Origin of the sequence: Thiohalocapsa marina (genome assembly GCF_008632335.1) — a bacterium.
Taxonomy (GTDB): Bacteria; Pseudomonadota; Gammaproteobacteria; order Chromatiales; family Chromatiaceae; genus Thiohalocapsa; species Thiohalocapsa marina.
Genome location: NZ_VWXX01000037.1, coordinates 1 through 41,391 on the forward strand (window position 1 = coordinate 1; position 41,391 = coordinate 41,391).

General features: G+C 66.7%; 38 protein-coding genes and 1 tRNA gene. 24 read left to right on the plus strand and 15 right to left on the minus strand.

The features are described 5' to 3' along the window. Window positions 1–118: 118 nt before the first annotated feature. The 12 genes from ubiG to dcd all read left to right on the plus strand — a co-directional run bounded on the left by ubiG (window position 119) and on the right by dcd (window position 8,492). On the plus strand, window positions 119–874 hold the full coding sequence (gene ubiG, locus F2Q65_RS16520) for a bifunctional 2-polyprenyl-6-hydroxyphenol methylase/3-demethylubiquinol 3-O-methyltransferase UbiG (RefSeq protein ID WP_150094515.1): 756 nt from the start codon (window positions 119–121) through the stop codon (window positions 872–874). Continuing rightward, window positions 871–1,857 carry a prolyl aminopeptidase gene (pip, locus tag F2Q65_RS16525; protein ID WP_150094516.1) on the plus strand — a complete coding sequence of 329 codons (987 nt, stop codon included), beginning with the start codon at window positions 871–873 and terminating at the stop codon, window positions 1,855–1,857. Before ubiG ends, pip begins: the two co-directional genes overlap by 4 nt. Continuing rightward, window positions 1,854–2,291, plus strand: a complete 438-nt coding sequence (gene dtd / locus F2Q65_RS16530) for a D-aminoacyl-tRNA deacylase (protein ID WP_150094517.1) — start codon at window positions 1,854–1,856, stop codon at window positions 2,289–2,291. Before pip ends, dtd begins: the two co-directional genes overlap by 4 nt. A 291-nt stretch (window positions 2,292–2,582) precedes the next feature. Then, on the plus strand, window positions 2,583–3,188 hold the full coding sequence (gene hisB, locus F2Q65_RS16535; RefSeq protein ID WP_150094518.1) for an imidazoleglycerol-phosphate dehydratase HisB: 606 nt from the start codon (window positions 2,583–2,585) through the stop codon (window positions 3,186–3,188). 67 nt (window positions 3,189–3,255) lie between these two features. Continuing rightward, window positions 3,256–4,002, plus strand: a complete 747-nt coding sequence (hisA, locus tag F2Q65_RS16540) for a 1-(5-phosphoribosyl)-5-[(5-phosphoribosylamino)methylideneamino]imidazole-4-carboxamide isomerase (protein WP_150094519.1) — start codon at window positions 3,256–3,258, stop codon at window positions 4,000–4,002. 10 nt (window positions 4,003–4,012) lie between these two features. Next, entirely contained in the window at window positions 4,013–4,333 is a 321-nt protein-coding gene (locus F2Q65_RS16545; RefSeq protein WP_150094520.1) for a phosphoribosyl-ATP diphosphatase, read from the plus strand. A gap of 156 nt (window positions 4,334–4,489) precedes the next feature. After that, on the plus strand, window positions 4,490–4,762 hold the full coding sequence (gene tatA / locus F2Q65_RS16550; protein ID WP_150094521.1) for a Sec-independent protein translocase subunit TatA: 273 nt from the start codon (window positions 4,490–4,492) through the stop codon (window positions 4,760–4,762). Between the two features lie 71 nt (window positions 4,763–4,833). After that, window positions 4,834–5,268: a Sec-independent protein translocase protein TatB gene (gene tatB / locus F2Q65_RS16555; protein WP_150094522.1), complete on the plus strand. Its 435-nt coding sequence runs from the start codon at window positions 4,834–4,836 to the stop codon at window positions 5,266–5,268. Continuing rightward, a complete protein-coding gene (gene tatC / locus F2Q65_RS16560) occupies window positions 5,265–6,473 on the plus strand; it encodes a twin-arginine translocase subunit TatC (protein ID WP_246156294.1) in 1,209 nt (402 codons plus the stop codon). The genes tatB and tatC overlap by 4 nt, the downstream gene beginning before the upstream one ends. A gap of 42 nt (window positions 6,474–6,515) precedes the next feature. Then, on the plus strand, window positions 6,516–7,496 hold the full coding sequence (locus F2Q65_RS16565; protein ID WP_150094523.1) for a LysR family transcriptional regulator: 981 nt from the start codon (window positions 6,516–6,518) through the stop codon (window positions 7,494–7,496). Between the two features lie 66 nt (window positions 7,497–7,562). Beyond that, entirely contained in the window at window positions 7,563–7,913 is a 351-nt protein-coding gene (locus tag F2Q65_RS16570; RefSeq protein ID WP_150094524.1) for a helix-turn-helix domain-containing protein, read from the plus strand. Window positions 7,914–7,922: 9 nt separating this feature from the next. Beyond that, a complete protein-coding gene (gene dcd / locus F2Q65_RS16575; protein ID WP_150094525.1) occupies window positions 7,923–8,492 on the plus strand; it encodes a dCTP deaminase in 570 nt (189 codons plus the stop codon). A 51-nt stretch (window positions 8,493–8,543) separates the two neighbouring features. Here the strand turns inward: dcd and F2Q65_RS16580 are convergent, their stop codons facing one another. Both F2Q65_RS16580 and F2Q65_RS16585 read right to left on the minus strand, forming a co-directional pair. Beyond that, on the minus strand, window positions 8,544–8,966 hold the full coding sequence (locus F2Q65_RS16580) for an SseB family protein (protein WP_150094526.1): 423 nt from the start codon (window positions 8,964–8,966) through the stop codon (window positions 8,544–8,546). Next, window positions 8,963–10,189, minus strand: a complete 1,227-nt coding sequence (locus F2Q65_RS16585; protein WP_150094527.1) for an alkaline phosphatase family protein — start codon at window positions 10,187–10,189, stop codon at window positions 8,963–8,965. Before F2Q65_RS16585 ends, F2Q65_RS16580 begins: the two co-directional genes overlap by 4 nt. A 167-nt stretch (window positions 10,190–10,356) precedes the next feature. On the opposite strand from F2Q65_RS16585, the gene F2Q65_RS16590 reads away from it, so the two are divergent. The 4 genes from F2Q65_RS16590 (at window position 10,357) to F2Q65_RS16605 (ending at window position 13,696) form a co-directional block, all read left to right on the plus strand. After that, window positions 10,357–11,043, plus strand: coding sequence for a uracil-DNA glycosylase (locus F2Q65_RS16590; protein WP_150094528.1), 687 nt, complete (start codon window positions 10,357–10,359; stop codon window positions 11,041–11,043). Beyond that, window positions 11,040–12,872 (plus strand): excinuclease ABC subunit UvrC, encoded by a 1,833-nt coding sequence (uvrC, locus tag F2Q65_RS16595; protein ID WP_150094529.1) that lies wholly within the window; start codon window positions 11,040–11,042, stop codon window positions 12,870–12,872. The genes F2Q65_RS16590 and uvrC overlap by 4 nt, the downstream gene beginning before the upstream one ends. A 91-nt stretch (window positions 12,873–12,963) precedes the next feature. Continuing rightward, window positions 12,964–13,524: a CDP-diacylglycerol--glycerol-3-phosphate 3-phosphatidyltransferase gene (pgsA, locus tag F2Q65_RS16600; RefSeq protein ID WP_150094549.1), complete on the plus strand. Its 561-nt coding sequence runs from the start codon at window positions 12,964–12,966 to the stop codon at window positions 13,522–13,524. Between the two features lie 96 nt (window positions 13,525–13,620). After that, window positions 13,621–13,696: transfer RNA gene (locus F2Q65_RS16605), tRNA-Gly, on the plus strand. A gap of 102 nt (window positions 13,697–13,798) precedes the next feature. Here F2Q65_RS16605 and F2Q65_RS16610 read toward each other — a convergent pair. Both F2Q65_RS16610 and F2Q65_RS16615 read right to left on the minus strand, forming a co-directional pair. Next, entirely contained in the window at window positions 13,799–14,692 is an 894-nt protein-coding gene (locus tag F2Q65_RS16610) for a polysaccharide deacetylase family protein (protein WP_150094530.1), read from the minus strand. Then, window positions 14,692–15,564: a GNAT family N-acetyltransferase gene (locus F2Q65_RS16615; RefSeq protein ID WP_150094531.1), complete on the minus strand. Its 873-nt coding sequence runs from the start codon at window positions 15,562–15,564 to the stop codon at window positions 14,692–14,694. Before F2Q65_RS16615 ends, F2Q65_RS16610 begins: the two co-directional genes overlap by 1 nt. A gap of 193 nt (window positions 15,565–15,757) precedes the next feature. Here F2Q65_RS16615 and F2Q65_RS16620 point away from each other — a divergent pair, with 193 nt between their 5' ends. Together F2Q65_RS16620 and F2Q65_RS16625 are read left to right on the plus strand one after the other, a co-directional pair. Further along, window positions 15,758–16,792, plus strand: coding sequence for a thioredoxin fold domain-containing protein (locus tag F2Q65_RS16620; RefSeq protein WP_170265788.1), 1,035 nt, complete (start codon window positions 15,758–15,760; stop codon window positions 16,790–16,792). Window positions 16,793–16,965: 173 nt separating this feature from the next. Then, a complete protein-coding gene (locus tag F2Q65_RS16625; RefSeq protein ID WP_150094533.1) occupies window positions 16,966–17,352 on the plus strand; it encodes an H-NS histone family protein in 387 nt (128 codons plus the stop codon). A gap of 68 nt (window positions 17,353–17,420) precedes the next feature. Here F2Q65_RS16625 and F2Q65_RS16630 read toward each other — a convergent pair whose 3' ends face one another. From F2Q65_RS16630 to F2Q65_RS16650, 5 genes are all read right to left on the minus strand, one after another. Further along, window positions 17,421–20,282, minus strand: coding sequence for a peptidase associated/transthyretin-like domain-containing protein (locus F2Q65_RS16630; protein WP_150094534.1), 2,862 nt, complete (start codon window positions 20,280–20,282; stop codon window positions 17,421–17,423). A 99-nt stretch (window positions 20,283–20,381) separates the two neighbouring features. Beyond that, the gene (locus F2Q65_RS16635; protein WP_211354071.1) at window positions 20,382–21,209 is read right to left on the minus strand and encodes a hypothetical protein; all 828 of its coding nucleotides are present in this window, start codon (window positions 21,207–21,209) and stop codon (window positions 20,382–20,384) included. A gap of 14 nt (window positions 21,210–21,223) precedes the next feature. After that, window positions 21,224–21,715 (minus strand): hypothetical protein, encoded by a 492-nt coding sequence (locus F2Q65_RS16640; protein ID WP_246156296.1) that lies wholly within the window; start codon window positions 21,713–21,715, stop codon window positions 21,224–21,226. A gap of 74 nt (window positions 21,716–21,789) precedes the next feature. Continuing rightward, window positions 21,790–22,299: a hypothetical protein gene (locus F2Q65_RS16645; protein ID WP_150094535.1), complete on the minus strand. Its 510-nt coding sequence runs from the start codon at window positions 22,297–22,299 to the stop codon at window positions 21,790–21,792. A gap of 462 nt (window positions 22,300–22,761) precedes the next feature. Continuing rightward, complete coding sequence (locus F2Q65_RS16650) at window positions 22,762–23,265, minus strand: hypothetical protein (RefSeq protein ID WP_150094536.1); 504 nt, start codon at window positions 23,263–23,265, stop codon at window positions 22,762–22,764. A gap of 146 nt (window positions 23,266–23,411) precedes the next feature. Here F2Q65_RS16650 and F2Q65_RS16655 point away from each other — a divergent pair, with 146 nt between their 5' ends. Continuing rightward, the gene (locus F2Q65_RS16655; RefSeq protein ID WP_150094537.1) at window positions 23,412–24,383 is read left to right on the plus strand and encodes a LysR substrate-binding domain-containing protein; all 972 of its coding nucleotides are present in this window, start codon (window positions 23,412–23,414) and stop codon (window positions 24,381–24,383) included. Between the two features lie 9 nt (window positions 24,384–24,392). On the opposite strand, the gene F2Q65_RS16660 is transcribed toward F2Q65_RS16655, so the two are convergent. From F2Q65_RS16660 to modA, 6 genes are all read right to left on the minus strand, one after another. Next, on the minus strand, window positions 24,393–28,178 hold the full coding sequence (locus tag F2Q65_RS16660; RefSeq protein WP_170265789.1) for a PAS domain S-box protein: 3,786 nt from the start codon (window positions 28,176–28,178) through the stop codon (window positions 24,393–24,395). Window positions 28,179–28,252: 74 nt separating this feature from the next. Next, complete coding sequence (locus F2Q65_RS16665) at window positions 28,253–29,266, minus strand: response regulator (protein ID WP_150094539.1); 1,014 nt, start codon at window positions 29,264–29,266, stop codon at window positions 28,253–28,255. A 515-nt stretch (window positions 29,267–29,781) separates the two neighbouring features. Beyond that, on the minus strand, window positions 29,782–35,460 hold the full coding sequence (uvrA, locus tag F2Q65_RS16670; protein WP_150094540.1) for an excinuclease ABC subunit UvrA: 5,679 nt from the start codon (window positions 35,458–35,460) through the stop codon (window positions 29,782–29,784). Window positions 35,461–35,494: 34 nt separating this feature from the next. Beyond that, window positions 35,495–36,574, minus strand: coding sequence for a molybdenum ABC transporter ATP-binding protein (gene modC / locus F2Q65_RS16675; RefSeq protein ID WP_150094541.1), 1,080 nt, complete (start codon window positions 36,572–36,574; stop codon window positions 35,495–35,497). A gap of 4 nt (window positions 36,575–36,578) precedes the next feature. After that, complete coding sequence (gene modB, locus F2Q65_RS16680; RefSeq protein ID WP_150094542.1) at window positions 36,579–37,256, minus strand: molybdate ABC transporter permease subunit; 678 nt, start codon at window positions 37,254–37,256, stop codon at window positions 36,579–36,581. A 105-nt stretch (window positions 37,257–37,361) separates the two neighbouring features. Continuing rightward, window positions 37,362–38,141, minus strand: a complete 780-nt coding sequence (modA, locus tag F2Q65_RS16685; protein WP_150094543.1) for a molybdate ABC transporter substrate-binding protein — start codon at window positions 38,139–38,141, stop codon at window positions 37,362–37,364. A gap of 429 nt (window positions 38,142–38,570) precedes the next feature. Here modA and F2Q65_RS20060 point away from each other — a divergent pair, with 429 nt between their 5' ends. The 5 genes from F2Q65_RS20060 to F2Q65_RS16715 all read left to right on the plus strand — a co-directional run bounded on the left by F2Q65_RS20060 (window position 38,571) and on the right by F2Q65_RS16715 (window position 41,292). Next, window positions 38,571–38,963, plus strand: a complete 393-nt coding sequence (locus F2Q65_RS20060) for a type I restriction-modification system subunit M N-terminal domain-containing protein (protein WP_246156297.1) — start codon at window positions 38,571–38,573, stop codon at window positions 38,961–38,963. A gap of 899 nt (window positions 38,964–39,862) precedes the next feature. Beyond that, window positions 39,863–40,000 carry a hypothetical protein gene (locus tag F2Q65_RS20330; protein ID WP_342782255.1) on the plus strand — a complete coding sequence of 46 codons (138 nt, stop codon included), beginning with the start codon at window positions 39,863–39,865 and terminating at the stop codon, window positions 39,998–40,000. Continuing rightward, the gene (locus F2Q65_RS16705; RefSeq protein ID WP_150094545.1) at window positions 39,997–40,389 is read left to right on the plus strand and encodes a type II toxin-antitoxin system VapC family toxin; all 393 of its coding nucleotides are present in this window, start codon (window positions 39,997–39,999) and stop codon (window positions 40,387–40,389) included. Before F2Q65_RS20330 ends, F2Q65_RS16705 begins: the two co-directional genes overlap by 4 nt. Next, window positions 40,389–41,012 carry a restriction endonuclease subunit S gene (locus F2Q65_RS16710; protein ID WP_150094546.1) on the plus strand — a complete coding sequence of 208 codons (624 nt, stop codon included), beginning with the start codon at window positions 40,389–40,391 and terminating at the stop codon, window positions 41,010–41,012. The genes F2Q65_RS16705 and F2Q65_RS16710 overlap by 1 nt, the downstream gene beginning before the upstream one ends. After that, window positions 41,002–41,292: a nucleotidyltransferase family protein gene (locus tag F2Q65_RS16715; protein WP_150094547.1), complete on the plus strand. Its 291-nt coding sequence runs from the start codon at window positions 41,002–41,004 to the stop codon at window positions 41,290–41,292. The genes F2Q65_RS16710 and F2Q65_RS16715 overlap by 11 nt, the downstream gene beginning before the upstream one ends. Window positions 41,293–41,391: the final 99 nt, after the last annotated feature.

A 41,391-nucleotide genomic window follows, 5' to 3' on the forward strand; every position in this document is an offset into this window, starting at 1 on the left:
TTCCGAATCGCTGCATTTTCAGCGGCTTGCGCCGCTAAAAATGGCGGGGCCTCCTGCCCCGCACGGAAAATGCTGAATAAATCAGCGTTTTCCTAAACCCGACGCAGGAAACAGTATCTTGACGACCCCGCATCTGAACGCCCCGGACATCGACCCCGACGAGGTCGCCTACTTCGAGAACCTGGCGCATCGCTGGTGGGACGAGCAGGGGCCGTTCTGGCCGCTGCATCGGCTCAACGACTTTCGCGCGGACTACATCCGCACGCAACTCTGTGCCGCCTTAGGCCGCGATGCGGCCGCCCAGCACCCGCTGCAGGGCCTGTCGATACTGGATATCGGCTGCGGCGGCGGCATCCTCAGCGAGTCCATGGCCCGGCTTGGCGCCCGCGTCACCGGCGCCGAGATCACGCCCAAGAACGTCCGCGTGGCGCAGATCCATGCCCAGTGGAGCGGCCTCGACATCGACTACCGTCTGACCACCGCCGATGCCCTGGCCGAGGCCGGGGAGACCTTCGATGCAGTGCTGAACATGGAGGTGGTGGAGCATGTGGAGAACCTGTCCGGCTTCCTGTCCAGTTGCGGCCGGCTGGTGCGTCCCGGCGGCGTGATGATCCTGGCCACCATCAACCGCACGCCGCTGGCCTGGCTGATGGCCATCGTCGGCGCCGAGCGGGTGCTGCGCTGGCTGCCCAAGGGTACCCACCAGTACCGCAAGCTGGTGCGGCCGGCCGAGGTGACGGCGGCGCTGGGTCCGGCGTTCACCGAGCGCCACCGCACGGGGGTGCGGGTGAATCCGTTCAATCGCGCCTTCTCCTACAGCCGCTCCATGGCAGTCAACTACATGCTGGTGCTGCAGCGAGAGGCAGGCGCATGAGCGAAGCGACAGCGGGCAATGCGCCGACATGGGCCGAGACCCTGTATCCGGCCCTGGAGCCCTATGCCGTCCACCGGCTGCCGGTGGGTGGCGGGCATGAGCTGTATGTGGAGGAGAGCGGCAATCCGCAGGGTATTCCGGCCCTGTTCCTGCACGGGGGTCCAGGTGCGGGCTGCAGTGCGGCGCATCGGCGGTTCTTCGACCCGTCCCGCTACCGCATCGTGCTGTTCGATCAGCGTGGCAGCGGCCGGTCCGTGCCCCATGCGTCGCTGCAGCAGAACACCACCTGGGATCTGGTGGCGGATATCGAGCGGCTGCGGGAGTCGCTGGGGGTCAGCCGCTGGCTGGTGTTCGGCGGCTCCTGGGGCTCGACCCTGGGGCTGGCCTATGCACAGGCGCATCCGCAGCGGGTGGCGGCGTTGGTGTTGCGCGGCATCTTCCTGTGCCGGCCGGAGGAGATCCGCTGGTTCTATCAGTCCGGTGCGCACTGGGTCTTTCCGGACCACTGGCGGGCCTTCCTGGCGCCGATTCCGCAGGCGGAGCGGGGCGATCTGCTGCATGCCTATCACCGACGGCTGACGGGGGATGATGCCGCCCTGCGTCAGGCGGCGGCGGAGGCCTGGTCGATCTGGGAGGGGCGATGCTCGACGTTGTTGCCGAGCGCTGAGGTCCGTGAGGCCTTTGGCGATGCGCATACGGCCCTGAGTCTGGCGCGGATCGAGGCGCATTTTTTCGTCCATGATGCCTTCCTGGAGCCGGAGCAGTTGCTGCGCGATGCGGGGCGGCTGCGGGATATTCCGGGTGTCATCGTACATGGGCGGTACGATCTGATCTGTCCGCTGCGCTCGGCGTGGGAGCTGCATCAGGCCTGGCCGCAGGCGGACCTGCAGGTGATCCCGGATGCGGGTCATTCGGCCTTCGAGCCGGGCATCGCCCGGGCGCTGCGGGCGGCCACGGATCGCTTTGCCCGGGAACTGGCGTGATCGGGTTGTTGCAGCGGGTGACCCAGGCCCGGGTGGATGTGGACGGCTGCAGCGTGGGGGCCATCGGTCGCGGTCTGCTGGTGCTGGTGGGTGTTCAGCGCGGTGACGATGAGGCCCGTGCGCGGCGCTTGCTGGAGCGGTTGCTGGGGTATCGGGTGTTTCCTGATGCGGCGGGCCGGATGAATCTGAGTGTGCGCGATGTGGGTGGCGGCTTGTTGCTGGTGCCGCAATTTACCCTGGCGGCGGATACCCGCAAGGGGATGCGTGCGAGTTTCACGTCGGCGGCGGCGCCGGAGGAGGGGGCGCGGTTGTTCGCGTTGTTGCTGGAATGGGCCCGCGAGGTGCATGCGCCGGTGGCCAGTGGTCGCTTCGGCGCGGACATGCAGGTGTCGCTGGTGAACGATGGTCCGGTGACCTTCTGGCTCGAGACCTGAATTTCGCTGAGGCGTCGGCGCTCGCGGACTGGTGACGGCGTTCGGGTACGCCGTGAACCAAGGGCGATCGAGACCTCCGACCGCTGTCTGAGGAGTCGACGCTGTTTTGGGGGTTGGGGTCTTCGACCGTGGGGTAGTGACGGACCGCCCATCCTCGTTTCTTCCCGTGTTTGCTCTGCGTCCTCCGCGTCTCTGCGGTTTGAATGCATTAGGCGTGCAAGGAAACAAGGGCGGTGCGAAACCGGGGGAGGCTGGTACAATCGTTGGATCAAGGTTCAGGATGAGGCAGCCGTGACCGAGCAGCAAGCACATCGCACTGCGCAGATCGAGCGCAATACGCTGGAGACGCAGATCCGTGTGGGGGTCGATCTGGACGGCAGCGGCCGTTCCAGTTTCGACACCGGCGTCCCTTTTCTGGAGCACATGCTGGATCAGGTGGCGCGGCACGGGCTGATCGATCTGGACATCGTCGCGGAGGGTGATCTGCACATCGACGCCCACCACACGGTAGAAGACATCGGCATCACCCTTGGACAGGCGCTGGCGGCGGCGCTGGGGGGCAAGAAGGGCATTCGCCGCTACGGGCATGCCTATGTGCCGCTGGACGAGGCGCTGTCGCGGGTGGTCATCGATCTGTCCGGCCGGCCGGGTCTGACGTTCAATGTGGATTTCCGCCGTGCGATGATCGGTGGCTTCGACGTGGATCTGTTTCAGGAATTCTTTCAGGGGTTGGTCAACCATGCGGCGATGACGCTGCATGTGGACAATCTGCGCGGCGGGAATGCCCACCATCAGGCGGAGACGGTGTTCAAGGCCTTCGGGCGTGCCTTGCGCATGGCCGTGGAGCCGGATCCGCGCATGGACGGCATCATGCCATCCACCAAGGGCTCGCTGTGACGGCAACCGACGGCGGCGGCGCCAACCCAACCCAAGGCTCAACCCCAGTCATGTTTGGATACCGGCCATGCTATTGATTCCTGCCATCGATCTGAAGGACGGCAACTGTGTCCGTCTGCGCCAGGGGCGGATGGATGACGAGACCGTCTTTGCGGATGATCCGGTGCAGGTGGCCCGACGCTGGGCCGATGCCGGCGCGCGCCGGCTGCATCTGGTGGACCTGAACGGTGCCTTCGCCGGCGAGCCGGTGAACGGCGACGCGATCCGCGCCATCGTAGCGGCCTGTCCGGACCTGCCGATCCAGGTGGGCGGGGGCATCCGCGACGAGCGCACCATTGCCGCCTATCTGGATGCCGGCGTGACCTGGTGCATCATCGGCACGCAGGCGGTCAGGGAGCCGGAGTTCGTGGCCCGGGCCTGCGCCGCCTTTCCCGGGCATGTGATCGTGGGCCTGGACGCCCAGGACGGTCAGGTGGCCATCAGTGGCTGGGCCGAGGTCACGGAACACCGGGTGGAGGATCTGGCCCGGCGTTTCGAGCACGACGGCGTCGATGCCATCGTCTACACCGACATCGGTCGCGACGGCATGCTGAGCGGGCCCAACATCGAGGCCACGGTGCGGCTGGCGGAGGCGGTGGCGACGCCCGTCATTGCCTCTGGCGGCATCACGCGGCTGGACGACGTACGGGCGCTGGCAGCGGTGGCGGATGCGGGCATCGTCGGTGCCATTACCGGGCGCGCCATCTACGAGGGCACGCTGGACTTTGCCGAAGGCCAGCGCGAGGCCGACGCCCTGTCTGCTGTGACCGCCTGAGGGCTGAACCATGTCCGATGTCCTGAACCGGCTGGCCGATGTGCTGGAGCAGCGCAAGCAGGCAGAGCCCGATTCGTCCTATGTTGCCCGGCTGTACGCCAAGGGCCTGGACGCCATCCTGAAGAAGATCGGCGAAGAGGCCACAGAGACCGTCATGGCGGCCAAGGACGGGCAGCCGGACAAACTGGTCTACGAGGTCGCCGACCTCTGGTTCCATTCGCTGGTGCTGCTGGCGCAGCAGGATCTGCATCCGGACGCGGTGCTGGCGGAACTGGACCGCCGCTTCGGCCTGTCCGGCCTGGAGGAGAAGGCCGCCCGCGGTCGCCAATGAGACTGCGCCGGCCCCGCAGCGGATCCTGCAGGCGGGCGAAGGATTGCGGTATGATGCAGCCCGCATTCGGGGGCGCGGGACGGCGGTTCGCGGGCGAATCCCGACCGGTTTCAAGCGATAATCGACTGCCCCAGACGGGGAGTCACGGAGGTCATGATGGGCGTGGGCGGTATCAGTATCTGGCAGTTGTTGATCATCCTTGTGATCGTGCTGTTGCTGTTTGGCACCAAGAAGCTGAAGAACATTGGCTCGGATCTGGGTGGCGCGGTGAAGGGCTTTCGCTCGGCCATGACCGATGCCGACAAGGACAAGGACAAGGACGAGGCCGATGCAGTCAAGCAGATCGACGAGCCGGCGGAGACGCTGAAGGCGGAGCGCAGCAGCGAGACCGCCTCGACCACGCGTGCTTCGGAAAAGGATAAGGCCTGATCCGGGCAGCCGCCACCCAGTAGGTGGATGGCGTGCGCTGACAATGGCATACGGCTGAGGTCCAGGCAGACATGTTCGATATCGGTGCCCTCGAACTGGTCATGATCGGCGTCATTGCGCTGCTCGTGATCGGCCCTGAGCGGTTGCCCAAGGTCGCCCGCACCGCTGGCCTGTGGCTGGGCCGCGGGCGCCGGGCGTTCATGTCGGTGAAGGCCGAGATCGACCGCGAGATCAAGGCGGAAGAACTGAAAGAGATCCTGCGCAAGCAGGCCGAGGACAATCCGCTGGAGACCATCATCGAAGAGACAGGCCAACTGGCCGACCAGCTGAACAGCCCGTTGACCGGCGAAACGGTCCGCAAGGCCGGCGAGACCTCCGGCAACAAGGCGGGCGACAGCGCAGGCACGCGTTCCGGTAATCCGGCGGGCGCTGCATCGTCCGCTGACGGCTTCGGCGACGACCAGGTCGGTCGGGCCCGGCCCGACCAGCGCGGGACTGTGGCTTGATCGGGTCCGCGTCCAACGGGCAGTCCGACGACGGCCTCGGCGAAGAGCAGCCGTTCCTGTCCCACCTGGTGGAACTGCGCGATCGGCTGCTGCGCATGGTCGTGGCGGTCCTGGTCGTCTTCGTCGTGCTGTTCCCGTTCGGCAACGACATCTACACCATGATCGCCGAGCCGATCCGGGCGCAGTTGCCGGAAGGCTCCCAGATGATCGCCACCCAGGTGGCGTCGCCGTTCCTGACGCCGTTCAAGCTGGCGCTGGTGGCGGCGGTGTTCCTGGCCATGCCGTATCTGCTCTACCAGCTCTGGGCATTCGTTGCCCCGGGACTCTATACCCACGAGAAGCGCCTGGCCGTTCCGTTGCTGACGTCCAGCATCGTGCTGTTCTACCTTGGCATGGCGTTTGCGTACTTCGTGGTGTTTCCGCTGGTGTTCCGCTTCTTCACCTCGGTCACCCCCGAGGGTGTGGCGCAGATGCCGGACATCGCCTTCTATCTGGAATTCGTGCTGAAGCTGTTCTTCGCCTTCGGCATCGCCTTCGAGATCCCCATCGCCACCATCCTGCTGGTCGCCATCGGTGCCACCACGCCCGAGGCCCTGGGTCGCAAGCGTCCGTACGTGATCGTCGGGGTGTTCATCGCCGGCATGCTGCTGACGCCGCCGGACGTCATCAGTCAGACGCTGCTGGCGATACCGATGTGGCTGCTGTACGAGGCGGGCATCTTCTTCTCCCGCTTCTTCCAGCGGCGGGCCGAAGCCGGCGCAGCGGGCGGCGCACCGGCACCGGACCCCGGCCAGGGCGGAGGCGGCGGTTTACCCGTGACCGGTTCCGGCGGTGGTGCCGGTTCCAGCGCCGGCTTTCGTTCCACGTCGGATCCGGAGCCGGAAGTGGGGCGCGACATCGATGGCGGCGACATGTACGAACCCGGCCGCTACCGCCCGATGACGGCGGCGGAGATGGAGGCGGAGCTCGACGCCATCGAGGCGGAAGAGGCCGCCGCCGACGCACGCGACGAACATGACGCCCCGTACGTGCCCGGCCCGGCCTCCGCCGATGCCCTGGAGGCACTCATCCGCCAGGCCAACGCCCTGCGGCTGGACGGACAGGTCGCGCCCGCGCGGGCCCTGCTCTATCGCGTGCTCGAAGACGGCGACGACGACCAGCGCCGGGTTGCGCGCAACATCCTGGCCGATCTCGACCAGCTATGACCGGGCCCGTGTCGGCCAGACCCCGATGAGAGGCAATTGCCCATGGCCGCCAGCCAGCAGATCCATTACAAGCAGAACCGGCTGAAGCAGCTGCGGGCCTTCTGCCATGCCGCCCGCACCGGCAGCGTCAGCGCGGCAGCGGAAAAGATCTTTCTCAGCCAGCCCACGGTGTCGTTGCAGATCCAGGCGCTGGAGCGCGAACTGGACACCGTGCTGTTCGAGCGACGCGGACCCAAGATCCGCCTGACGCCTGAGGGTGAGCTGCTGTACGAACTGGCGCAGCCGCTGGTGGAAGGCATGGACAAGCTGCACGAGACCTTTTCCGTGCAGTGCGGCCGCATCGACCAGGGCACCCTGGATATCGCTGCCGGTGAGTCCACCATCCTGTACATCCTGCCGGAGCCTGTGCGGCGGTTCGTCGACCAGTATCCCGGCATCGAACTGCGCCTGCACAACGTCACCGGCCGCGACGGTCTGGCCATGCTGCGGGCCGACGAGGTGGACCTGGCCGTAGGCTCCTTGATGGAGGTGCCCGACGACGTCACCTACCGGCCGGTGGTCACCTACGGCCCGGTGCTGATCACGCCCCAGGACCACCCGCTGGCCAACAAGCGCGACGTGACCCTGGCGGAGATCGCCGAATACGGGCTGATCCTGCCGCCGCGGCATCTTAGCACCTGGCGCATGGTGGACCTGGTGTTCAGGCAGCATAACCTGAGCTACAAGGTGACCCTCGAGGCCGGCGGCTGGGAGGTGATCAAGAAATACGTCGAGCTCGGCCTGGGCATCTCCATCGTCACCGACGTCTGCCTCACCGGCAAGGAAGCCCTCGGACGGGTGCCGCTGGAACAGTATTTCCCGCGTCGCAGTTACGGTATCGTATTGCGCCGTGGCAAGTTCCTCTCGGCCCAGACGAAGAAATTCCAGGAAATACTCGATCAGGTCTATCCTGAAGCAGCGGCCCATGTGGCGCGGCAGCAGCGCAGCGGCGATGTCGACTGGGAAGACGGCCTGCTGGGCTGAACGCTCGGCACATCGCCCCGAGGACCCTCTCGTTCCATCATTTACCGTGTATTCGCAGGCACTACAATGAACACGCTCAACAAACAGATCGGCCAGCGCCTGAAGCAGGCCCGGCAAGCCCAGAAACTCAGCCTGTCGGAACTGGCGGGGCGCACCCGCACCCTGTCGAAGTCTCGCATCAGCAACTACGAGCAGGGTATCCGGCGCATGGGCGTCGAAGAGGCGCAGGAGATCGCCGAGGCCCTGGGCGACGTGACCGCCAGCCACCTGCTGTGCCTGGACGAGAACTCCCCCGTGACCGACGAGGAACTGGCCCTGGTCGATCGCTACCGGGGCGGCGATCTGCGTGGCCGCAAGACCGTGCTGAAGGTCGCCGAGACGCAGGCGCGCTTCGCCGCCCGCAGCGGGAGCCGTTAGTCCCAGTCCATGTCTATCAAGTCCGACCACTGGATCCGTCGCATGGCGACGGAGCAGGGGATGATCGAACCCTTCGTCTCGGGCCAGGTGCGTGAGTCCGAGACCGGCGAGCGGCTCATCTCCTATGGCACCTCCAGCTATGGCTACGACATCCGCTGCGCCGACGAATTCAAGATCTTCACCAACATCAACTCCGCGGTGGTGGACCCGAAGAACTTCGACTCGTCGAGCTTCGTCAACCTGCAGTCGGATGTCTGCATCATCCCGCCCAATTCCTTTGCGCTGGCCCGGACGGTGGAATACTTCCGCATCCCCCGCAATGTGCTGACCATCTGCCTGGGAAAATCCACCTACGCGCGCTGCGGCATCATCGTCAACGTGACACCGCTGGAGCCGGAGTGGGAGGGCCACGTGACCCTGGAGTTCTCCAACACCACCCCGCTGCCGGCAAAGATCTACGCCAACGAAGGCGTCGCCCAGATCCTGTTCCTGGAGTCAGACGAGGTATGCGGCATGTCCTACCGCGACCGCGGCGGCAAGTACCAGGGCCAGACCGGCGTCACCCTGCCGCGTCCGTAGCGCAGGTGACGACTGGGCGGGAAGCGGCGCATCGCCCACGCATCGCCCAGCCTAGGCCTGTCCATGGGCGCCAGATGACCCGGCAAGCTGCGCCACATCCCGGGCCTCGAAGTCCATGCCGTATGTCTGGTCCGGATTCAGCGAAATCCCGAAGCCGATGCCCAGCTTCTCGAAGATCCAGGTCAGCTCTGTCACCAGACCCCCGCCGTAGCCGGGAAAATCCCGTACAAAGGCCTTCGCCCGCTCCGGACTGGTGAACAGCACCAGCACTTCGCCGCCGTCATCGCTCACCAGCTTCAGCGGCTGCGCCCGCTGATCCGACTGCAGCCCGCCGATGGCATGCCGCTCATAGATCGGCATGAACACCTCCGAGCCCAGCAGCGTCTCGATGAACTGCTCCGGCGGGATCTCCCCGTTCTGAGCGGCGACCAACTGGCGCTCAAGGGCGTTTTGTGGCACAAAATCGGCCGTCATGTCTGGCTCCTCCGCGTGAAAAAGGCGGCTTGATGCGCAGGCCCGGCATCCAGGACGCAGAGCGGCACCATCAGCTCCGCCGGACTCAGGCCACCATGCACGCCAATGTGCCGAAAAGGTTTCTCGAACGGTAGATAATCGCGAATCACAGCATGACCGCGCCCAAGCAGGGTATAGTCGCCCACCCGCTGCTCCAGTTGTGGATGCGGCCGACCAGGACCGAACAGGCCACCGTCCACCAGCTCGCGGCTTCGATACAGCGCAAAGCGGTCCCCCAGCACATCCCGGCAATAGTCCTCGAACACCGCGACCCGGTGCGGGCGCACATAGCAGAAAGCCGCCCGAGGCTCGCCGCACAGGGGCAGCGTCAGGCAGTCGGCCAGCTGCGGATGATCCGACAGCCGCGTCTGATCCGCCTCGCTGGTGTCGATCTGGCCGTGGTCGGCGCAGACCAGTATCCGTGTATCCGTGCCGGCGGCCAGGCGCAGAAAGTCCTCCAGCCCCTGTTCCAGCTGACGCAGATGCTGCACGGCCGCCTCGCTCTCCATGCCGCGCTCATGGCCGATGCTGTCCAGCCCGGGCCAGTACAGATAACTGTAGCTGTGCGAGCGGCACTTGCGCAGGATCCGGGCGGTCTCCTTGAACATCTGCCGCAGGTTCTCGAAGGTGCGCAGCTGGGCCGCACCCAGGTGCGCCCGGTTGTAGTCGGAATGGGCGATGTGCGCCGGCGAGACGACGAACGTCTGCGCCTGCATCCGGTCGAATACGGAGCGATGGCCGAACAGCGCCGCAGCGTCGATATGCGCCTGGTGGTAGCCGACGCCGCCGTAGCGCGGGCGTCCGGGCAGTACCGCCATGACACAGCCGAGTTCGCGCATCCAGGTGTGCCAGCCGGTCAGGGCATGCTGCTGCGGGGCGTCGCCGGTGAGGTAACTGGTGATGGCTGTCGCCGTCGTGGGCGGAAACACCGACGTGATGGCGCCGCGGACATGACTGCCGAAGATGCCGCCTTGGCCGTGGCGCTTTAACCAGTCGGCCCCCAGGCCGTCGATCACCAGCAGCACGATGTGCTGCACATCCGCCAGTTCCGCCGCCGGCAGCAGGTCCAGGTCGGCATGGTCCGCAGCGCCGCCGCGGGCGCGGATCAGCGACGCCATCAGGTTGATGATGCCGCCGCCGTGGTAGCAGGGCGCTTGCAGATCGTCCTGGAGAGGGATGCTCATGCCCGGAGCATAGCGGAAGGCGGCAGCGGGTGACAGTGCGCAGGCGCCGCTGCCTGAGCATTGCGTCGATTGGCGTTACAATCCGGAGCGCAAGGCAGATTCCCTGCATCTCCGACTGCCGATACCCAGCCGCTCGAAACGTGTTTGAACATAGCAGGAAGGCGTTGATGCCGAGACCAGACAACGGACCATCCGCAGGGGAGGTCACCCATGCCACACTGTTCGATGCCGACTGCACACGCTGCCCGCGGCTGGTGGCATTTCTCCGTCAGGTGCGGGCGCGCCATCCGAGCTACCACGCGCGTCCGGTGCCATCCTTCGGCGACCTCGGCGCCCGGCTGCTGATTGTTGGGCTGGCGCCCGGCATGCACGGGGCCAATCGCACCGGTCGGCCCTTCACCGGGGACTTTGCCGGCATCCTGCTGTACCGCATGCTGCATGCCCACGGCTTCGGCGCGTTGCCCGAGTCGGTGTCCGCGGACGACGCGCTGGTGCTGACCGACTGCCGCATCACCAATGCGGTGAAATGCCTGCCGCCGGAGAACAAGCCGACCACCGCCGAGGTGCGCAACTGCAACCCCTTTCTGGCGGCGGAACTGGCGGCGGTGCCCGCCGGCGGGGTGGTTCTTGCCCTGGGGCGCCTGGCGCACAATGCCGTGCTGCGCGCACTGGGTCTGCGGCAGTCCGCGTACCCCTTTGCCCATGCCGCCGAGCATCTGCTGCCCGACGGCCTGCGGCTGCTGGACTCCTATCATTGCAGCCGCTACAACACCCAGACCCGGCGCCTGACCGAGGCCATGTTCGACGCCGTGGTGGCCCGCTGTCGCGCCCTGCTGGAGACGTCCGCCGCATGAGTGCGCCCGGCAGCAGCGGTTTCGACCACCGCGCGGCGCTGCGGCAGATCCCGGCCGAGCCCGGTGTCTATCGCATGCTGGATGCCGAGGGCACGGTGCTGTACGTCGGCAAGGCCAAGGTGTTGAACCGCCGCGTCGGCAGCTATTTCGGGCGCGCGCTGAACCGGCGGCTGCAGCTGATGGTGTCGCTGATCGCCGACATCCAGGTGACGGTCACCCGCACCGAGGGCGAAGCCCTGCTGCTCGAGAACAACCTGATCAAGGAGCACCGGCCGCGCTTCAACGTGCTGCTGCGCGACGACAAGAGCTATCCCTACATCTACCTGAGCAGCCAGGACCGCTATCCGCGGCTGGCCTTCTACCGCGGGCCGCGCAAGGGCAACGGGCGCTATTTCGGCCCCTATCCCAGCGCCTGGGCCGTGCGCGAGACCCTGCAGTTGCTGCAGAAGCTGTTTCCGGTGCGGCAGTGCGAAGACAGCTTTTACGCCACCCGGTCGCGGCCCTGTCTGCAATACCAGATCAAGCGCTGCTCCGCCCCCTGCGTGGGCTTGATCACGCCGGAAGACTATGCCGTGGATGTGCGCCACAGCATCCAGTTTCTGGACGGGCGGGCGGACGAGGTGATCGCCGATCTGGTGTGCCGCATGGAGGATGCGGCGGAGGCCTTGGCCTTCGAGCGCGCCGCGGCGTTGCGCGATCAGATCGCCACCCTGCGGCGGATTCAGCAACGCCAGTACATCACCGCCGATGGCGGCGACCTGGACATCGTCGCCGCCGTGGAGGAGGCGGGCACTGTCTGCGTGCAGGTGTTCTTCATCCGCGCCGGGCGCAACCTGGGCAACAAGGCGTTCTTTCCCCAGGCGCCGGATGCCGCCGGGCGCGACACGGTGCTGGCGGCCTTTCTGACGCAGTTCTACGCCGACAAGGAGCTCCCGCCGGAGATCCTGGTCAATGCCGAGCCGGAGGAGCGTGCCTTCCTCGAGACCGCCTTCAGCCAGCAGGCTGGACGGCGTGTCAGCATCCGCCATCGGCTGCGCGGCGACCGCGCCCGCTGGCTGGAGATGGCCGAGCGCAACGCCGATCTGGCGCTGAAGTCGCGTCTCGGCAGTCGTGCCGGCTACGGCCGTCGACTGGAGGCCCTGCGCGATGCGCTGGATCTGGACGAGGTACCCGCACGCATGGAGTGCTTCGATATCAGCCACACCCGCGGTGAGCTCACCGTGGCCTCCTGCGTGGTGTTCGACGCCGACGGACCGCGCAAGGCGGACTATCGCCGCTTCAACATCGACGGCATCACCCCCGGGGACGACTACGCCGCCATGGAGCAGGCCCTGACCCGTCGCTACCGGCGTGTGCAGCAGGGCGAGGTACCCCTGCCGGACGTGCTCTTCATCGACGGCGGCAAGGGCCAGCTGAGCGCCGTGCAGGGCGCGTTGCAGGAGCTCGGCATTACCGGCGTGCAGCTGGTGGGTGTGGCCAAGGGCCCCGACCGCAAGGCCGGGGCGGAGCAGCTCTGGCTGCCCGGCGGCACGACGCCGATCCTGCCCGGCGCCACCTCTCCGGCGATGCACCTGGTGCAGCAGATCCGCGACGAGGCGCACCGCTTTGCCATCACCGGCCATCGCCAGCGCCGCGACAAGGCCCGGCGCACGTCGGCACTGGAAGAGATCCCGGGGGTGGGACCGAAGCGGCGGCAGAACCTGTTGCGCGCCTTCGGCGGCATGCGCGGATTGAAACGGGCCGCCGCCGACGACATCGCGGCGGTGGACGGCATCGGCCGGGAGCTGGCACAACAGATCCATGAGGCCCTGAACGGGCAGAACCTGTAAATGCGCATTGACCGCGATGGCGCTCCGGCGTCAGGCTATGACGAGCCCCGCCTGCCGGCCTCCATGGCCGATGAACGAAGGACGTGAAGTGATGTGGAACCTGCCGAACATCCTGACCATGCTGCGCATCGGGCTGATCCCGGTGTTCGTGGTCATCTTCTATCTGCCGGTGCCCTGGGCGCGGCTGGTCTGCGCCATCGTGTTCACCGCCGCAGCGCTGACCGACTGGCTGGACGGCTGGCTGGCCCGACGCCTGAACCAGACCTCTGCCCTGGGCGCCTTTCTGGATCCGGTGGCGGACAAGCTGATGGTGGCCGTGGCGCTGGTGCTGCTGGTGCAGGCCGATCCCACGGTGGTGATGGTGTTGCCGGCGGCCGTGATCATCGGTCGCGAGATCACCGTGTCGGCCTTGCGCGAATGGATGGCAGAGATCGGTGCCCGGGCCAAGGTGGCGGTGTCCATGGCGGGCAAGCTGAAGACTGCGGCGCAGATGGTGGCCATCGTGCTGCTGCTGCTGGGCGATGCCCTGTTCGGCCTGCAGCTGCGCCCCTTGGGGCTGGGGCTGCTCTATGTCGCCGCGCTGCTGACGCTATGGTCCATGTACCTTTATCTGCGCGCCGCCTGGCCCAGCCTGAGCGCACGCCCCGACTGATCGCCATGCGACCCAGGCGCGCATCCGATCGAAGGCTGAAATCAAAAAAGGGGGTTGACGGAATCTGACGTTCGACTATAATGGCCAACTTCTGACGCGGGAATAGCTCAGTTGGTAGAGCACAACCTTGCCAAGGTTGGGGTCGCGAGTTCGAGTCTCGTTTCCCGCTCCAAATCGAAAGAAAAGGTCGCTTCCAGCGGCCTTTTTTTTCGCCTGCGATTCACCCGTTCCGCCGCCGCCCCCGCACTGTCCTTGATGGCGGATTCGGCTTCGATCATGCGGGATGGGTGGCCATCCAGTGCCGTGCAATGTCCTCGCGCCGGCAGATCCAGACCGCGTCGCGCTCCAGCACATGGTCCAGGAAGCGTGCCAGCCCCGCGGCGCGGGCCGGATGGCCGCTGATGCGTCCGTGCAGGCCGATGCTCATCAGCTTGGGGCTGTGTGCCCCCTCCAGCCAGAGCTGCTCGAAGGCGTCTCTGAGCAGGCGAAAAAAGTCCTCGCCGGTGGCCAGGCCGTTGGGCAGCAGGTAGCGGGCGTCGTTGTTGACCAGGGTGTAGGGAATGATCAGGTGTGGCGGCGCGTCCGGCAGCCAGTAGGGCAGGTCGTCGTTGTAGGCGTCGGAGTCGTACAGCAGCCCACCCACTTCGCGCAGCAGTCGGCGAGTGTTCTGGCTGACGCGGCCGGTGTACCAGCCTACCGGTGGCCGGCCGCAGACGGACGCGATGATGTCGCGGGTGCGCTGGATGTGGTGGCGCTCCTCCGCCTCCGGGATGGTGCGGTAGTCCAGCCAGCGGTAGCCGTGGCCGGCGATCTCGTGCCCCGCGGCATGCAGGGCGCGGCCGATCTCGGGATTGAGCTCCAGGGCGCGGCCGACGGCAAAGGCCGTCAGCGGCAGCCCGCGGTCGGCAAACAGCGCCAGGATGCGCCAGACGCCGGCACGCGCACCGTATTCGTACATCCCTTCGACACTGAGGTCCCGCTCGCCGATGCGGGCGGGGCGGCCCGGGAGTTCGTGCAAATAGGCCTCTGAGCGGTCGTCTCCGTTGCCGATGCAGGACTCGGCGCCTTCCTCGACGTTGAGCACGCACTGCACCGCGACCCTGGCCCCTTCCGGCCAGTGCGGATGCGGCGGCCGGGGACCGTGGCCCCGCAGGTCGCGGTCGTGCATCAGCCGAGCTCGAAGGTGGTGACGCCGAAGACGTGCCGATGGGCGATGTTCGGGAATGGCCCCCGGTACATGCGCGCACAGCCAAACACCTCGACCATGCCGTGGCGCTGCGCCAGGGCAAGGGCGTCCGGATTGTTCTCGGGTACATCGAGAAACACCGGCCCGCCGGCGGCGAACACCGACAGCGCGGCATGCAGGGCCTCCGCCGCGGCGGCGTCGTCGGCGAACAGGGGGCCGATCTTGCAGCCTTCGCGGCAGCGGCGCACGACGCCGTAGCCGGCGAGCCGTCCGTCGCGCAGGCAGCCCAGGGCGCGCGCGTCCGGCAGGTCGATCCAGCCCCGCAGGAAGCGCGCCCGCGGTGCCGGGAAACAGCTGCGATCATAGGCCAGCACATCCGCGAACGGCAGCTGGTCCAGTGGAACGAGGGTCTCGGGCGGACGGGGCACAGCCGCTGATCCCGCCGGGACCTCGGCCCGGAAGCGGATGTCGCGGTGGGAGAACACGAAGCCGCCTCGGGCGTAGTAGTCCTGCATCGCGAAGACGCCGTCCATGCCGATGCTGGCGCCCGGCCCCAGCCGGGCCAGCAGGCGCTCGCGCCGCACATGCCAGAGCCGGTTACCGAACCCACGGCCGCGGAATTCCGGGCGGACGATGAAAAAGCCCATGAAGCCGAATTCATCGCCATAGGCGGTGATTGCGCCGCCGCCGATCAGTTCGCCGTCCAGTTCTGCGGCGATGTAGGCATCCGGGTCCGTGGCCCAGAACACTTCCGCGTCGTGCAGCCCCGGGTTCCAGCCCTCGCGAGCGGCCCAGTCCACCAGGGTATCGACTTCGCTGCGGGTCATTTGTCGGATCACGAAGGGGTCCGTCATCAGCAGTGTCCTCTTTACCTGCGGGTCGGCAAATACGGTACCGGTGTTTGAGGAGCGGCGCAATGCCGCATGGGGCAAAGTGGTGACGCCGGTATGTTAGTCTTGGCACCGATCCAGTCCATCACAATAACGCGGGGAGCGCATGATGACAGTCTGTTGGTTTCGCGGGTCGCAGACGAACGCCTTCAATCGCTTGAGCGCATTTGCTCTGGCCATCGCGCTGATACTCGGCGGATGGTCTGCGCTTGCCTCCGCCGCGCCGGCAGAATTCGATGACGGCGCCATCTATCAGGTGCGGCATCCGGAGTGGTTCAAGGAGAGTTTTCTCGATCTGCGCGATGATGCCGAGGAGGCCGCCGATGCCGGGAAACTGGGTCTGTTCATCTTTTTCAGCACCCAGGGTTGCTCCTATTGTCACCTGTTCATCGAGCAGAGTCTGAACGATCCGCAGATTGCCGCGCGCCTGAAACAGTCGTTCGACAGCTTCGGTCTGGAGATCTTCTCCGATGCCGAACTGACCGACTTTTCCGGCACACGCACGCGGGTCAAGACCTTTGCGCTGGACCAGGGTGTTCAGTTCGCACCGACCTTATTGTTCTACGATACCGCGGGCAAGCGCCTGCTGCGTCTGACCGGTTACTACCCGCCGGAACGATTCCGGCAGGTGCTGGACTATCTGATCGACGGCCATGTGCGCCGTCAGTCGTTGTCGGCCTATCTGGCGGAGACGGCGACCAATGCGGCCACTGCGGACGCGTCTGCAGGGTTGTTGCCGGACGCCCTGTTCTCGCCCCCGCCCTACGCCTTGGACCGCAGTCGTCTGCCCGCCGAACGGCCGTTGCTGGTGCTTTTCGAGGGCGCGGACTGCACCCGTTGCGCGCACTTTCATCAAACGGTGCTGAAGGACATGCCAACGCGTACCCGGCTGTCGGCGTTCGACCTGGTCCGACTGGATGCCGGGGACGCGCAAACGCCGGTGCTCACGCCAGACGGTGCCCGCGTCACGCCGAGAGACTGGTACCGCAGCCTCGGCTTCACCGAACTGCCGGCACTGGTCTTTTTTGACGAATCCGGCCAGGCGCTGATCGCCACCGATGCCCTGGTGCTCAACAGCCGCATGAACAACCTGATCGGCTATGTCACCGAACGCGCCTATGAACGGGGCTGGAACTACCAGCGCTATGCCCGCAGCCAGGGCCAGAAGCGGTTTCAGAATGCGTCTGAGTGACGCCCGTGGGTAATGGGCCGGGTCAATCTGATGAAACAGGGTAGGCATGCTTGCGAATGACTGCTTGATTGGCCGCTTGCCCGTTGTTTTCTGATTTTGTGAAGTATCCAAGACATTCCTTGACAAATGCATTACAATGCCGCCGGTCACATCACAAGCGGTAGGAGCATTGCATGGAATTGGAACACTTGAGCGTGGATGAACTGCGTCAGCGTAAGCTGGAGATGGAGCAGCAGCAAGCCGAAATGGATCGGCTTCTGGCGCAAAAGCTCAGGGAGACGCGGCGGGATTTTGTGCGCGAGTTGCGCGACCTGATCGAGGCCCGAGGCTACTCGGTGGAAGAGATCGGTGAGCAACTGGCCGGGCGTCGTCGCGGCGGTGGCGGTGCGCAACCCTCTGGCAAGTACTATGTCGATCCGCAGGACCCGGACAACGTCTACAAGCGCGGTCCGCTGCCTGGCTGGCTGAAGGACAAGATGCGTGCAGACGGCTATGACCCGGATAACAAGGCCCAACGCGATGACTACAAGGCCAGTCATCTGACCCTGGTCGAGGGCTGAGAGCGGCTGATCGCGGCACTCGGGAGACGCTGATTTACTGGCCATCCTGGCCAAAAATCAGCACGCGATCAGCCAGAGACCTTCAGCGGCGCCAGCATGCGCATGCGGCGGATCTTTTGCTCGACCCGGAACTCCAGTTCAGCGGTGTCGGCGGGCTGGGCCTCGACTGTATAGCGGGCCTGTTCGATGCTGGCGTTCTCGGGCAGGGCCTCCGGATCGATGGAGACGGTCCAGGTGCCGGGCGACAGGCCGGCGAAGCGGAATTCGCCGCGGCCGTTGGTCAGGCGCCGGTAAACCGCGTCGCCGTTGCGCACCTCCACCAGAATGCCGCCCAGCCCCCGGGTGGGCTCGAGTTCCCGTGCTGCCGGTTCCGGCGCGCGTTCCGGCTTCGCGGCCGTTTCCGGCGCCGCGTCCGGAAGGCTGCGGTCGACGCGCACGAAGGTCTGCGACGGCAGCAGGCTGGTGTCGGGCTGGTAGACCTGGATGATCCCGTCAATGGTGACGCCCTGGACATAGGCCAGTTCCACGCGGGTCTCCTCGTCGACGGTGAGATCCACCGGCAGCGGCATCTCGCCGACCGGGATCATGCCCACGGGCAGGTGGCCGCCAGCCACGTTCAGGCTGTGGTAACCGCGTTTCACCGTGGGGAAGGAAAAGAAACCGCGTGCGTCGGTGATGGCCACCAGGCGATCCAGGCGCAGCACCACGTTCGCCAGCCCCTCGCCAGTGGCCTGGTCGATCACCTGCCCGCGCAGCGTGGTGCGGTCACGCCGCCTGGTGGTCGGTACCTCGATGGGCACGGTGTAGGACAGCATGAGATTCAGATCGTCGCTGACGCCGTGGGCATACTGGGCCTGCACGCCGATGACATGGCCATTGTCACGCCGGTAGTTGTAGCGCGCTTGGGCAATGGTCTGGTTGTCGCCCCAGGCGGGCTCACCCTGCACGTTGAGGCTAAGATCGGACTTGTCGTTGATGGCGAGACTGGCGTTCATGCCCAGGGTGGGGGAGTTGTCCTGGTCGTAGCCGATGCAGGGGTCCAGGCTCCTGTTCACGTAGGCGCCCAGGCTCAGGCGCTTGTTGGGCCGCCAGGAGACGGCGCCGCGGTAGCCCTGGCCCGGCACCTGGTCTCCGGTCAGGCTGTCCATGCGTCGCCCCAGGTCAGCGCTGGCATTCAAGGTCAGATTCGAGTCCTTGAAGGTCCGGCTGTAGCCCAGCCGCAGCGCCTGGGTTTCGTCGTAGACCTGACGGTCGGTGGCCTGGGCGTTGCGACATTCCTTGTAGCGCAGCTCGGCCTGGTAGCGGCCGGCATCCGGGCGGCGGTAGGCCACGCCAACACCCGCGCTGCGCTCGGTACGGGCCGGGTCGATGATGACGGGGTTCTGATTCCAGTACCACGCGGCATCGGCAGCATACCGGTCGCGATAGCGCCGCTGGTCCTGCTTGTACTGGTCATAGCGGTAGAAGCCCCAGGCGGACCAGCGGGAGTCCTTGGGGCTGTAGGACAGGTCGATATGGGCGCGGTCCTGATTCTGGTACTCGCCGGCATAGCCTGCGTCGGCGTGCATCAGGTTCAGCCGATAGCGCCAGGGGGCGCCCGTTCGGGTCAGTTCCAGCCGATAGGCCGCACCGTCGCCCAGATCGCCGCGGCTGCCGGCCACTTCCAGGTCCAGGTTCAGCTCGGGGCGCAGCCGGATCTCCTGGCGCAGGCTCAGGGTCTGGTTGCGGCCGTCCTGGTCGTCCTGGGCATCCAGCAGATTCACGCTCAGCCACCAGTCGGGCCGTAGCTGACGGCTGATGGAGAGCGCCGCCTTCTGGCCCTCGCTGTAGGTGTCCCAGCCGTCCTTGGAGTCCCAGTCCTGGGTGTACCAGGTGGACAGCCGCCAGTGCTCCGAGCGCCAGCCCAGGCGCGCGCCAAAGCCACCGGCTCCCTGCTCGGTGAGGGGCGACAGGCGATAGCTCAGGTTGCCCAGCCCCCAGTCGAAGGCCTTGCCCTCATAGTCCATGTAGAACCGCGACGGCTGACCGAACAGGGTTGCCTCGTTGATGTCCGGCCCGCGAAAGAGAAAACTGAATCGACGCTCGCCCTGGTCGTCCAGCACGGCGCGGCCGGACCACTCCAGTTGCACCGCGCCGCCGAGCCTCTGCCGGTTGCCGTCCCAGCTGCCGCCGAGACTGCGCGTGAACTGCGTCTCCATGCTGCGGTAGAGGTCCTGCTTGCCGCTGACCCGGGGCAGGGTCTCGATGCTGCGCTCAACCTGCTCGCTGAGGCCCTGATCGGGTGCCGAGACCTGCAGGCGAATGCGGTCATGGGCTGGCTTGCTCAGGTCGCTGGGGTGCACCTGAATGGTCAGGGTTTCGGACTCGCCGGCGGCCAGTTGCAGGCTCCCGGCCGGCGGCGACAGGGCGGAGTCCTGACTACTGTCGAGGCTGTAGTTCAGGCTCAGCGCGGAGTTGCTGCCGTTGCTGACCTGGAACTGCGCCTGGTAGGGCTCGTCGACGATGGCGATCTTCGGCGCATCCAGCAGGTCCACCTGGAGCTTGTAGACCGGCAGCACGCGGATCTGCAGCGTGGCGCTGCCCAGTACCGCCCCGGGGTTGTCCTGTGCGATCACGCGGTAGGTCACGCGGTACTCGCCGGCCGGGGTGCGCTCGGGCGGAAAGAAGCTGACCAGACGCATGCTGGTGGCGCCCGGCGCCAGCCGGAAGGGAAAATTGGGGGTGATGGCGCGCCAGCCCTCGGGCAGCAGCAACTGGCCCTCGAAGGTGCCGTTGCCGCCACCGCGGTTGGTGACCTGAAACACCCGGGTGATCACTTCGCGGGGTTCCACGGTGAAGACCGTGGCGTCGGTTGCTGTCACGTCCAGGCCGCTCGCGAGTGCCGCGGTGGTCGCCAATAGCAAGGCCAGAAATACCCCAAGACGTGACATCGGTTCTGCGGCAGGGCGCCCCCTGTCCCTTGTGCGCGGTGGATTGGTCCCCACCCATGGGTCGCTGCATCCAGCGGCTGAGCGAGGCTCGGCCCGCCCTTACTTGATCTCGAGCTCGACGTTGGCGCCGAACAGGTTGTCGCCCGTGCCGTCGGCGGCCACCAGGCCCAGATAATTGCCGTCCGGCGTCTCGCCCAGGTCGATCCTGAAGCGCGCTGAGGTGCCCGGATAGAGCCGGGTCGCCGCGCCCTCGAACTTGCCCACGGGATTACCGCTCTGGCTGTAGAGCTCGAGCCAGAGGCTCGGCCGCAGCCAGCGCTGGCCGGTGTTCTCGACATCGATGGCGAAGAGGCGCTTGCCGTTCTCCTTGACCAGTTGCGGGTTCGAGAACACCAGGGCGGTCTCGCCGGAGCTGCCGATGTGGGTGACGAGCTGTATGCCGAAGCGCAACAGCTGGGTCACGCTGGTGGTGCCTTCCGGCAGATCGGCGGCCGATTCCCGCGAGGTCTCCGGGATCGGCTCCACCATGAGCATGCTCCAGTAGGTGCCCGAGAGCTGATCGCCGCTCGGCACCTTGACCTCGTAGTCGATGCGCTCGGTGCCCTTGGGGGGCACCGTGACCACCTCGCGGGTCAGGCTGATCCAGCCGGCGTTGGAGCGCGGCAGTTGCCCGGGCGGGCCGTAGTCGTTGCGGCCCTCGGCATCGAAGCCGTAGTCGGTCTGATAGAGCTTGGCCTCGGCGGTTGTGTCGCCCGGGTTGCGCAGCACGATGGTGCCGCGATAGCGCTCGCCCGGTTGTGCCCGGTGCTCCTGGGTCATGTCACTCTGGACGATGACGCCGGCGTGGGCGCCGTCTGGGGCGGGGCTGAGCAGGCAAAGGGCCGCAAGGGCGATGGCGATGGCTGGAAGGCGCGTGCGCTGAGGCATGGCGTATGACTCGTTCAATCGACCCGGTAGCCGAGGGTGGCGCCGAAGCTGCCGGGTGGCTGGCTGATGGAGATCCCGGAGAGCCTGAATTGCAGGCCGATGCCGCTGCGGTCGCCCACGCCGGAGCAGAGGATCTGTTCCTGAAAGTCCGGGGTCAGATAGGCACTGCCGCCGCTGATGCTGCCCTGGCCGCTGCCGTCGCTGCTGCGACGGACCGACAGACCAACGGCGGGGGGCAGCATGGCCTGGTCCTGCCGCACCCAGAGGGTCCAGGCGGCGCCGCCGGTATTGGTGACATCGATGGTGGCCTGGGTGGCCGAGCTCTCGAATGCCGCCGGAAAGTCGGTGCCGGCGCCGCCGCTGAGATCCTGCGTGCCGAGGGCCTTTGACCAGTCGCCGAGCAGCGTCAGGTCGGCGGCCAGGGCCGCTGCCGGCGCCATGGCCGCCAGCAGCAAGGCGGGGCAAAGGCGCTTGAAAACAGGACGGGAGGGATGGGACTGGGGCATTGGATGGCGTCGTTCCGCGGCCCTCGGGACACTCCTTGCACCGAGGGCGCACGACTGCTTGCTCAGCGCCGAGATCAGATTGCGTCGACCAGGGTGAAGGTCACGGTCTTTTCTACGCTGGTCGCAGCGGCAGCCTCGACGGTTGCCGTGAGTTCGTATTCGATGCCCAGCCCTGTTTCGGAAACCGAGTCGATCCCGGTCACCACGTCCACGCCGGCCGCCGTTAGCGTTTGCTGCGAACTCGCAGCGCCATCTGGTGCCGTCACCGTGACCTTGAGGGTCAGTCCGGTGGCCATATCCGCGTCGAGTGCGGCGGTGAGCTTCTTGGCATCCGTCCCCGCGTTGGATGTTACCGACCAGCTGGTGGTGGCATCTGTTACGGGAGCCGGATCCGCGCCTGCCGCCGGCGCTGTGATGGTCATTGCTCCGGGGCTGCCACTGATGACGATATCGGCCATCTCCGGGACGGTGTAGGTCACCGTTTGATCGCCGGTGCTGGCAGCCATCGCGCCGGCGCTCAATACCATGGTCATCGCCGTGGTCAGGGCGCTGATGCGAATGCGTGTGCTGGTGTTCATGCTCATGTTTCTCTCCCGATACGTTTCGATGATTGCCTGGCCGGCGGCTCGGCCTGATCGAGCATGCCCGGCGTCTCCACCATTCCCTGGTTGTTTCTGGTTCCCCGGCCGCGGCGCCCTGGTGCGGCGCCCTGGGGGATGATCCCTGCCCCGAGGGGCTTCCTTGGACGTCAGTATTGGTCAGTTTCGATCGGTTGAGAAATAACTTCGCGAGATGCTTATATACGAAAATCACATACGATTTGTAGCGATATTCGTATGCGAAAATCGCATAAACAAAAGGCCTGGGTGGTCGGCATCTCTTGTGTATACAAAAGCTTCGTAAAGCGAACGCTGAAAGCCTGAGCGCTTCGCGTGTGGAGCGTGGCTCGTGCTGAGTTTTTTGCGCCGGATGCCGAATGGATCAGCGTCTCTTCAAGCCGTTGGCCGGCCTGGTTTTTGAATGATGGCCGATGGCCCGGACGCCATTCAAATCTGATTGGTGATGGTGTAAGTGACGGTCACCGAGTCGGCGTCGACCGGCCCGGCCTCGGCGCTGGCGCTGAGGCGGTAGGTGATGGCGTTGCCGGTGGCGGCCAGGCTGCCGATGTGGGTGACCACGTCGGCGGGGGTGGTGGTCAGGGTCTGGCGGTTGGCGACGGCGCCGCCGCCGGGGGATGCAAGCTCCACCTCCAGGGTCAGGCCGTGGGGCAGCGGTGCGCTCAGGGCCGCGGTGATCTTCTTGGTGTCGGCCCCGCCATTGGTGCTGACGGCGTAACTCGTGCTGGCGTCCACCGCTGGCGTCGGCGCGGCGCCCGCTTCCGCGGCCATGACCTGCAGCGGGGCCGGCGAGCCCGAGACACTGATCTGGGCAAATGCCTCGACCGAATAGCGGATGGTCTGGCTGGCGGTAGACCCGGCCCAGGCGGCCGGGGTCAGCGCCGCCGTGATGATCGGAAAGACAATGCAAAGACGACTGACGCGGTTGAGCATGTTGACTCCGCGATAACGGTATTGGCGCCAGACCGGGTCGGCGGAAAGGCGTGTGCCGCGGCCGACCAATCGTGTGAGTCAAACTCTATCAAGTCATCCGCAAATCACATAGCCTATATGCAAAATCGGTATATGTACGAAGATTCATGACCCTCAGACAACTGACCTATCTGCGTGAGGTCATCCGGCAGTCCTTCAATGTTTCCAATGCCGCCAGGGCCCTCTACACCTCTCAGTCCGGGGTGAGCCGGCAACTGCAGGATCTCGCCGAGGAACTGGGCGTCGATCTGTTCGTACGTTGCGGCAAGCGTTTCGTTGGTCTGACCGAGGCCGGCAAGGAGATCGCCGCGGTGGTCGACGATATATTGCGCGACAGTCAGCGCATCAGGAAGATCGCCGATGCCCATCGCGATGGCAACCGCGGCGTGCTGCGGATTCTGGCCACTCGCCATGTGGCGGCCAGCAGCCTGCACGAGGCCATCGTGCGTTGCCGGCAGGAGATGCCGGCCCTGCAGATCGAGATCAATCAGGAGGATCCGGGCCTGGCCTTCGAGCTGCTGCGCCAGCATGGCGCCGACCTGGGCATGCTGCCGGAGCCGCCGGCGCAGTTCACCGACCTGGCCTATTTCCCGCTGACGCGCTGGCATCTGACGCTGGTGGTGCCGCAGGGGCACGTGCTCATGGCGGCGACCGAGCTCACTCTGGAGACGCTGTCGGCCTACCCCTGCTGCTGTTACGAGCGCACATCGCGCTCCCGGCAGATCGTCGACGAGACCTTCGAGCTGGCAGGCATGCGCTCGCCGGTGAGTTTTTCATTGAGCAGCAGCCCCGACATCCTGCAGTACGTCGCCACGGGCATCGGCATCGGCCTGATTGCCGAGGAGGCGTTCAATGCGGCCCGTCACCCGGATCTGGCAGCGGTGGATGTGCGCCATCTGTTCCAGCCGATCACGACCGGGGTGGTGCTGCCGCGCAACGTGCGCCTGTCGACGGCGTTGCGTGCGTTCATCAAGGTGCTGTCGCCGGGCCTGGACCTGGAAGTGCAGGGTTTCGATGCCGAGCCCGTTCGTGCATTGCCAGCCGCCGGCAGGCGCCGTGAGTTCAGCGGCCTGGCCTGAACCGCCGAATCAGCACGGGGCATCCGGTAGTTGCCCAAGGGCGTCCGGGAAGCGCAGCGCATGGATCGCGTCCGCAAGCGCCTGGGCGGAGACCGGACCCAGCGCGCCGATGAGCGCCGGTCGCAGGGCCTCGAACAGCTCCAGCGCGGCAATGTCATTGCGGGTCAGCGCCGTGCGCAGTTCCGCCAGGGCGGCGTCATCCAGGGCAACGCCGGTGCCGGACGGCGGCTCCAGCGGCGGCCCGGCCTCCAGCCGTGCCTCAAGATGCGGCCTGATGGCGGTGATGAGTGCGTCGAGTGCTGCGGCAAAGTGATCGAGCAGCCCGTCGAGCTCGCCGTCGCCTGCCGGTGGCTGGGCCTTGATGGCCGATTCGAGGGCCAGTGCTGAGTCGACCAGGGCGTCAGCGCCGAGGCTCCCGGCCAGGGCGCGCAGGTCATGCAGATGGCGCGCGGCCTGGTCGTACTGGGCCTCGGCCAGCAGCCTGCGCGTGCGCACCGCCGCGTCGCCGAAGTCGTCCACCAAGTCTTGAAGCAGCTTGCGGAAGAAGCGGCCGTCGTTGCCGGTGAGCAGGGCCGCGCGGGCGGTGTCGAGACCGGTGATCTGCGGCAGGCCCGGGCCGGCGGCCTGGGCGGGGACGTACGGGGACAGCGCGCTGGCGTTCGGCGCCGGGGTCAACCGTCGCAGCAGGGCCACCAGGGCTTCCAGGTCCACGGGCTTGGCCAGAAAGTCATCCACGCCGGCGGCCCGGGCCGTCTGGCGTTCCGCCTTGAGCACGCCGGCGGAGAAGGCAATGACCGGCAGTTCGACCAGGCCCAGTTCGCTGCGGATGCAGCGGGTCGCGGACAGACCGTCCATGACCGGCATCTGGATGTCCATCAGAACGGCGGCGAAGGCGTGGGGTTGGGCGCGCAAGGCGTCGACGGCCTCGCGGCCGTCGGTGGCCATGGTCGTCTCTGCGCCCTCGCGCTTGAGTGCATGCTCGATGATCTCGCGGTTCCACCGGTTGTCGTCCACCACCAGGTAGCGGCGGCCGCGCAGGCGGGGTGCGGCGGGCGTCGCGGCGGCGGCCGTGCGTGTGGGGATCTCGGCCGCGTCAGGCCGCTGGAGCTGCAATTCAACCCAGAAGCGGCTGCCTTCGCCGAGCGTGCTGTCACAGCCGAAGCGCCCGCCCATCAGGTCGACGAGATTGCGCGTGATGGCCAGGCCGAGCCCACTGCCGCCGAACCGCCGGGTGATGCTGCTGTCGGCCTGGCTGAAGGGCTTGCCCAGCAGATCGAGGTGTTCCGGCGCGATGCCGATGCCGGTGTCGCAGACCTCGCCATGGAGCCGGACCTGGGTGCCGTCCAGCGGCTGCAGGCGCAGACGCACCCGGACCTCGCCCCGGTCGGTGAATTTCACCGCGTTGCCGGCCAGGTTGACCAGGATCTGCTCGATGCGCATGGGGTCGCCCAGCAGCCAGCCGTCGGCGTCCGCCGGCGCCTCGATGCTGAAGGTCAGGCCCTTGCTCCGCGCCGTCTCGCCCAGCAGGCTTTCCAGCTGTTCGACCACGGCCGAGAGCTGGAAGGGATGGGTGTCGATCTGGAACTGTCCGCGCTCGATCTTGGAGAAGTCGAGTACGTCGTTGATGATGCCGAGCAGCGACCGGCCGGCGGCGCGGATGTGTCGCACCATGGACTGCTGCGCGCTGGTGAGGGGCTCTTGCGCAAGCACCTGGGCGAGCCCCAGCACCGCGTTCATGGGCGTGCGGATCTCGTGGCTCATGTTGGCCAGGAAGGTACTCTTGGCGCGGTTGGCGGTCTCGGCCTGTTCCTTGGCGGTCTGCAGGGCGCGTTCGGCCTGCTTGCGCGCGGTGATGTCGGTGAGCAGACCGAGAAAGCCCGTGGGCTGGCCCTGGGGGTCGCGTATCAGGGCGACCGCGACCTCGGCGTAGGCGAGGCCGCCCCGGGGCAGTTGAAAGCGCATCTCGATGATGCCGGTGTTGTCGCCCTTGCGCAGGCGCCGGAACAGCCGTTGTTCGGCGCTCCAGTCGGCCTCGACACTCAGCGATTTGAGCGGGCTGCCGAGCAGGGCCTGCCGCGATCGGTCGACGATCTGGCAGAAGCGGTCGTTGACCCGCGCCAGACGGCCGTCGAGATCCACCTCGACAATGCCGGCCAGTCCCTGTTCGATGAAGACGCCGACGCGTTGTTCGCTGGCATGGCGCGCGGCGGCCTCGCGGGCGGCGATGAGTTCGGCCTCCTGTTGCAGCCGCTGGGTGATGTCGCGGGTGACGCCGCGCTGGCCCAGATAGGTACCGTCTGCACTGAAGTAGGGGTTGCCGGTGACTTCAACGGTGATGCGCCGGCCGTCGCGACAACAGACCGGATAGCGCAGGTCCGAGTAGGGTGTTTGCGCCAGGATGATGGCGCGCAGGCGCTCGCCGGTCTGCGCCGGCTCATCGGCAGGCAGCAGGTCCAGCGGGTTGCGTCCCAGAAAGGTCTCCGGCGCATGGCCGGTGATGGCCTCGAAGCGTGGACTGAGGTAGGTGAAGCGACCTTGGGGGTCGACCTGCCAGATGCAGTCGCTGGTGTTCTCCACCAGGGTGCGGAAGCGCTCCTCGCTGTCGCGCAGGGCCTTTCGCGCCTGTTCATGGCCGAGCGCGATGCCGATGAGATCGCCGATGGCGGCGCCGAACTCGAACACCTCTGCGGCCCAGTCACGGCGCTGGCGCACGGCATCGAAACCGACGAAGCCGACCACGCGATCACCATGCCTGAGCGGGAAGGCACACAGGGACTGAATGCCCTGCGGCTCCAGGATGGCCTGCTCGGTGGCGGCCTCCGGCGGCATGCTGGCCACCTCCGGCACCAGCACATAGCCGCGCTCGCGGAACTGCTGCCACCACCAGGGCGCGGCTTCCACCGGAATGTCCTGCAGGTCGTCGATCTGGGGCTCGATGCCGGGCGCGCACCACTCATGGCTGTTGCTCATGCGCCGGTCGCCATCGTGCTTGAGGAAGACATAGACCCGGTCGGCGCCGAAGTGCTCGCCGCTGCGTTGCAGGAAGTTGTCCACGGCGCGATCGACGTCGTCGCCGGGCATCTGCACCAGGTCGGTGGCCAGGGAGCTGATCAGGTCGCGCATGTCGCGCTGCTGGCGGGTGGTGGCCTCATGCAACTGACTGGCGCACAGGGCCTGTTCGGCCTGATGGCTTCGGGCCTGTTCGCGCAGCAGGGCCAGGGTGCGCACGGCCATCTGCTCGATCATGGTGACCAGGCCGTCGACCAGGCCATCCTGTTCGGCGTCTGCCCCGGCGATGATTTCGGCGTCGGGCTTGGCGGCGGCCGGGCCGGTCTCGACGCCCCGGCTGATGGCCTGAGCAGCGCGGGCAAGGCGCTTGTCCTCGCACAGGATGTGTCGGGCGAGCCAGCGCGTCAGAAACAGCAGCACCCGTTCCGCCGCCGCCTCTTCGTCTTCGCCCTCGGCGATTGCGCGCATATCGTGCACGGCGATGACAAAGCCCTGATGCGCCTGCCGATGCTTCACCACGCGCGCGTCTTCACCGAGCCGTTGCTGCCAGATCGCCTCTTCGGTGGCGAAGTGGTAGTCCGCGTAGTCCAGCAGGGCGGCGAAGGCGTCCGGCGGCGGGTTCGGCGCGTTTCCATCCGCGGCCGGCTGCCCGGCGACCTGGCTGGTGTTTTGTCCGGTGATCGGTCCGGTGATCTGCCAGGCGATCTGATTGATCAGCTGGAGCAGGCGCCGATGCTGGGAATCGATCTCGGCAAAGCCGGTGGTGAACTGTGCGTTCCAGGGCATCACCTCCATCGCCAGGGCCGGCGAGTTGGCGGTCGAGACAGCGCTCCCTCGGGCAGGGGTCCGGCCAGGGTCGGTCATGCCCGGACGCTGGATGCCTCTCCAGTCCCCGCGGCCGCATCGTCGATCATGTCCAGCAGGTGAACCCCGCCCGCATCCGCGGGCGGGATCCGGCGCAGGGCGCGGCCGGCCCGGTCCAGGCGTGTCTCGATGGGCAGGTTGCCCGCGTCTGCGGGCACGACGCCGATGCTGGCGCCGGCTGATAATTGTCGCTCGTCAAGTGCGTAAGGCGTGCCGAGGGCGGAGGCGATGGATTCCGCCAGCGCGGTTGCCGTCGCACGGTCGGCGTCGTCGAGCGCGAGTACGAATTGCCCGTCCGCATAGCGCGCCAGCAGGGCCTGTGGATGCATGCAGCCGCGCACGCGCTCCGCTACCGCTTGCAACAGGGCCTCCGCGGCCTGTGGTCCCAGGCTGGCCCGGACATGCGCAAGCTCGTAAAGGTGGATGAACAGCAGCGTGTCGACAGTGGCGCCATGCTGTTCGCGCTGCTGGAGACGATCCAGCAGCAGCGGGCGGTTGGGCAGGCCCGTGATGGTGTCATGACAGGCCAGCTCGGCCATGTCCTCGCGCAGCTGCTGCAGTGCCTGTTCCCGCTTGCGCAGCAGTACGTGGGTGCGCACGCGCTGGCGCAGCACCTGCGGATTCACAGGCTTGTGAATGAAGTCTACGGCCCCGGCCAGCAGCGCCAGCACGGCCCCCATGTCGCTCTCGAGGTCCTTGCCCGCCGTGATGAAGATCACCGGGATGTCCTGGGTGCGCGGTTCCGCCTTGAGTTTGCGGCAGACCTCGTAGCCGTCCATGTCCGGCATCAGCACGTCGAGCAGGATCAGGTCCGGCAGATCGCCCACGGCCAGCTTGTCCAGCGCCTGTTCGCCGGAGAGGGCGAATTCGGCGCCGAACTCCGGTGCCAGCGCCTTGGCCATGATCTGGATATTGGCCGCCCTGTCGTCGACGATGAGGACCCTGGGTCTGGCGGGCTGGGCGCTTTCGGACTTGGCCGCTTCGAGCTTGGCTTTTTCGGATTCAGGCATGTTCACCGTTTCAACTCCAACCGGCACGCCGTATCGGCTCACCCAGGGTCATTGCGCAGGACAGTCCCTGCAGCTTACACCTTGTTGGCGAAGGCATGCATCCGACGTCACGATAATCCGGAGCTCCGGTTGTCGGGTGAACCCCTGATGGAACGGCGATAGTCTAGTTCCCAAAATACAGTGACAGTGTGTCTAATAGGCCCGATCAAGCGCCAGCATATAATTACACTGTCACTTTATCTTCTGTCAGGTTGTTGGACGGCCTTGCCGGGCGCCACTGCCCCCTCTGCAGAGGCCTTGCTGCAGCCCGGCGAGGTTGATGCGCTGCCCGTTGCCGAGCAAGGGATAAAGCTGATTATTCAGCATTTCCCGTGCGGGGCAGGAAGCCCCGCCATGTTTGGCGGTACAAGCCGCTGAAAAATCAGCGATTCGGAAGCCGCGTTTTCGCATCGCGTGCTGATTTTGGCCAGGATGGCCAATCAATCAGCGTCTCCCTCAGTGTCTTGACAGGAATTTCATTGCGTCGACGAGAACACGGGTCGAAGTGCGTCGGCTGTGGCGCCTGCGCCGCAGGCGGCGAGTCGGGCGGGGGTGTCTTGGGCGATGAGGCGGCCGCCGTCGGCACCGCCTTCGGGGCCCAGGTCGATGACCCAGTCGGCGGCGGCGACGAGGTCGAGGTCGTGTTCGATGACCAGGACCGAGTGGCCGGCATCCACCAGGCGTTGCAGGACGCCGATCAGGCGCTGGACATCGGCCATGTGCAGGCCGACGGTGGGTTCGTCGAGGATGTACAGGGTAGGGCGCTCGGCGAGGCCGTCGGCGCCGGTGCGGGCCTTCGCCAGTTCGCTGACCAGTTTGATGCGCTGGGCCTCGCCGCCGGACAGCGTTGGGCTGGCCTGGCCCAGCGTGAGGTAGCCCAGACCAACCGCCTGCAGCAGTTCCAGCGGGCGTCGGACGGCGGGATGGGCGGCGAATACCTCGACGGCCTGGTCCACGCCCATGGCCAGCACATCGCCGATGCCCTGGCCGCGGTAGCGGATGGCGCGGGTCTCGGCGTTGAAGCGGCTGCCGTGGCAGACCTCGCAGGGGACCTTCACATCCGGCAGGAAGCTCATCTCCAGCCGTTGCACCCCCTGGCCGTCGCAGGCCTCGCAGCGACCACCCTTGGTGTTGAAGGAGAACCGGCCCGGGCCCCAGCCGAGCATGCGTGCCTCCGGCGTGGCGGCGAACAGGCGCCGGATGGGATCCCAGAAGCCAATGTAGGTGGCCGGGCAGGAGCGGGGCGTCTTGCCGATGGGGGTCTGGTCCACCTCCAGCACCCGGCTCAGATGCTGCCAGCCGGTGAGTCCACGGCAGCCATGCAGCCTGGCCCGCGACGGGGCGCCGCTGCGGGCCTGCCGGTTGGCCGCCAGCAGGGCGTGCAGCGAGCGTGACAGCACCTCCCGCACCAGGGTGGATTTGCCGGACCCCGACACGCCGGTGACGCAGACCAGACGCGCCAGCGGGATCTGCAGATCCAGGTCGTGCAGGTTGTTCAGGTAGGCGCCCTTGACGGCCAGCGACGGTATCCCGGCGCACGGGCGGGGCGATCCGCGGTCACATCCGGCGTGCTGACCGAGAAACCGGCCGGTGATCGATGCGGGGTCCGCTGCCAGCTCGGCAGCGGTGCCGCGGGCGACGATGGTGCCGCCCTGCACGCCGGCGCCGGGACCCAGGTCGATGATCTCGTCGGCGTGGCGCATGGTGTCCGCGTCATGTTCCACCACGATGACGCTGTTGCCCTTGTCGCGCAGACCGGTCAGGGTGGCGATGAGCTGCGCGTTGTCGCGCGGATGCAGGCCGATGCTCGGCTCGTCCAGCACATAACAGACGCCGCGCAGGTTCGATCCCAGCTGGGCGGCGATGCGGATGCGCTGTGCCTCGCCGCCGGACAGGGACGGGGCGGCGCGATCCAGCGTCAGATAGCCCAGGCCAACCTGCTGCAGAAAGGCCAGCCGCACGCCCACCTCGGCGAGCAGATCCTGACCGATGGCGGCCTCGCGTCCGTCCAGGGACAGGTCCGCTAGCCAGGCGGCGGCATCGGCGATGGTCATGGCGGACAGGGTGGCGATGGACTGTGCGCGGAAGGTCACCGCCAGGGCCTCGGGGTTGAGCCGCTGCCCGTGACAGCTGGTACAGACGGCGCCGTGCGCGCGCTCGGATCCGGTCCGGGTTTCGGGCTGGGGCTCGGTGGCGGCCTCGAGCCACTGTCCCTCTTCGCCGCTCTGCTCGGCATCGAACCCGGCCAGCGTGCGTCCGGTACCGAAACAGCTAGGACACCATCCGTGTTTTGAGTTGTAGGAGAACAGCCGCGGGTCCGGTGGCTCGAAGCCCTTGCCGCAGCTCGGGCAGGTGCGCTCGGTGGAGTAGGTGATCAGCGCGCCACCGTTCGCCGGCTGTACCCGGATCAGGCCCTTGCCCAGCGCCAGTGCCTGCTGCAATAGCGCGCGCAGCGCTGCCTCTTGCGCCGGATTGCAGTCGATCTCCCCCACTGGCAGATCGATGTCGTGCTCGCGAAACCGGTCCAGCCGGGGCCAGGGCTGGGTAGGCGTCGGCACGCCGTCCACATGCAGGTGGGTGTGTCCGTCGCGGGCGGCGCGCTCGGCAAGCTCGTTGTACAGACCCTTGCGGGCGATGACCAGCGGCGCCAGCACGCTGATCTGCTGGCCTGCGTGGGTCCGCAACAGCTGTTGCAGGATGCGCTCGCGCTCCTGCGGCACGATGGGCACCTGACAGTCCGGGCAGTGCTGCACGCCCAGCTTCACATACAACAGGCGCAGGAAGTGGTGCACCTCGGTGAGGGTGCCGACGGTGCTCTTGTGGCCGCCGCGGCTGGTGCGCTGTTCGATCGCCACCGTCGGCGGCAGGCCGAACACGGCGTCCACGTCGGCCCGGGCCGCCGGCTGCACGAACTGGCGCGCATAGGCGTTCAGCGACTCCAGGTAGCGTCGCTGCCCCTCGGCGAACAGGATGTCGAAGGCCAGCGTGCTCTTGCCGCTGCCGGAGACGCCGGTGACGACCACCAGCCGCCCCCGCGGGATGGATAGCGTGAGATCCTTGAGGTTGTGCTCGCGGGCATGGCGCACCTCGATGGCGTCCGCCGCGGCCACCACGGGCGCCGTTGTCGCCAGGTAGCTGGACGGCGCCTCGGCGATGCCGGTCACCGACTCGTCGCGCAAGGCCCGGCCGGTGTGGCTGGTGGCATGCCCGGCCACCTGCGCCGGGGTGCCGACGCAGACCAGCGTGCCGCCGTCGTCGCCGCCCTCGGGCCCCAGGTCCAGCAGCCAGTCCGCGGCCCGGATCAGGTCCAGGTTGTGCTCGATGACCAGCAGCGAATGACCCGCGTCCAGCAGCCGGCGGAAGGCCGCCAGCAGGGTGGCGATGTCGTCGAAATGCAGGCCGGTGCTGGGCTCGTCCAGCAGGAACAGCAGGCCGTTGCCGGTCTGCTCGCCGGTCTGGTTACCGGTCTGGCCCTTTCTCGGCCGGCGCAGGGATTTGGCCAGGTGCCCCGCCAGCTTCAGCCGTTGCGCCTCGCCGCCGGACAGGGTCGGTACCGGCTGGCCCAGACGCAGGTAGTCCAGGCCCACATCGGCCAGGGGCGTCAGGGCACGCACCAGGTCACGGTGGTCGGCGAAGGCGCTCAGGGCCTCGGCCACGGTCAGGTCCAGCACGTCGGCGATGTTGGCGCCGGCATCGGCCCCGCTGCCGCCGGCGATGCCCGGCAGGCGGACCTCCAGCAGTGCCGGCGTGTAGCGACGCCCGTTGCAGTCCGGGCAGCGCAGGTAGACGTCGGACAGGAACTGCATCTCCACGTGCTCGAACCCCGAGCCGGCGCAGGTGGGGCAGCGACCGGGCCCGGAATTGAAGCTGAAATGGCCGGCCTTGTAGCCCCGCTCCCGGGCCAGCGGCGTGGCGGCGAACAGCTTGCGGATGGGGTCCAGGGCGCCGACGAAGCTGGCGGGATTGGAGCGCGAGGTACGGCCGATGGGAGACTGGTCCAGCAGCAGCACGTCGTCGATCAGCGCGTCGCCGTCGATCCCGTCGCAGGCCCCCGGCGTCTCCTCCGGATGGCCCTTGGCCTTGGCCAGATGGTTGAACAGCACATCCTGCACCAGCGTCGACTTGCCGGAGCCGGACACGCCGGTGACCACCACCAGGCGTTGCAGCGGGATGTCCACGTCCAGCCCGCGCAGGTTGTGCGCCCGGGCGCCGCGGATGCGAATGCAGGGGGTGTCGGCATCCGCCGCGCGCGGTTGCCGCGGGGGCTCGATGCGCCGACGAGCGGACAGATAGGCGCCGGTGAGGGAACGCGGGTCGTCCAGCAGGGCCCGGGGCGACCCCTGAAACAGCACCTCGCCGCCGCGCTCGCCGGGGCCGGGGCCGATGTCCAGGATCTGGTCTGCCGCGCGCATCACCTGGGGGTCATGCTCCACCACCAGCAGCGAATTGCCCTGATCCCGCAATCGGCGCAGGATGCCGACGATGCGCTCCATGTCCCGCGGGTGCAGGCCGATGCTGGGCTCGTCCAGCACGAACAGCGTGTTCACCAGCGCGGTGCCCAGGGCGGTGGTCAGGTTGATGCGTTGCACCTCGCCGCCGGAGAGGGTGCGCGACTGGCGATCCAGGGTCAGGTAGCCCAGGCCGACCTCCGTCAGGTAGCGCAGCCGCGCGCGGATGTTGTCCAGCAACAGCTCCATGGCCTGGTCCATGGCGCCGGGCAGGGTCAGGTCGTCGAAAAAGCGGCAGGCCTGGGCGATGGGCAGGCGCATCAGGTCGTGGATGTTCAGGCCCGGCAGGCCGTACCAGGCGGTCTCGGGCATGTTCAGGCGCGGGTGACGGAAGCGGTGCTCCCGGGGTAGCGCGGCGTCGGCCAGGTCATGGGCGCCCACTCGCCAGTCCAGCGCCTCGTCCTTCAGCCGCGCGCCGGCGCAGGCCGGGCAGAGGTCGTAGCTGCGGTAGCGCGACAGCAGCACGCGCACATGCATCTTGTAACTGCGCGCCTCCAGCCACTGGAAGAAGCGCCGGATGCCGTACCAGACGCCTGCGTCCCAGTCGCCTTCGCCCTCCAGCACCCAGGTGCGATCGGCGTCCGACAGCGCGCCCCAGGGCAGGTCGACGGGCACGCCCGCGCGCTGGGCGAAACGGATCAGGTCCTGCTGCACCTCGGCGTAGCTGTCGGACTGGATCGGCCTGACCGCCCCCTCCAGCAGGGTCTTGCCGGCGTCCGGCACCACCAGGGCCCAGTCGATGCCGATGGTGCGGCCGAAGCCGCGACAGGTCTCGCAGGCCCCCACCGGCGAGTTGAACGAGAACAGGTTGGGTGTGGGCTCCCGGTAGGCGATGTCGCAGTCCGGGCAGTGCAGGTCAGCGGAGAAGCGCCAGGGCGGACCGGGGGTGCGCTGATCGTCCAGCGGGTAGACCCGTAGCCGGCCGTGGCCGTGCTCCAGCGCCGCGGCCAGGGCCTCGAGGGTGCGGCCCTGGTGCTCCGGGGTGAGCCGCAGCCGGTCCTGGATCACCTCGATGCGCGTCGCGTCCTCCGACAGGGTGCGGATGTAGCCCTGCTGTGCCAGCAATTCCTTCACCTGCGCGACGGTCAGGCGCTCGGGCACCGGGACGTCGAAACAGATCAGGATCCTGGGGGCGTCGTGCCGGTTGCCGCCGCCGTCGCCGGGGGTATTCCCGGATGCGCTTCCAGACGCGTTTCCAGACTGGCTGACGCGGTGCAGCAGGGCGCCCCAGATGCTCTCCGGGGTGTCGCGTCGCACCTCGCGGCCGCAACCGTGGCAGTAGAGTCGGGCGGCACGGGCGAACAACAGCTTCAGATGGTCGTTCAGCTCGGTCATGGTGCCGACGGTGGAGCGCGAGGTGCGCACCGGATTGGTCTGGTCGATGGCGATGGCGGGCGGGATGCCGTCGATGCGCTCCGCCCGCGGCCGGTCCATGCGATCGAGGAACTGCCGGGCGTAGGGCGAGAAGGTCTCGACGTAGCGGCGCTGCCCCTCGGCATAGACGGTGTCGAAGGCCAGGGACGACTTGCCGGAACCGGACACGCCGGTGACCACGATCAACTGCCCCAGGGGCAGGTCCAGATCGAGGTTTTTCAGATTGTTCTGCCGCACGCCGCGCAGGCGGATGCGGTTGTCGGCATCTGACATTGAAGCTGCATCCAGCGGAAACCAGCCCGCCAGTTTATAGCAATGCCGCCGCCTTTATCTGGATCCAGACCGCATCGCCGGGGGCGAGTTCGAGCTGCGCGGCGGAGCGCCGCGTCACCCGGGCCAGCAGCGTCCCGCCGCCGAAGTCGAGCCGTACAAGTGCCAGTGCCGGGTGGTCCTCGTCGCCGATGGACTCGACCCGGGCCGGCAGGCTGTTGAGGATGCTTGAGCCCTCGGTGTGGGCGCGCGCGATGCTGACGTCCCGCGCCAGGATGCGCACCCGAACATGGTCGCCCAGGGCCGCGCCCGTGTCGCGCACCCAGAGGCTCGCATCGCCGCAGCACAGCCGCAGCAGGTGCCAGCGTTCATCACGCTCGACCACGGTGGCGTCGAGCACCACGCCGGCGTCCTCGCCGAGGCGGATCGGCAGATCCAGCATGGACAGCACCGCATTCAGCGGGCCGGCCCGCCGCACCCGGCCGCCGTCCATGACCACCAGATGATCCGCCAGCCGGGCGACCTCGTCCGGCGCATGACTGACATAGATGATGGGGATCTCCAGCTCGTCGTGCAGGCGCTCCAGGTAGGGCAGCACCTCCTGCTTGCGTGCCAGATCGAGCGCCGCCAGAGGCTCATCCATGAGCAGCAGCCGCGGGCTCACCGCCAGCGCCCGCGCCATGCCGACACGCTGACGCTCACCACCGGACAGGGCCGCCGGCCGGCGCTCCAGCAGATGATCGATGCCCAGCAATTCGACGGCCTGCTCCAGGCGGAAGCGGGTGTCGCGCGCCCCCGGGTTCGCGCGGCGGCTGCGTTTCTGGCCGTAACGCAGATTGCCGAGCACGCTGAGGTGCGGAAACAGGCTGGCCTCCTGAAACACATAGCCGATGGGACGCCGATGCGTCGGCACCCAGGTCTCGGCATCCTGCCAGACCTCGCCGTTGAAACTGAGCCGACCCTGTCCGGCCCGCTCCAGCCCGGCGATGCAGCGCAGCAAGGTGGTCTTGCCGGAGCCCGAATGTCCGAACAGCGCGGTCACGCCGCGCGCCGGCAGTTGCTCGTCGACCTCCAGGCTGAAGCCGGGCCAGGCCAGGCGGACATGCACATCCAGCATCGACTCACACCTTTCGCGGATGCGGACGCCAGGAATAGAGCGCCAGCAACACCAGGAACGAGAACACCAGCAGCACGGCCGCCAGGCGGTGGGCGTTGCCGTACTCCAGGGCCTCGACATAGTCGTAGATCTGCACCGACGCGACGCGGGTCTCGCCCGGGATGTTGCCGCCGATCATCAGCACCACGCCGAACTCGCCGACGGTGTGCGCAAAGGTCAGGATGCCGGCGGTGACGAAGCCCGGCGCCGCCAGCGGCAGCGCCACGGTGAAGAACCGATCCAGGGGCGACGCCCGCAGCGTTGCCGCCACCTCCAGCGGGCGCTCGCCCATGGCCTCGAAGGCGTTCTGCACCGGCTGCACCATGAACGGCAAGGAGTAGAACACCGAGCCGATGACCAGCCCCCAGAAGCTGAACGGCAGCAGGCCGATGCCCAGCGTCTGGGTCAGCCATCCCACGGGCCCGTTCGGACCCATGGTGACCAAGAGGTAAAAGCCGAGCACCGAGGGCGGCAGCACCAGGGGCAATGCCACGACGGCGCCCACGGGGCCCTTCCAGCGCGAGCGCGTGCGCGACAGCCACCAGGCGATGGGCGTGCCGACCACGAACAGGATCAGCGTGGTGATGGTGGCCAGGCGCAGCGTCAGGGCAATGGCCTCGAGATCGGCGTCGGAGAGGAACATGGTTGCGGTCGAATGCAGTCGGGGATTGTTTGTCTGGCTGGCGGCTGGCGGCTGGCGGCTGGCGGCTGGCGGCTGGCGGCTGGCGGCTGGCGGCTGGCGGCTTTCTTACTCCGTCTGATAGCCGAAATCCCGAATCACCGCCTGCGCCTTTTCGCTCTGGAGATAGGCGATGAGCTCGATGACCGCCGGGTTGTCTCGCCCGCGGTGCAGCATCACCGCATCCTGCCGGATCGGCGCATGCAGATCGCCCGGCACGATCCAGCCTGAGCCCTTGGCAATCCGGCCGTCCTGCATCACCTGCGACAGGGCGACGAAGCCCAGATCGGCATTGCCGGTGTCGACGAACTGAAAGGTCTGGGCGATGTTCTCGCCCATGACCAGCCGAGGCTCCAGGGCCTGCCTGAGGCGCAGTGCCGACAGCGTCTGCATCGCCGCCTCGCCGTAGGGGGCGAGCTTGGGGTTGGCGACGGAGAGCTTGTTGAAGTTGCCGGTCCGCAGCAGCGACGGATCATTCTCCACTAGCCCGGGCTTGGCGGACCAGAGCACCAGGGAGCCGATGGCATAGGTAAAACGCGAGCCCGGCACGCCGACGCCTTCCGCCTCCAGCCGCTCGGGCCGCTTCTGGTCTGCTGCCAGCAGAGCCTCGAAGGGGGCGCCGTTGCGGATCTGGGCGTAGAACTTGCCGGTCGCGCCGTAGGATGTCCGCACGCTGTGGCCCGTGTCCTGCTCAAACAGCGCAGTGATCCGTTTCATCGGCGCGGTGAAGTTGGCGGCCACGGCGATCTGTGCCTCGCCTGCCGTGGCGCTGGGCGCCGCACCGGGCGCCGCTACGGCGGCTGCGAGCGCAAGGAGCAGAGCGATAGAAACATGGGGGCGTACTTTCATCGGGCGATTTTCCGCTCGGGAGGGATGAAACAGGCAAGGCGGGATGGCCTGAGCGATAAGATTACAGCCAAAATAAAGCAAATAGTGGGCCAATAAGCAATACGCTTGCTCCCGCTCATATAGGGCCCCAATCGCCTGCTTCACGCCAGACAGGCATCGGTCGGCACGGCATGGCGACCGGATTCCCCCGGCGATGACGTGCTCGTCACCATCGCGCACAAGGGTTGTGACGAGCCTCGCCACGACTTTACCCAGCGTCCCCGGGGCGGGGCAGGATCAACGTTTTCGGCCATGACCCGGTAGATGATGCGGTAGCATTTGACAAACATCTCAGGGTGCTCGCGAAGCCCGACGGCCAGCAGTTCCCGCCCTGGTGCTTGGCCAGGATGGCTGACATATCAGCGTTTCCCCAAGGAGTAACGACGGGCCATGAACCATGTGATCCATAACAGCATCGTGAATTTTATCTGGGGCATTGCCGACGACGTGTTGCGCGATGTCTACGTGCGCGGGAAGTATCGCGATGTCATTCTGCCCATGACGGTGATCCGCCGGCTCGACGACGTGCTGGAGCCGACCAAGGATGCGGTGCTGCGCATGAAGGCCCACCTCGACGGGGCCGGCATCGTCGATCAGCGCGCCGGGCTGTGCAGCGCCTCGGGCGAAGCATTCTACAACGGCTCCCCGTTCACGCTTCGCGACCTCCGCAACCGAGCAAGGCAACAGCAGCTCAAGGCCGATTTCGAGGCCTACCTGGACGGTTTCTCCCCCAACGTCCAGGAGATCCTCGACCATCTGGGTGCTGACCAACCGCAAGTCTGATACGCGCCGGGGCAAGGTCCAGCTCATCGACGCAAGCGTTTGGTACGTGCCGCTGCGCCGCAACCTCGGCAAGAAGAACTGCGAGTTCTCCGAGGAACAGATCCGCGCCATCTGCGACCTGGTTGTCAATCCGGTCGAAACCGAGAAATCCAGGATCTTCCCCAACGAGGCCTTCGGCTACTGGAAGGTGGCGGTGGACCGCCCGCTGCGCCTCGCCGTAGACCTGAGCCAGTCCCGGCTGGAACGGTTCGAGCGGACCTGCGCCAAGGCCAAGGAAGAGCCGCTGGCCAACCTGGCCCGTCTCGTGGCCGAGACCCTTGGTATCGGCCCACACCCGGACTTCAACGCCTTCATGGATGCCTGCGACATCGATGCCGACAAGCACGGCATCAAGCTCACCGCCAAGCGCAAGAAGCTGCTGCAAAGTGAACTCTGCGACACCCGCGAGGATGCCGCACCGGTGCTGAAAAAGGTTCACAAGCCGGGCAAGGCCACGCCCGATCCCTTTCACGGGCTGTTCGAGGCCGAGGTGAACGGTAAGGCATGCGTGGTCGAATACGAGCCGGATACCAACCTGCGCGACAGCGAGCAGGTGCCGCTGCTGGAAGAAGGTGGCATCGAGGCATTCTTCCGGCGCGAGGTGCTGCCCTACACCCCGGATGCCTGGATCGATCCGGGCAAGACGCTCGTGGGCTATGAGATCTCCTTCACCCGCCACTTCTACCGGCCCGCGCCCATGCGCACCCTGGTTGAGATCAAGGCCGACATCTACGCCCTGGAGCAGGAGACCGAGGGCTGCTGGAACAGATTATTGGAGAACCATCTTGAATATCGAGTCCCAACTGCTGGAAGGCATTCGCGCCTTGGCACCGGAAAAGCAAGCGGAGGTGTTGGATTTCATGGAGTTTATCCGCCAGCGCCACAGCGCAGAGGAGAAGAAACTTCGGCCTATCGGGCTGTGCAAGGGGGAGTTTACCGTGCCCGATGACTTCGACGCCCCGCTGCCGGAGGAGATATTGCGAGATTTCGAGTCATGAATCCATTGCTCGATACCCACATCTTCCTCTGGTACATCAGCGCCGATTCACGCCTTGCGCCCGAGATCGCACAGGCCATCCGCGAACCGGAAAATCGGGTCTATCTGAGCCCCGTGTCACTCTGGGAGTGCCTGGTGAAACATGGTCTGGGCAAGCTGCCGCTGCCCGATGCCCCGGAAACCTGGCTGCCACGCCAGCGGCAGCGCCACGGCATCGCCACGCTGGACTTGGACGAGGCCAGCGTCCGCCACCTGGCCAAACTGCCGCCGCTGCACCGTGATCTCTTCGACCGGATGCTGATCTGCCAGGCCATCGAGCATGGCCTGGTGCTGGTCACGGTGGATGAAGCAGTCCGGCAATATCCGATCGCCATGTTCGAGGGTGAGTGATGAAGCTGGCCCCTTATCGAGAATACAAGGATTCCGGCGTGCCGTGGCTGGGGAAGATTCCGGCGCACTGGGAGGCAACAAGGCTAAAGCGCGTTTCTCAAGTTCAATCTGGTGTCACTCTTGGAAAGAACTATAATCTTACGTCCGATCAGATTATGGAAACCGGTGAGTTTGCCGTGTATGGCGGGAACGGTTTGCGTGGCTATTTCAGCAATTACAACAAGGACGGGAAATATCTCTTGGTTGGTCGCCAAGGTGCGCTGTGTGGGAACGTGCATCGTGTTGAGGGTAAATTCTGGGCCACCGAACATGCGGTGGTCACAGATGTGCGTCTAGGAGTTTCGACCGACTGGTATTACTACATGCTGACAGTGATGAATCTTAATCAATACTCAGAGTCAGCGGCACAACCAGGTATCTCGGTTGAGAAGATACAGAATTTGCGCACTGCGCTGCCCTCACTGGAAGAACAAGAAGCGATCGTTTCACACATTGAGAGGGAAACAGCCACCATCGACTACACCATCACCCGCGCCGAACATGAGATCGAGCTGATGCGCGAATACCGCCCCCGGCTGATCTCGCACTCGGTCAATACAGCAGGTGATCGCCATGCACCGTGAGCATGCCCTCGAACGACTGGCTCAAGGCAAGGTGGAGCTGCAAGAGCGCTTCGGCGTCACCCGTCTGGCCCTGTTCGGCTCCACCGCGCGGGGTGAGGCAGGGGCCGACAGCGACGTGGATGTGTTGGTGGCCTTCGATGGACCGGCGACCTCGAAGCGCTACTTCGGGGTACAGTTCTATCTGGAGGACCTGCTCGGCTGCGCGGTCGATCTGGTCACTGAGAAGGCACTCCGACCGGAGCTGCGCCCTTACATCGAACGGGAGAAAGTGGATGTCTGAGTCAACGGGTCGGGACTGGCGCTTCTACGGATGCACGGTAGGGCGGATAAGCGAAGCGCATCCGCCACAGGCCACAATGGCGGATGCGCTTCGCTTATC

Excerpts from the sequence above, each read along its gene's own strand:
- uvrA (WP_150094540.1), bottom strand. The coding sequence starts at position 35,460 with ATGTCAGATGCCGACAACCGCATCCGCCTGCGCGGCGTGCGGCAGAAC.
- F2Q65_RS16585 (WP_150094527.1), bottom strand. The coding sequence starts at position 10,189 with ATGAGCATCCCTCTCCAGGACGATCTGCAAGCGCCCTGCTACCACGGC.
- F2Q65_RS16570 (WP_150094524.1), top strand. The coding sequence starts at position 7,563 with ATGAACACGCTCAACAAACAGATCGGCCAGCGCCTGAAGCAGGCCCGG.
- F2Q65_RS16615 (WP_150094531.1), bottom strand. The coding sequence starts at position 15,564 with ATGACGGACCCCTTCGTGATCCGACAAATGACCCGCAGCGAAGTCGAT.
- dcd (WP_150094525.1), top strand. The coding sequence starts at position 7,923 with ATGTCTATCAAGTCCGACCACTGGATCCGTCGCATGGCGACGGAGCAG.
- pip (WP_150094516.1), top strand. The coding sequence starts at position 871 with ATGAGCGAAGCGACAGCGGGCAATGCGCCGACATGGGCCGAGACCCTG.
- tatA (WP_150094521.1), top strand. The coding sequence starts at position 4,490 with ATGGGCGTGGGCGGTATCAGTATCTGGCAGTTGTTGATCATCCTTGTG.
- uvrC (WP_150094529.1), top strand. The coding sequence starts at position 11,040 with ATGAGTGCGCCCGGCAGCAGCGGTTTCGACCACCGCGCGGCGCTGCGG.
- F2Q65_RS16590 (WP_150094528.1), top strand. The coding sequence starts at position 10,357 with ATGCCGAGACCAGACAACGGACCATCCGCAGGGGAGGTCACCCATGCC.
- modA (WP_150094543.1), bottom strand. The coding sequence starts at position 38,141 with ATGAAAGTACGCCCCCATGTTTCTATCGCTCTGCTCCTTGCGCTCGCA.
- F2Q65_RS16710 (WP_150094546.1), top strand. The coding sequence starts at position 40,389 with ATGAAGCTGGCCCCTTATCGAGAATACAAGGATTCCGGCGTGCCGTGG.
- F2Q65_RS16650 (WP_150094536.1), bottom strand. The coding sequence starts at position 23,265 with ATGCTCAACCGCGTCAGTCGTCTTTGCATTGTCTTTCCGATCATCACG.
- modB (WP_150094542.1), bottom strand. The coding sequence starts at position 37,256 with ATGTTCCTCTCCGACGCCGATCTCGAGGCCATTGCCCTGACGCTGCGC.
- F2Q65_RS16610 (WP_150094530.1), bottom strand. The coding sequence starts at position 14,692 with ATGCACGACCGCGACCTGCGGGGCCACGGTCCCCGGCCGCCGCATCCG.
- F2Q65_RS16660 (WP_170265789.1), bottom strand. The coding sequence starts at position 28,178 with ATGCCCTGGAACGCACAGTTCACCACCGGCTTTGCCGAGATCGATTCC.
- tatB (WP_150094522.1), top strand. The coding sequence starts at position 4,834 with ATGTTCGATATCGGTGCCCTCGAACTGGTCATGATCGGCGTCATTGCG.
- pgsA (WP_150094549.1), top strand. The coding sequence starts at position 12,964 with ATGTGGAACCTGCCGAACATCCTGACCATGCTGCGCATCGGGCTGATC.
- F2Q65_RS20060 (WP_246156297.1), top strand. The coding sequence starts at position 38,571 with ATGAACCATGTGATCCATAACAGCATCGTGAATTTTATCTGGGGCATT.
- F2Q65_RS20330 (WP_342782255.1), top strand. The coding sequence starts at position 39,863 with ATGGAGTTTATCCGCCAGCGCCACAGCGCAGAGGAGAAGAAACTTCGG.
- F2Q65_RS16630 (WP_150094534.1), bottom strand. The coding sequence starts at position 20,282 with ATGTCACGTCTTGGGGTATTTCTGGCCTTGCTATTGGCGACCACCGCG.
- modC (WP_150094541.1), bottom strand. The coding sequence starts at position 36,574 with ATGCTGGATGTGCATGTCCGCCTGGCCTGGCCCGGCTTCAGCCTGGAG.
- F2Q65_RS16645 (WP_150094535.1), bottom strand. The coding sequence starts at position 22,299 with ATGAGCATGAACACCAGCACACGCATTCGCATCAGCGCCCTGACCACG.
- F2Q65_RS16635 (WP_211354071.1), bottom strand. The coding sequence starts at position 21,209 with ATGCCTCAGCGCACGCGCCTTCCAGCCATCGCCATCGCCCTTGCGGCC.
- F2Q65_RS16565 (WP_150094523.1), top strand. The coding sequence starts at position 6,516 with ATGGCCGCCAGCCAGCAGATCCATTACAAGCAGAACCGGCTGAAGCAG.
- F2Q65_RS16625 (WP_150094533.1), top strand. The coding sequence starts at position 16,966 with ATGGAATTGGAACACTTGAGCGTGGATGAACTGCGTCAGCGTAAGCTG.
- F2Q65_RS16640 (WP_246156296.1), bottom strand. The coding sequence starts at position 21,715 with ATGCCCCAGTCCCATCCCTCCCGTCCTGTTTTCAAGCGCCTTTGCCCC.
- F2Q65_RS16655 (WP_150094537.1), top strand. The coding sequence starts at position 23,412 with ATGACCCTCAGACAACTGACCTATCTGCGTGAGGTCATCCGGCAGTCC.
- hisA (WP_150094519.1), top strand. The coding sequence starts at position 3,256 with ATGCTATTGATTCCTGCCATCGATCTGAAGGACGGCAACTGTGTCCGT.
- F2Q65_RS16705 (WP_150094545.1), top strand. The coding sequence starts at position 39,997 with ATGAATCCATTGCTCGATACCCACATCTTCCTCTGGTACATCAGCGCC.
- F2Q65_RS16665 (WP_150094539.1), bottom strand. The coding sequence starts at position 29,266 with ATGCCTGAATCCGAAAAAGCCAAGCTCGAAGCGGCCAAGTCCGAAAGC.
- F2Q65_RS16715 (WP_150094547.1), top strand. The coding sequence starts at position 41,002 with ATGCACCGTGAGCATGCCCTCGAACGACTGGCTCAAGGCAAGGTGGAG.
- F2Q65_RS16545 (WP_150094520.1), top strand. The coding sequence starts at position 4,013 with ATGTCCGATGTCCTGAACCGGCTGGCCGATGTGCTGGAGCAGCGCAAG.
- F2Q65_RS16580 (WP_150094526.1), bottom strand. The coding sequence starts at position 8,966 with ATGACGGCCGATTTTGTGCCACAAAACGCCCTTGAGCGCCAGTTGGTC.